Annotated in this window: 53 protein-coding genes and 1 pseudogene (2 of these 54 only partly in view); 36 read left to right on the top strand and 18 right to left on the bottom strand. The window is 68.5% G+C overall.

The features are described from left to right. Together CJ179_RS04935 and CJ179_RS04930 are read right to left on the bottom strand one after the other, a co-directional pair. On the bottom strand, positions 1-60 hold the beginning of the coding sequence (locus CJ179_RS04935; protein WP_072937708.1) for an META domain-containing protein. Its footprint begins 711 nt before the window's first position; the window shows 60 of its 771 coding nt (coding positions 1-60); the start codon lies at positions 58-60; its stop codon lies beyond the left edge, outside the window. A gap of 34 nt (positions 61-94) precedes the next feature. Then, complete coding sequence (locus tag CJ179_RS04930; RefSeq protein ID WP_095860810.1) at positions 95-694, bottom strand: TetR/AcrR family transcriptional regulator; 600 nt, start codon at positions 692-694, stop codon at positions 95-97. Positions 695-795: 101 nt separating this feature from the next. Here CJ179_RS04930 and CJ179_RS04925 point away from each other — a divergent pair, with 101 nt between their 5' ends. Continuing rightward, on the top strand, positions 796-1359 hold the full coding sequence (locus CJ179_RS04925) for an NAD(P)H-dependent oxidoreductase (RefSeq protein ID WP_072937710.1): 564 nt from the start codon (positions 796-798) through the stop codon (positions 1357-1359). A 27-nt stretch (positions 1360-1386) separates the two neighbouring features. Here the strand turns inward: CJ179_RS04925 and CJ179_RS04920 are convergent, their stop codons facing one another. Further along, positions 1387-2220 (bottom strand): siderophore-interacting protein, encoded by an 834-nt coding sequence (locus CJ179_RS04920; protein ID WP_095860809.1) that lies wholly within the window; start codon positions 2218-2220, stop codon positions 1387-1389. 571 nt (positions 2221-2791) lie between these two features. Here CJ179_RS04920 and CJ179_RS04915 point away from each other — a divergent pair. The 4 genes from CJ179_RS04915 (at position 2792) to nrdF (ending at position 6774) form a co-directional block, all read left to right on the top strand. Continuing rightward, positions 2792-3025: a redoxin NrdH gene (locus CJ179_RS04915; RefSeq protein WP_005240286.1), complete on the top strand. Its 234-nt coding sequence runs from the start codon at positions 2792-2794 to the stop codon at positions 3023-3025. Positions 3026-3113: 88 nt separating this feature from the next. Continuing rightward, a complete protein-coding gene (gene nrdI, locus CJ179_RS04910; protein WP_072937712.1) occupies positions 3114-3590 on the top strand; it encodes a class Ib ribonucleoside-diphosphate reductase assembly flavoprotein NrdI in 477 nt (158 codons plus the stop codon). Continuing rightward, a complete protein-coding gene (gene nrdE, locus CJ179_RS04905; RefSeq protein WP_373560123.1) occupies positions 3548-5731 on the top strand; it encodes a class 1b ribonucleoside-diphosphate reductase subunit alpha in 2184 nt (727 codons plus the stop codon). Before nrdI ends, nrdE begins: the two co-directional genes overlap by 43 nt. A gap of 77 nt (positions 5732-5808) precedes the next feature. After that, positions 5809-6774, top strand: coding sequence for a class 1b ribonucleoside-diphosphate reductase subunit beta (gene nrdF, locus CJ179_RS04900; RefSeq protein WP_015890191.1), 966 nt, complete (start codon positions 5809-5811; stop codon positions 6772-6774). A 74-nt stretch (positions 6775-6848) separates the two neighbouring features. On the opposite strand, the gene CJ179_RS04895 is transcribed toward nrdF, so the two are convergent. The 3 genes from CJ179_RS04895 to CJ179_RS04885 are packed head-to-tail and all read right to left on the bottom strand — an operon-like array spanning position 6849 to position 9438. Further along, entirely contained in the window at positions 6849-7322 is a 474-nt protein-coding gene (locus CJ179_RS04895; protein WP_095860808.1) for an NUDIX domain-containing protein, read from the bottom strand. Positions 7323-7330: 8 nt separating this feature from the next. Next, positions 7331-8398 carry an iron-siderophore ABC transporter substrate-binding protein gene (locus tag CJ179_RS04890; protein WP_095860807.1) on the bottom strand — a complete coding sequence of 356 codons (1068 nt, stop codon included), beginning with the start codon at positions 8396-8398 and terminating at the stop codon, positions 7331-7333. A gap of 35 nt (positions 8399-8433) precedes the next feature. After that, positions 8434-9438 (bottom strand): ABC transporter substrate-binding protein, encoded by a 1005-nt coding sequence (locus tag CJ179_RS04885; RefSeq protein ID WP_095860806.1) that lies wholly within the window; start codon positions 9436-9438, stop codon positions 8434-8436. A gap of 312 nt (positions 9439-9750) precedes the next feature. On the opposite strand from CJ179_RS04885, the gene ctaD reads away from it, so the two are divergent. The 4 genes from ctaD (at position 9751) to CJ179_RS51285 (ending at position 14426) form a co-directional block, all read left to right on the top strand. Then, positions 9751-11541 (top strand): cytochrome c oxidase subunit I, encoded by a 1791-nt coding sequence (gene ctaD, locus CJ179_RS04880; protein WP_083395559.1) that lies wholly within the window; start codon positions 9751-9753, stop codon positions 11539-11541. A 104-nt stretch (positions 11542-11645) separates the two neighbouring features. Beyond that, on the top strand, positions 11646-12866 hold the full coding sequence (gene serB / locus CJ179_RS04875) for a phosphoserine phosphatase SerB (RefSeq protein WP_095860805.1): 1221 nt from the start codon (positions 11646-11648) through the stop codon (positions 12864-12866). Further along, positions 12863-13642, top strand: a complete 780-nt coding sequence (locus tag CJ179_RS04870) for an aminoacyl-tRNA hydrolase (protein ID WP_095860804.1) — start codon at positions 12863-12865, stop codon at positions 13640-13642. Before serB ends, CJ179_RS04870 begins: the two co-directional genes overlap by 4 nt. 82 nt (positions 13643-13724) lie before the next feature. Further along, positions 13725-14426 carry a YitT family protein gene (locus CJ179_RS51285; protein ID WP_257015327.1) on the top strand — a complete coding sequence of 234 codons (702 nt, stop codon included), beginning with the start codon at positions 13725-13727 and terminating at the stop codon, positions 14424-14426. A 14-nt stretch (positions 14427-14440) separates the two neighbouring features. Here CJ179_RS51285 and glgX read toward each other — a convergent pair. Further along, positions 14441-16408, bottom strand: a pseudogene (gene glgX, locus CJ179_RS04860) (glycogen debranching protein GlgX); the annotation flags it as partial. A gap of 83 nt (positions 16409-16491) precedes the next feature. Between glgX and CJ179_RS04855 the strand changes: the two are divergent. The 5 genes from CJ179_RS04855 to CJ179_RS04835 are packed head-to-tail and all read left to right on the top strand — an operon-like array spanning position 16492 to position 21234. Continuing rightward, positions 16492-17316, top strand: coding sequence for an ABC transporter ATP-binding protein (locus tag CJ179_RS04855; RefSeq protein WP_072937719.1), 825 nt, complete (start codon positions 16492-16494; stop codon positions 17314-17316). Positions 17317-17368: 52 nt separating this feature from the next. Then, positions 17369-18211, top strand: coding sequence for an NUDIX domain-containing protein (locus tag CJ179_RS04850; protein WP_095860802.1), 843 nt, complete (start codon positions 17369-17371; stop codon positions 18209-18211). Positions 18212-18268: 57 nt separating this feature from the next. Further along, positions 18269-19048, top strand: a complete 780-nt coding sequence (locus CJ179_RS04845) for an enoyl-CoA hydratase/isomerase family protein (RefSeq protein WP_072937721.1) — start codon at positions 18269-18271, stop codon at positions 19046-19048. Positions 19049-19103: 55 nt separating this feature from the next. Further along, positions 19104-20075 (top strand): class I SAM-dependent methyltransferase, encoded by a 972-nt coding sequence (locus CJ179_RS04840; RefSeq protein ID WP_072937722.1) that lies wholly within the window; start codon positions 19104-19106, stop codon positions 20073-20075. A 1-nt stretch (position 20076) separates the two neighbouring features. Next, complete coding sequence (locus tag CJ179_RS04835) at positions 20077-21234, top strand: SAM-dependent methyltransferase (protein ID WP_095860801.1); 1158 nt, start codon at positions 20077-20079, stop codon at positions 21232-21234. Positions 21235-21273: 39 nt separating this feature from the next. On the opposite strand, the gene CJ179_RS04830 is transcribed toward CJ179_RS04835, so the two are convergent. Beyond that, positions 21274-22581: a PQQ-binding-like beta-propeller repeat protein gene (locus tag CJ179_RS04830; protein ID WP_095860800.1), complete on the bottom strand. Its 1308-nt coding sequence runs from the start codon at positions 22579-22581 to the stop codon at positions 21274-21276. 186 nt (positions 22582-22767) lie between these two features. Between CJ179_RS04830 and CJ179_RS04825 the strand changes: the two genes are divergently transcribed. Then, the gene (locus CJ179_RS04825) at positions 22768-23511 is read left to right on the top strand and encodes an acyltransferase (protein ID WP_072937725.1); all 744 of its coding nucleotides are present in this window, start codon (positions 22768-22770) and stop codon (positions 23509-23511) included. A 25-nt stretch (positions 23512-23536) separates the two neighbouring features. Continuing rightward, complete coding sequence (locus CJ179_RS04820; protein WP_072937726.1) at positions 23537-23794, top strand: DUF3253 domain-containing protein; 258 nt, start codon at positions 23537-23539, stop codon at positions 23792-23794. A gap of 65 nt (positions 23795-23859) precedes the next feature. Here the strand turns inward: CJ179_RS04820 and CJ179_RS04815 are convergent, their stop codons facing one another. Genes CJ179_RS04815 through CJ179_RS04805 form a run of 3 tightly spaced genes read right to left on the bottom strand, consistent with a single transcriptional unit; the run spans position 23860 to position 27475 of the window. After that, positions 23860-25104, bottom strand: coding sequence for a glycosyltransferase family 4 protein (locus tag CJ179_RS04815; protein ID WP_072937727.1), 1245 nt, complete (start codon positions 25102-25104; stop codon positions 23860-23862). Further along, a complete protein-coding gene (locus CJ179_RS04810) occupies positions 25101-26699 on the bottom strand; it encodes a glycoside hydrolase family 57 protein (protein ID WP_095860799.1) in 1599 nt (532 codons plus the stop codon). Before CJ179_RS04810 ends, CJ179_RS04815 begins: the two co-directional genes overlap by 4 nt. Then, positions 26696-27475 carry a bifunctional 2-polyprenyl-6-hydroxyphenol methylase/3-demethylubiquinol 3-O-methyltransferase UbiG gene (locus CJ179_RS04805; protein ID WP_072937728.1) on the bottom strand — a complete coding sequence of 260 codons (780 nt, stop codon included), beginning with the start codon at positions 27473-27475 and terminating at the stop codon, positions 26696-26698. Before CJ179_RS04805 ends, CJ179_RS04810 begins: the two co-directional genes overlap by 4 nt. Before the next feature lie 241 nt (positions 27476-27716). Between CJ179_RS04805 and CJ179_RS04800 the strand changes: the two genes are divergently transcribed. The 9 genes from CJ179_RS04800 to CJ179_RS04760 all read left to right on the top strand — a co-directional run bounded on the left by CJ179_RS04800 (position 27717) and on the right by CJ179_RS04760 (position 37416). After that, complete coding sequence (locus CJ179_RS04800) at positions 27717-28517, top strand: electron transfer flavoprotein subunit beta/FixA family protein (protein WP_072937729.1); 801 nt, start codon at positions 27717-27719, stop codon at positions 28515-28517. 46 nt (positions 28518-28563) lie between these two features. Further along, a complete protein-coding gene (locus CJ179_RS04795) occupies positions 28564-29520 on the top strand; it encodes an electron transfer flavoprotein subunit alpha/FixB family protein (RefSeq protein ID WP_072937730.1) in 957 nt (318 codons plus the stop codon). A gap of 134 nt (positions 29521-29654) precedes the next feature. Then, positions 29655-30488, top strand: coding sequence for a GNAT family N-acetyltransferase (locus CJ179_RS04790; protein ID WP_095860798.1), 834 nt, complete (start codon positions 29655-29657; stop codon positions 30486-30488). Beyond that, on the top strand, positions 30485-31387 hold the full coding sequence (locus CJ179_RS04785; protein ID WP_095860797.1) for a 1-acyl-sn-glycerol-3-phosphate acyltransferase: 903 nt from the start codon (positions 30485-30487) through the stop codon (positions 31385-31387). Before CJ179_RS04790 ends, CJ179_RS04785 begins: the two co-directional genes overlap by 4 nt. Before the next feature lie 17 nt (positions 31388-31404). Beyond that, positions 31405-32625 carry a cysteine desulfurase family protein gene (locus tag CJ179_RS04780; RefSeq protein ID WP_095860796.1) on the top strand — a complete coding sequence of 407 codons (1221 nt, stop codon included), beginning with the start codon at positions 31405-31407 and terminating at the stop codon, positions 32623-32625. Next, positions 32625-33719, top strand: coding sequence for a tRNA 2-thiouridine(34) synthase MnmA (gene mnmA, locus CJ179_RS04775; protein WP_072937734.1), 1095 nt, complete (start codon positions 32625-32627; stop codon positions 33717-33719). The genes CJ179_RS04780 and mnmA overlap by 1 nt, the downstream gene beginning before the upstream one ends. Then, positions 33716-34738, top strand: a complete 1023-nt coding sequence (locus CJ179_RS04770; protein ID WP_095860795.1) for a methionine synthase — start codon at positions 33716-33718, stop codon at positions 34736-34738. The genes mnmA and CJ179_RS04770 overlap by 4 nt, the downstream gene beginning before the upstream one ends. A 41-nt stretch (positions 34739-34779) precedes the next feature. Then, a complete protein-coding gene (gene ligA, locus CJ179_RS04765) occupies positions 34780-36870 on the top strand; it encodes an NAD-dependent DNA ligase LigA (protein ID WP_072937800.1) in 2091 nt (696 codons plus the stop codon). A gap of 57 nt (positions 36871-36927) precedes the next feature. After that, the gene (locus CJ179_RS04760) at positions 36928-37416 is read left to right on the top strand and encodes a GNAT family N-acetyltransferase (RefSeq protein WP_072937736.1); all 489 of its coding nucleotides are present in this window, start codon (positions 36928-36930) and stop codon (positions 37414-37416) included. A 39-nt stretch (positions 37417-37455) separates the two neighbouring features. On the opposite strand, the gene CJ179_RS04755 is transcribed toward CJ179_RS04760, so the two are convergent. Continuing rightward, on the bottom strand, positions 37456-38106 hold the full coding sequence (locus tag CJ179_RS04755; RefSeq protein WP_025432327.1) for an amino acid-binding protein: 651 nt from the start codon (positions 38104-38106) through the stop codon (positions 37456-37458). A 204-nt stretch (positions 38107-38310) separates the two neighbouring features. Here CJ179_RS04755 and CJ179_RS04750 point away from each other — a divergent pair, with 204 nt between their 5' ends. The 3 genes from CJ179_RS04750 (at position 38311) to gatA (ending at position 40721) form a co-directional block, all read left to right on the top strand. Further along, entirely contained in the window at positions 38311-38868 is a 558-nt protein-coding gene (locus tag CJ179_RS04750) for an antibiotic biosynthesis monooxygenase (protein WP_072937737.1), read from the top strand. 75 nt (positions 38869-38943) lie between these two features. Continuing rightward, positions 38944-39243 carry an Asp-tRNA(Asn)/Glu-tRNA(Gln) amidotransferase subunit GatC gene (gene gatC / locus CJ179_RS04745; protein WP_095860794.1) on the top strand — a complete coding sequence of 100 codons (300 nt, stop codon included), beginning with the start codon at positions 38944-38946 and terminating at the stop codon, positions 39241-39243. Then, positions 39240-40721, top strand: a complete 1482-nt coding sequence (gatA, locus tag CJ179_RS04740; RefSeq protein WP_072937739.1) for an Asp-tRNA(Asn)/Glu-tRNA(Gln) amidotransferase subunit GatA — start codon at positions 39240-39242, stop codon at positions 40719-40721. The genes gatC and gatA overlap by 4 nt, the downstream gene beginning before the upstream one ends. On the opposite strand, the gene CJ179_RS04735 is transcribed toward gatA, so the two are convergent. Together CJ179_RS04735 and CJ179_RS04730 are read right to left on the bottom strand one after the other, a co-directional pair. Beyond that, entirely contained in the window at positions 40718-42169 is a 1452-nt protein-coding gene (locus tag CJ179_RS04735; protein WP_095860793.1) for an alpha/beta-hydrolase family protein, read from the bottom strand. The genes gatA and CJ179_RS04735 overlap by 4 nt on opposite strands. Beyond that, a complete protein-coding gene (locus CJ179_RS04730) occupies positions 42166-42807 on the bottom strand; it encodes a hypothetical protein (RefSeq protein WP_072937741.1) in 642 nt (213 codons plus the stop codon). The genes CJ179_RS04735 and CJ179_RS04730 overlap by 4 nt, the downstream gene beginning before the upstream one ends. A gap of 139 nt (positions 42808-42946) precedes the next feature. Here CJ179_RS04730 and CJ179_RS04725 point away from each other — a divergent pair, with 139 nt between their 5' ends. The 4 genes from CJ179_RS04725 (at position 42947) to gatB (ending at position 47499) form a co-directional block, all read left to right on the top strand. Then, positions 42947-44143, top strand: a complete 1197-nt coding sequence (locus CJ179_RS04725) for a sensor histidine kinase (RefSeq protein WP_072937742.1) — start codon at positions 42947-42949, stop codon at positions 44141-44143. A gap of 9 nt (positions 44144-44152) precedes the next feature. Continuing rightward, positions 44153-44815 carry a response regulator transcription factor gene (locus CJ179_RS04720; protein ID WP_015890224.1) on the top strand — a complete coding sequence of 221 codons (663 nt, stop codon included), beginning with the start codon at positions 44153-44155 and terminating at the stop codon, positions 44813-44815. A 95-nt stretch (positions 44816-44910) separates the two neighbouring features. Continuing rightward, complete coding sequence (locus CJ179_RS04715) at positions 44911-45942, top strand: ATP-dependent 6-phosphofructokinase (RefSeq protein ID WP_072937743.1); 1032 nt, start codon at positions 44911-44913, stop codon at positions 45940-45942. A gap of 42 nt (positions 45943-45984) precedes the next feature. After that, the gene (gene gatB / locus CJ179_RS04710) at positions 45985-47499 is read left to right on the top strand and encodes an Asp-tRNA(Asn)/Glu-tRNA(Gln) amidotransferase subunit GatB (protein ID WP_095860792.1); all 1515 of its coding nucleotides are present in this window, start codon (positions 45985-45987) and stop codon (positions 47497-47499) included. A 91-nt stretch (positions 47500-47590) separates the two neighbouring features. On the opposite strand, the gene CJ179_RS04705 is transcribed toward gatB, so the two are convergent. Beyond that, the gene (locus CJ179_RS04705; protein WP_072937745.1) at positions 47591-48739 is read right to left on the bottom strand and encodes a sorbosone dehydrogenase family protein; all 1149 of its coding nucleotides are present in this window, start codon (positions 48737-48739) and stop codon (positions 47591-47593) included. Positions 48740-48837: 98 nt separating this feature from the next. On the opposite strand from CJ179_RS04705, the gene CJ179_RS04700 reads away from it, so the two are divergent. Then, positions 48838-49704 carry a DoxX family protein gene (locus tag CJ179_RS04700; RefSeq protein WP_072937746.1) on the top strand — a complete coding sequence of 289 codons (867 nt, stop codon included), beginning with the start codon at positions 48838-48840 and terminating at the stop codon, positions 49702-49704. 84 nt (positions 49705-49788) lie between these two features. On the opposite strand, the gene CJ179_RS04695 is transcribed toward CJ179_RS04700, so the two are convergent. The 3 genes from CJ179_RS04695 to CJ179_RS04685 all read right to left on the bottom strand — a co-directional run bounded on the left by CJ179_RS04695 (position 49789) and on the right by CJ179_RS04685 (position 54047). Further along, a complete protein-coding gene (locus tag CJ179_RS04695; RefSeq protein WP_072937747.1) occupies positions 49789-51330 on the bottom strand; it encodes an amino acid permease in 1542 nt (513 codons plus the stop codon). A gap of 322 nt (positions 51331-51652) precedes the next feature. After that, on the bottom strand, positions 51653-53497 hold the full coding sequence (ilvD, locus tag CJ179_RS04690) for a dihydroxy-acid dehydratase (RefSeq protein ID WP_072937748.1): 1845 nt from the start codon (positions 53495-53497) through the stop codon (positions 51653-51655). Positions 53498-53549: 52 nt separating this feature from the next. Then, positions 53550-54047 carry a PH domain-containing protein gene (locus CJ179_RS04685; RefSeq protein WP_095860791.1) on the bottom strand — a complete coding sequence of 166 codons (498 nt, stop codon included), beginning with the start codon at positions 54045-54047 and terminating at the stop codon, positions 53550-53552. A 267-nt stretch (positions 54048-54314) separates the two neighbouring features. On the opposite strand from CJ179_RS04685, the gene CJ179_RS04680 reads away from it, so the two are divergent. The 3 genes in view from CJ179_RS04680 to ilvC are tightly spaced (at most 49 nt apart) and all read left to right on the top strand, a layout consistent with a single transcriptional unit that may run on beyond the window. Continuing rightward, complete coding sequence (locus tag CJ179_RS04680) at positions 54315-56258, top strand: acetolactate synthase large subunit (protein WP_072937750.1); 1944 nt, start codon at positions 54315-54317, stop codon at positions 56256-56258. Then, on the top strand, positions 56255-56758 hold the full coding sequence (gene ilvN / locus CJ179_RS04675) for an acetolactate synthase small subunit (protein ID WP_005240383.1): 504 nt from the start codon (positions 56255-56257) through the stop codon (positions 56756-56758). The genes CJ179_RS04680 and ilvN overlap by 4 nt, the downstream gene beginning before the upstream one ends. A gap of 49 nt (positions 56759-56807) precedes the next feature. After that, positions 56808-57472, top strand: partial view of a ketol-acid reductoisomerase gene (gene ilvC / locus CJ179_RS04670; protein WP_174705454.1) — the 5' portion only. Its footprint extends 337 nt past the window's final position; only the first 665 of its 1002 coding nucleotides appear in the window; its start codon is at positions 56808-56810; its stop codon lies off the right edge, out of view.

Here is a 57472-nt window from a genome sequence, read left to right as displayed (position 1 = left end):
GCCGCAGGCGGTGAGCGAGGCGAACGTCAGGAGGCCGAGAACGGCGGCGGTGGTGCGCATTCCCCGAGGTTAGACAAAATGTCCGGATCCGGGATCAACATCGGGTAACGCGCCGGATCAGGTCCTCCCAGGCGTCGCCGAGCCGTTCGACGGACATTCCGAGGTCGCGCAGTTCGTGCAGTACGAGTGTGGCCTCCAGGGGGGCGAGCAGCGAACAGGCGAGCAGTTCGTGATCGCCTTGCACGCCGGCCGCGCGGAGGAGTGAGACGACATGGCGCACGGACACCGCCCGCGCGGGAGCGGCGAAACGGAACTCGAGAGAGTTCTCGGCCGCGCGCTGGACCTCGCCCTGCACTTCGACGATCGCGATGCGGGCGTGCCCGAAGGCGATCAGCCGGTCGATCGGGTCGGCGCCAGGCCCGAGGGGCGGCGGACCGAACATGAAGGACTGCTGGAGTTCTCGTTCGGTGTGGTCGAGGAGTGCGTGCATGAGTCCCGACCGGCTGCCGAACCGGCGGAACACTGTGCCCTTGCCCACACCGGCCTTGCAGGCGACGGCGTCCATCGTGACGGCGTCGACACCACGCTGGGCGACCAGCAGCGCGGCCGCATCGAGCAGAAGACGCCGGTTACGTGCGGCGTCTCCGCGTTCCGGGGGATCGACCCCGATCTGGGGCAGGAGGGGGCTGGTCACACTCCGCATCCTACCGCGACGGGAACATAAGTGGACCGCGGTCCGTTTAGTTGCTATACATGTTCACGAGTCGCCCTACGCACCATCGAAGGATTATTGACATGTCACAGACCAACGTTCTCGTTCTCGTCGGCAGCCTCCGCGCCGCCTCGGTCAACCGTCAGCTCGCCGAGACCGCGGTCGCCGTGGCACCCGAGGGTGCCGAGGTGATCGTGTTCGACGGACTCGGTGAGGTCCCCTTCTACAACGAGGACATCGACGTCGCCGGTTCCATCCCCGCCGTCGAGGCGCTGCGCGACGCCGCAGGCCGCGCCGACGCCCTCCTGCTGCTCACGCCCGAGTACAACGGCACCATCCCGGCCGTCCTCAAGAACGCCATCGACTGGATCTCCCGGCCGTACGGCACCGGCGCCGTCAAGGACAAGCCCGTCGCCGTCATCAGCGCCTCGCCCAGCGGCAACGGCGCGCAGTGGGCGCACGAGGACACCCGCAAGGCCGTCCGCATCGCAGGCGGCAAGGTCCTCGAAGACGTCACCCTCGCCATCGGCGGCACCATCGACAAGTTCGGTGACCGGCACCCGCGCGAGAACGCCGAGGTCGCGCAGCAGGTCGCGGGCGTCGTCGCCAGCCTGGTCGACGCCACGAAGGAACTCGTCGACGCCTGACGATCCGTACGCGGAACGCCGTCGTCGTTACAGCCCGGTCCGATCCAGGGCCGCGTCGACGGCGTCCCGCACCGCGTCGAAGTCTTCACCGGCCGCCAGGGCATAGTCCCTGGCGGCTTCTATCTGTTCGCGCACCGTCTCGTACCGCGCGACCCACTCCTCTTTGTTGTCGCGCCAATAGCCGATGACGTCGTAGCGGTCCGCGGGCCAGCCCAGGTCGTGGCGCAACCAGCGTCGCACCATCCGCGACACCTTCGCCTCGCCCGCGAACCACACGTATCCCGGCGAATCCGGAAGCGGCCGGTCGCGGGCCGCTTCGGCCAGCAGGCTGTCCGCGGCTCCGTTGCCGCTTCCGTCCAGCCATGTCACGGTCAGCGCGGCGTCTGTCGTGAACTGCTGCCGGTCCGCCGGGGTGGTGACCTCCGCGATCACGTGCACCCGCGCCGAACCGGGTAGTTCCTCCAGGATCCGTCCGACGGCGGGCAGTGCCGTCATGTCGGCGACGAGAAGCTGCCATTCGGCGTCGGCGGGCGGCGCGTACCACCCCGAGGCGGTGGAGAACCCGAGCATCTCGCCGGGGCGCGCGCTCGCGGCCCAGTGCGCCGCGGTCCCGCCCGCATGGACGGCGAAGTCGATGTCCATCTCCAAGGCGTCCCGGTCCCAGCGGCGCACGGTGTAACTGCGCTTCTCCGCGCCGTCCGGCGGGAACGCGAGGAGCAGGCGCTCGTCGGGCGTCCCGCTGGATTCGAATCGACCCAGATCGCCGCCCGCGAGGGTGATCCGCTGCATGTTCGGCGTCACGCGCCTCGTGCGCGCTACGGGCGCCGACCAGACGAGGTCGTCCAGGGGGTCGTCGGACATTCGCTCACGGTACCGGGAGGGGGAGTCGGGGCCTGCAGTTACCGGCCGGCAAGCGTGGGAGCGGTGGCCGGGTACGACGCCCGGTGCGCCCGGCCGCGGCAGGAGGGAGAGGGGGTGTGGGGTGCGGCGGGGCCGGGTCCCGGAAGGACCGGCATCGTTCGGCGGAAGTGGTGTCCGGCCGGTCCGGACGGCGCTGTGCGGGAGCCCGCGCCGCCGATGCGGGCGTGTCCTCGGAGGTGACGTAAGCTCCCGAAGCCTCCAGTGCACGAGCGCGATGCGAGGGGTGTTCCGCGTCACGCGGAAAATGTGATGTGCGACACGCCGGAGCGAGCACGAAATTTATGGTCCGAGGGATGACGACCAGGGAATTTCATCAATGTGACTCACAACATCTCGGGTTAAGTGTTTCTGTCGGCCACTAGGTGTAGTGTCTTGAGCACTGAGAGACCACAACGAGAACCGACTCGGTGAGCATCTCCATCGGGGGTCACCGCCATCTCGATCCGGGGAAGTCTCAGTGCGCTGAACACACACTTCGTCAGCTCCATTCGGCAGTGGAAAGAGGGACTTCATGAGCATCACCGTCTACACCAAGCCCGCTTGCGTTCAGTGCAATGCCACCTACCGGGCCCTCGACAAGGCGGGTATCGAATACTCCGTCGTCGACATCACCGAAGACCCCGAAGCCCGGGACTACGTCATGGCACTGGGATACCTGCAGGCGCCTGTGATCGTGGCCGGTGACGAGCACTGGTCGGGCTTCCGCCCCGACCGCATCAAGACCCTCTCGGCAAACGCTGCTTGAAGCGAAGCGATCGCACCGCCCGAGGCGGAGAACGAACCGATTCCCGGGCGGCAGTAAACGGTAGTACTAGTCCAGATGGTGGAAACCGATGACATCGCTGGTGTACTTCTCCAGCGCCTCGGAGAACACACACCGATTCGTCCAGCGGCTCGGGCTGCCTGCGACGCGCATACCCATTCATGACCGCGAGGGCACCTTCGAGGTGCACGAACCCTACGTGCTGATCCTCCCGACCTACGGCGGGGGGACGACGGCCATGGGCCGCGACACCAGCTACGTCCCGAAGCCGGTCATCCGGTTTCTCAACAACACACACAACAGGTCGCTGATCCGAGCAGTGATCGCGGCGGGAAACACCAATTTCGGTGAATCCTATTGCTTTGCAGGAAACATCATTTCTCAGAAATGCCACGTTCCCTACCTCTACCGCTTCGAACTCATGGGCACAGCCGAGGACGTCGAGCGGGTCAGGGCCGGTCTGGGTGAATTCTGGGATCACTTAGACGACGAGGAGCACGAGAAGTGGCGCCGACCATCACAGACACCATCGACGCGGGGAGCGTAGAGCGCGACGCGCGCGGTGGAGACTCGACGAACGGTCTCGATTACCACGCACTCAACGCGATGCTCAACCTGTACGGGCCCAACGGCGAGATCCAGTTCGACAAGGACGTCGCGGCGGCCCGGCAGTACTTCCTGCAGCACGTCAACCAGAACACCGTCTTCTTCCACAACCTCGACGAGAAGCTCGACTACCTCGTGGAGGAGAACTACTACGAGCCCGAGGTCCTCGACCAGTACTCGCGCGCGTTCGTGAAGTCGCTGATCGAGCACGCCTACTCGAAGAAGTTCCGCTTCCCGACGTTCCTGGGCGCGTTCAAGTACTACACCTCGTACACGCTGAAGACGTTCGACGGCAAGCGGTACCTCGAGCGATTCGAGGACCGTGTCTGCATGGTCGCCCTGACGCTGGCCGCCGGCGACGAGGATCTGGCCACCAAGCTGGTCGACGAGATCATCGCCGGCCGCTTTCAGCCCGCCACCCCCACGTTCCTCAACTCGGGCAAGAAGCAGCGCGGCGAACCCGTGTCCTGCTTCCTGCTCCGCATCGAGGACAACATGGAGTCGATCGGCCGCTCCATCAACTCCGCCCTGCAGCTGTCCAAGCGCGGCGGCGGAGTCGCGTTGCTGCTCAGCAATGTTCGCGAGCACGGCGCCCCGATCAAGAAGATCGAGAACCAGAGCTCGGGCGTCATTCCGATCATGAAGCTGCTCGAGGACTCCTTCTCGTACGCCAACCAGCTCGGCGCGCGTCAGGGCGCCGGCGCGGTGTACCTGCACGCCCACCACCCGGACATCTACCGCTTCCTCGACACCAAGCGGGAGAACGCGGACGAGAAGATCCGCATCAAGACCCTCTCGCTCGGTGTGGTCATCCCGGACATCACCTTCGAGCTGGCGAAGAAGAACGAGGACATGTACCTCTTCTCGCCGTACGACGTCGAGCGCATCTACGGAGTGCCCTTCGCGGACATCAACGTCACCGAGAAGTACTACGAGATGGTCGACGACAAGCGGATCCGCAAGTCGAAGATCAAGGCGCGTGAGTTCTTCCAGACCGTGGCCGAGCTGCAGTTCGAGTCCGGGTACCCGTACATCATGTACGAGGATACCGTGAACCGTGCCAACCCGATCGCGGGCAAGGTCACCCACTCCAACCTGTGCTCGGAGATCCTCCAGGTCTCCACGCCGTCGGAGTTCAACGACGACCTGTCCTACAGTCATATCGGCAAGGACATCTCCTGCAACCTGGGTTCGCTCAACATCGCCAAGACGATGGACTCGCCGGACTTCGCGCAGACCATCGACACCTCGATCCGCGCGTTGACCGCCGTCGCCGATCAGACTTCCATCGACTCGGTCCCGTCGATCAAGAAGGCGAACGACGAGGGACACGCCATCGGTCTCGGGCAGATGAACCTGCACGGATACCTGGCACGCGAGCGGATCTACTACGGCTCCGACGAGGGCATCGATTTCACGAACATCTACTTCTACACCGTGGTGTTCCACGCGATCCGGGCGTCCAACGAGATCGCCAAGGAGCGCGGCACGTACTTCGCCGGCTTCCCGGAGTCCAAGTACGCCTCGGGTGAGTTCTTCGACAAGTACACCGACCGGGCCTGGGAGCCGCAGACCGAGCGGGTGCGGCAGCTGTTCGCCGATGCGGGCCTGCACATCCCGACCCAGAACGACTGGCGTGAGCTGAAGGCTTCCGTGCAGCAGCACGGCATCTACAACCAGAACCTGCAGGCGGTGCCGCCGACCGGATCGATCTCCTACATCAACAACTCCACCAGCTCCATCCACCCGGTGGCGTCGAAGATCGAGATCCGCAAGGAAGGCAAGATCGGCCGCGTCTACTACCCGGCGCCCTACCTGACCAACGACAACCTGGAGTACTACCAGGATGCCTACGAGATCGGGTACGAGAAGATCATCGACACCTACGCCGCCGCGACGCAGCACGTCGACCAGGGGCTGTCGCTGACGCTGTTCTTCAAGGACACCGCCACCACCCGCGACATCAACAAGGCGCAGATCTACGCGTGGCGCAAGGGCATCAAGACGCTGTACTACATCCGGCTGCGTCAGCTCGCGTTGGAGGGGACTGAGGTCGAAGGTTGCGTTTCCTGCATGCTGTAGGCGGCTCCGCCGCCCGTGAGTACTTGTTAACCGCCGGCGGTTAACAAGTACTCACAGCCGAACGAAGTGAGGAATCAATGGTCAAGCTGGTGAGTCGCGTATCCGCGATCAACTGGAACCGCGTCCAGGACGAGAAGGACGCCGAGGTGTGGGACCGTCTCGTCGGCAACTTCTGGCTGCCCGAAAAGGTGCCGGTGTCCAACGACATCCCGTCGTGGGGCACGCTCACGGCGCAGGAGAAGCAGCTCACGATGCGGGTGTTCACGGGGCTGACGCTCCTCGACACCATTCAGGGCACCGTGGGAGCCGTCAGCCTCATCCCCGACGCCATCACGCCGCACGAAGAGGCGGTGTACACCAACATCGCGTTCATGGAGTCGGTGCACGCGAAGAGCTACAGCTCGATCTTCTCGACGCTGTGCTCCACCCGCGACATCGACGACGCCTTCCGCTGGTCCGAGGAGAACCCGAACCTGCAGCGCAAGGCCGAGATCGTCATGGACTACTACCAGGGCGACGAACCGCTCAAGCGCAAGGTGGCGTCCACCCTGCTCGAGAGCTTCCTGTTCTACTCCGGCTTCTACCTGCCGATGTACTGGTCGTCGCGGGCGAAGCTCACCAACACCGCCGACCTCATCCGCCTCATCATCCGTGACGAGGCCGTGCACGGGTACTACATCGGCTACAAGTACCAGAAGGGTCTCGAGCAGCTCACCGAGGCCGAGCGCGACGACCTCAAGAACTACACGTTCGAGTTGCTCTTCGAGCTCTACGACAACGAGGTCGACTACACCCAGGACCTCTACGACGAGGTGGGCCTCACCGAGGACGTCAAGAAGTTCCTGCGGTACAACGCCAACAAGGCGCTGATGAACCTCGGCTACGAGGGTCTGTTCCCGAAGGACGAGACAGACGTCAACCCGGCAATCCTGTCGGCACTCTCGCCCAACGCCGACGAGAACCACGACTTCTTCTCCGGCTCGGGCAGCTCCTACGTCATCGGCAAGGCCGTCAACACCGAAGACGAAGACTGGGATTTCTAGAACGAACTTTCGCGTCGCCCGATGTCACACCGGTTCGGTTCTGCTGCACCGGTGCGGCATCGGGCGAATTGCGTTCAGCGGCGGAACCACGCCTCGGGGACGTCCTGCACTGCCTTGTCGAGGCGCAGCCGCGACGACGGGGTGAGGTCGTCCGGCAGCGAGTCGGGGGAGAACCAGGCCACGTCGTGGTTCTCGTCGTCCGACACGGCGGCCTCGCCGCCGACGTACCGGGCGAGGAAGCACACGTCGAGATACTGCGCGACGTCGCCGTTGGGGTAGGTGACCGGGTCGGTGACGTCGACGCTCGTGATCCGGACCAGTTCGGCGTCCACGCCGGTTTCCTCGCGGATCTCCCGGAGCGCGGCCGGTCCCGGTTCCTCCCCGGGTTCGAGGATGCCGGACACGACCGCCCACTTGCCGTTGTCGACGCGCCGGGTCAGCAGCACCCGTCCGTCGTCGTCGCGCACCACGACGCTCACCCCGGACAGCCACAGCGGTGCGGTGCCGACGTGGCCGCGCAGGGCGGCGACGAACTCGGGCACGGGCATCGAGCCTCCTAGCCGACGTAGCCGTTCAGCGTGTTCCGCAGGTCGGTGAGCATTGCGCGCGCGGCGACGACGCCGTTTCCGCCCCACACGTCACCCTCGACGGCGAAGACCCGTTTGTCGCGGGCGGCCTCGAGGTCTTCCCAGGCCTCCCCGGACATGACGTCCTCCGCGTGCGCGGTGCCGTCCTTGCCGTCCAGGACGGCGTAGATGAGGTCGCCCTCGGCCTGGTCGATGTCGGCTTCGGAGATCGGTTCGGTGACGGCGCCGTCGAGGTTCTGATAGGCGGGCCGCCGCACCCCGGCGTCGGTGAGGACCTGGCCCGCGAACGTGGCCGGGCCCTCGACCTCCATGCTGTCGGCGTCGAAACGCACGACGGACGCCTGTGTCTGCGCGGCATCGATGTCGATGCCGAGTTGCTTCGCGCCCTGCTGGTACTGCTCGAGTGCCGCGGTCGCTGCGTCGGCCCGGCCCATCGCGTTGCCGGCGAGGAGGAACTGTGCTTTCCAGTACACGGGGTCGGAGCCGACGAACACGGTGGGCGCGATGGGGGAGAGCGTGCCGTACAGCTGGTCGGACGCCGGACTCGATCCGAGGATCAGGTCCGGGTCCGCCTGCGCGATCCTGTTCACGTCCGGGGCGTCCACGGATCCGACGCTCGGAATCTCGGAGACGCCGGTGCCGAGGTAGCCGGGCTGCGGCGACTCGCCGTCGAGGGTTGCCGCGCCGACCACGTTCTCCCACAGGCCGAGGGCGCACACCGCGTCCAGCGCGGCGCTGTCGAGGACCACGATCCGCTGCGGATCGGACGGGACGTCGCTCTCGCCCTTCGTGTGGACCACCCGGTGCGTCGAGCCGGCCGCGAGTGCGGCGTCGACCGGGGCCCGCTCGGCGCAGGCCGTCGTGGTGTCCCGCTCGATGCCGACCACGCCGGCTCCGGCGATCTGCGTGGTGGTCCGGACGATGGACGCTGCGGGATCGTCGTCGGACGGTTGAGAGCAGCCGGCCAGCGCGAGCGCGGCGACGGCAGCGACCAGACCGGTGGACGCGCGGCGGGCGGAAAACCTACGAGGGGACAATTCGGCGACTTCCTGTGTGTGCGGGCGCGTTCAGGTTAGCCGCTGTGCTTGTCCACCCCGAACGTGTCCGACAGGTCGTCGAGGATCAGGTGCGCGCCCTGGACGCTGACCGGCGTCATCCAGCGGGCGTCGTCGACGTCGACCTTGCGTCCCTTCAGCGTCTGCCACAGCGGGCTCTCCAGGAACGGCTTCGCCGCTTCGGCGCTCTTGCCTGCCGGGTCCTGCCAGGTGCTGATGAAGATGACGTCGGCCTCCGCCTCACTGATCAGTTCGGGGCTGACGGCCTGCATGATGTTGTCCGGGTCGGCCGGATCGGGGCCCTGGCTCTGCGGGCGTGCCAGCCCGGCGTCCGCGAGAACGATCCCGCTGAACGAGGTGGTGCGGTAGAGGCGTGCCGTCGGCTCGCCCGCGAACCGGACGACCGAGATCACCGGATTCGACGCCGTGCCGTTGATCTCCGCGCCGACCGAGGCGGCCCGCTCCTCGTAGGAACCGATCTTCTGCTCCGCGAGTTCTTCCTTGCCGAGCGCCTTTCCGACGAGCCGGATGTTGTCCTTCCACGTGGGCCCGGTCGTCTCGGTGAAGATGGTCGGCGCGATCGCCGACAGTTGCTCGTAGTTCTTTCCGTCGCGCACCTCGGCGGAGATGATCAGGTCGGGTTGCAGCGCGGCGATCTGCTCGAGGCTCGCGCTGCTGACCTTGCCCACCGACTTCGCGTCCGCCGCGTACTCGTCGCGGGTGGTGCCGAGGTAGTCGGGCAGGCCGGGCTCGCGGTAGTCGACGTACCCGACCAGGGGCGCCTCGAGGAGGAGGACGGCGTCGGTGAAGCTGTTGTCGAGTGCCACGATGCGCTGCGGTGCGGCCGGGATCTCGGTGCTGCCGCGGAAGTGGTCGACGGTGCGGGGGAACTGCCCGGGCGACGACGTGGTGCCGGCGGCGGCGGAGTCGTCGCTGCTGGAGCAGGACGTGATCGAGAGGGTGGCTGCCGCGGCCAGCGCGACCGCGCCGGCGACTACCCGGCGGCGGGAGAGAACGTTCACATGGAGCTCCTGATAGAAGTTAGGTGAGCGAAACCTTAACAGCCCGGTTCCGGCGTGCCGGAGCCTCCGCGGGACCGCCTCGACCGTCCCCACGCGACACGCCGGACTGCGTGACAGTGAGCACTCCCCGGTGCTCCCCGGTGGAACAAACCGCAGGTCGCCCGCGCCCCGGTTTGCTCTGAGTCCGGGTAAGTACGACAGTGGGTAGGACCCAGTCGGAGGCCGCAGAGGGCACGGTCTACGATTCGATGAGCGCAAGCCAGAGACCGTTCGCCTCGCAGCCCGGGGTCGGACGCGCATTCAGGAGGATCAGTGACTGCCGTAGCGCCCCAGCCAGTCCCCGCGATAGCTGCAGCCAGGCCTTACCCGCCGCGGCAGGGACCCAAGGGCTCGTTCATCTTCAAAATGATTACGACCACCGACCCCAAGGTGCTCGGAATCATGTACTTGACGACCTCGATCGCGTTCTTCCTCATCGGTGGTCTCATGGCCCTGATGATGCGCGCCGAGCTCGCTGTGCCCGGTATGCAGTTCTTGTCGAACGAGCAGTTCAACCAGCTGTTCACGATGCACGGCACGATCATGCTGCTGCTGTACGCGACGCCGATCGTGTTCGGGTTCGCCAACTACATCCTGCCGCTGCAGATCGGCGCCCCCGACGTGGCGTTCCCGCGACTCAACGCGTTCAGCTACTGGCTGTACGTGTTCGGCGCGATCATCACGACCGCGGGCTTCATCACCCCCGGTGGTGCCGCCGACTTCGGCTGGACCGCCTACACGCCCCTGACGAGTGCGCTGCACTCCCCGGGCGTCGGCGCCGACCTCTGGGTCATGGGCCTCGCGGTCGCCGGCCTCGGCACCATCCTCGGTGGTGTCAACATGATCACCACCGTCATCTGCCTGCGTGCCCCCGGCATGACGATGTTCCGGATGCCGATCTTCACGTGGAACATCTTCATCACCAGCATCCTGATTCTGCTGGCGTTCCCGCTGCTGACCGCCGCGTTCATGGGTCTGTTCGTCGACCGTCACCTCGGTGGCCACATCTTCGACCCGGCCACGGGTGGTGTGCTGCTGTGGCAGCACCTGTTCTGGTTCTTCGGTCACCCCGAGGTGTACATCATCGCGCTGCCGTTCTTCGGCATCGTCTCGGAGATCTTCCCCGTCTTCAGCCGTAAGCCCGTGTTCGGTTACAGCGGCCTGGTCTACGCGACGCTGGCGATCGCCGCGCTCTCCATCGCGGTGTGGGCTCACCACATGTACGCCACCGGCGCCGTGCTGCTCCCGTACTTCTCGTTCATGACGTTCCTGATCGCCGTCCCGACGGGTGTGAAGATCTTCAACTGGATCGGCACCATGTGGAAGGGCCAGTTGACGTTCGAGTCGCCGATGCTGTTCTCGATCGGCTTCCTCATCACGTTCCTCTTCGGTGGTCTGTCGGGCGTCATCCTCGCGAGCCCGCCGCTGGACTTCCACGTCACGGACACCTACTTCGTGGTCGCCCACTTCCACTACGTGGTCTTCGGCACCGTCGTGTTCGCCACCTACGCGGGCATCTACTTCTGGTTCCCGAAGATGACCGGTCGCATGATGGACGAGCGTCTCGGCAAGTGGCACTTCTGGACCACGTTCATCGGCTTCCACGGCACGTTCCTCGTCCAGCACTGGCTGGGTAACGAAGGCATGCCCCGTCGCTACGCCGACTACCTGCCCTCGGACGGCTTCACGTTCCTCAACTCGTTCTCGACGATCTTCGCGTTCGTCCTCGGTGCCTCGACGCTGCCGTTCATCTGGAACGTCTTCAAGAGCTACCGATACGGCGAGGTCGTCACTGTCGACGACCCGTGGGGTTACGGCAACTCCCTCGAGTGGGCCACCAGCTGCCCGCCGCCGCGGCACAACTTCACCGAGCTGCCGCGCATCCGCTCCGAGCGCCCCGCGTTCGAGCTGCACTACCCGCACATGGTCGAGCGGATGAAGGCCGAGGCGCACGTCGGACCGGGCCACGGTGGCAAGCACGCCAGCACCGTGCTCGAGAAGGAACGCCACGAGCCGCTGACCATCGGCGACGAAGGCGACCCCGGCACCGACACCGGCCGCTGACACATCAGTTTGAGAAAGGCCCCGCCCCAGCAACGGGCGGGGCCTTTGACTTGGCACAATGGGTGCCGGACAAGCCGCGCGAGCAACATGATCGGAGTACATCGGTGGGTGCAGCTGACACCACTGTCCTGGTGACCGTGACGGGCCCCGACCGACCCGGCGTCACCTCGGTGCTCTTCGGGTCGCTCTCCCGACACGATGTGAGCCTTCTCGACGTGGAGCAGGTGGTGATTCGTGGGCGACTGACCCTCGGCGTCCTCGTGGCGTGCCCCGAGAACGGCGAGGCGCTGCAGGAGGAACTCGAGGAGGCGATGGCCACCGTCGGGATGTCGGTGGACGTCGAGATCGGCGCGGATCCCGGCAGGCAGTCGCTGTCCACGCACGCCGTGGTCGTCCTCGGCAGCCCCGTGTCGGCTCGCGCGCTGCGTTCGGTGGCCCGGGAGATGGCGACCCTCGGGGTCAACATCGACTCGATCCGCGGAGTCGCCGACTACCCGGTGACGGGCCTCGAACTCCTCGTGAGCGCTCCCGGCGCGGCGGAGGCGGACAAGAGCCTGCGCACCGTGCTGGCCGAGGTGGCCGTGCGGGAGAATGTCGACATCGCGGTCGAACGCGGGGGCCTGGCCCGTCGCGCCAAGCGGCTCATCGTGTTCGACGTCGACTCGACGCTCGTCCAGGGTGAGGTCATCGAGATGCTCGCCGCCCGCGCCGGTGTCGAGGACGAGGTGCGCGCCGTCACCGAGTCCGCGATGCGCGGGGAGATCGACTTCACCGAATCCCTGCACCAGCGGGTCGCGACCCTCGCCGGCCTCGACGCGTCGGTGATCGACGACGTCGCGGACGGTCTCGAGCTGACACCGGGCGCCCGCACCACCATCCGGACGCTCCGCAGGCTCGGCTTCCACTGCGGTGTGGTGTCCGGCGGTTTCCGGCAGGTCATCGAGGGCCTGGCCCACGAACTGGAACTCGACTTCGTGCAGGCCAACACGCTCGAGATCGTAGACGGCAAGCTCACCGGCCGGGTGATCGGCGACATCGTCGACCGGGCGGCGAAGGCGACCGCGCTGCGCAAGTTCGCCGGTCAGGTCGGCGTCCCGATGGAACAGACGGTGGCGGTCGGCGATGGCGCCAACGACATCGACATGCTCAACGCGGCCGGCCTGGGAATCGCGTTCAACGCCAAGCCCGCGCTGCGGGAGGTCGCGGACACCGCCCTGTCGCACCCCTTCCTCGACGCCGTGCTGTTCATCCTCGGGGTCACCCGCGACGAGGTCGAGGCCGCCGACGCGGTGGACGGCGTGGTGCGACGCGTCCCGCTGCCGTGACGGAATCGTGCCGCGACGCGGTCACCCGGGAGGCAGGTGCCGATTCCGGGTGGGCGGCGCGTCACGCCGTCCTCGCGGCCGGATACGGCGGCCGGCCGGATCCGGACGACCCGGCGCAGGTCCTCGCCATGCCGATCGTGCTGCACATCCCGAAGGCCGACCCTCCGCCGCGCAGTGCGCTGCTGGAGGCAGCCGCGACCGCGACGGTGGCGTTGTGCCTCGACCCGCGCGTCGGCGCCGACGAGACGGGCGCGCCCGGACCGTGGCAGGCGGACTACCTCGCGTGGGTGGGGTCCCGGATCCGCAAGGTGTCGCGGCGGGCCCGGAGCGCCGGGTGGCGGGCGGCACAGGACGTCGACGGGATCACCGTCGGTGTCGACGGTGCACAGGCCCGCGCCCTCGTGCCCGTTGCCGTGGGCGCGCTCGATCCGCGCATCAGAAAGCTGCAGATCGGCGGCACCGACCTCGACCACGACGACCCCGGGGAGATTCCCGACGGCGTTCCGGTGCTGTGGATCAACTCCGTCCTGCACATGACGGTCGGAAAGGCCGCCGCGCAGGTCGGTCACGCCTCGATGCTGCTCGCCGGCGCGATGACCACCGAACAGGCCCGAGCCTGGGCGGCCACCGGCTACCGCTGCGCCGTGCGTGACGCCGACGTCGGATTGTGGGAAACGCTGACCATCGAGGTGGTGCGGGGCAGGGCGATCGCGGTGCGCGACGCCGGCTTCACCGAGGTGGCACCCGGATCCATGACCGTGATCGCCTGCCCCTGAGAGCCGCGGCCGACGCGTCGACAGTCCAGTAACGCCGTCATGGCTATGGGGTACCGCCCGGGTTCACGACAGACTGGTGGTCATGCTCGCTCGACGCCTGATCGCACTGTTCGCCGGACTGTGGCTGTACGGCTTCTCGATGGCCATGATGATCACCGCCGGCCTCGGCCTCGATCCGTGGGACGTGTTCCATCAGGGCGTTGCCGGTCGCACACCCCTCAGCTTCGGTGCCGTGACCGCGTTGACCGGCGTTCTGGTGCTCGCACTCTGGGTCCCGATCCGCCAGAAACCGGGATTCGGCACGGTCGCCAACGTGGTGGTCATCGCGGTGTCGGTGGACACGTCGCTGGCATGGCTCGAACCCGCCGACTCCCTCGCCGTGCGGATCGCGGTGATGCTCGGTGGTGTCGTCCTCAACGCGCTCGCCACCGTGCTGTACATCGGTGCGGGAATGGGCCCGGGCCCGCGGGACGGCCTCATGACCGGCCTGGTTGCGCGGACCTCGCTGTCGGTGCGGGTGATCCGCACGTCGATCGAGGTGACCGTGCTGGCCACCGGCTGGGTGCTCGGCGGCACCGTCGGGGTGGGCACCGTCGTCTACGCGCTGGGCATCGGCCCGCTCATCCAGTTGATGATGCGTTTCGGCGGCATCTACCCGACCGCGCGGAAGACGAGCAGTGCGGGACCGGACACCGCGACCGTGGAGTCGCCGGAGATCGGGCCGCCCGGTGCCGGTGCTCCGTCCGGTGAGGCCGAGTCGAACTCGGCGAGCACCGTCCCGTAGAACCATTCGGGACACCCCAGGGTGATCGCGGCAGGCCCGCCCGAGTGGAAGACGAGAAGCCAGCTGTCGTCGGTGAGCTGGTGCCCGTCCTCGGTGTGGGAGCGGATGTCGGAACCGTCGATCCACGCCTGCAGGGTGCGCCGGGAGTCGTCGTGCCACGCCGAATCGTCCATCTCGGCGCCGTCCGCGCCGAACCACACGAGGTCGGGATGGCCGGTGGGTGTGCGCCTGCCCTCGAAGAATTCCGGCTGACGCAAGGCGGGGGAGGCGCGCCGGAGGTCGAGGGCCCGGGTGACGAACGCGACGAGGGCCGGGTCCCCGGCGCTCCAGTCGAGCGGCCAGGAATCTTCAGGCGAGGTGCCTTCGGGGACGCAGTACGCGTTGTTGTTGCCGCCCAGGGTGTGACCGAATTCGTCGCCCGCGGTGAACATCGGTGTGCCGGTGGACAGGGCGAGGGTGGCCAGCAGCGCGCGGACGTGCCGGGACCGCGCCCCGGTGACCGCCAGGTCGTCGGTGGGGCCTTCGACGCCGTGGTCGACGGAGTCGTTGTGATCGGCGCCGTCCCGGTTGTCCTCGCCGTTGGCTTCGTTGCGTTTGCGGGTGTACGACACGAGGTCGGCGGCGGTGAACCCGTCGTGGGCAGTGACGAAATTGACGGTGGCCCAGGGGCGCCGGGTGCCGAAGACGTCCTCCGAGCCCGCCACCCGGGAGGCGAGTTCGCGCACCCCGGTGCCGCCGTTCCAGAACCGTCGAACGGTATTGCGATACTTGTCGTTCCACTCGGACCACTGAGAGCCGAATTGCCCGACCCGGTATCCATCGGGCGTGGCGTCCCACGGTTCGGCGATCAGTTTGCAGCGCGTGAGAACGGGATCCGCGGTGATCGCGGAGAAGATCGAAGCGCGCGAATCGAATCGGCCGCCGCCGGGCCGGCCGAGCGCGGACGCGAGGTCGAACCGGAAGCCGTCGACCCCCATCTCGTGCGCCCAGTAACGCAGGCTGTCGCCGATCATCCGGACGACGACGGGCGACTGCGCGTCGACCGTGTTCCCGCAACCGGTGAGATCGATGTCGCGACCCTCGGTATCGAGAAGGTAGTAGCCGGGGGCGTCGAGGCCGCGCCAGCTGAGGCTGATGCCGTCGACGCTCTGCTCGCAGGTGTGGTTGTAGACCACGTCCAGGACGACCTCGATCCCCGCGGCGTGCAGCGCGTCGACCATCGTGTGGAACTCGGTGATCTCCTCGCCGGGCACGACCGCGTACCCCGGGTGGGGGGCGAAGAACGCTGCGGTGGAGTATCCCCAGTGGTTGCGCATGCCCCGCGAGCGCACGGTGGCCTCGGAGACGTACGCCTGCACCGGGAGCAGTTCGACCGCGGTCACCCCGAGGCGCACGAGATGACCGACGACGGCCGGTTCGGCGAGACCCAGATACGTTCCGCGGTACCGCGGCGGCACGTCGGGGTGCCGCGCCGTGAACGACCCCACGTGGAGTTCGTAGACAACGGTTTCCTCCCACGGCCTTTCGATCCGCGGTCCGCTCGTGCGGGCGTGATCGGCCGTCACCACCGACAGTGGTGTGTGGCCGAGGCTGTCGATGAGCGACGGGCCGCCGAACGGGTCGCCGTCGTGGGAGAGCAGCGCCTCGTGGTCGCCGAGTTCGCCGGTGATGCGTGTGGCCCACGGATCCAGAAGTAGTTTGGCGGGGTTGAGGCGCACGCCGCACGCGGGATCCCAGCGACCGTGCGCGCGGTAGCCGTAGCGCTGCCCCGCGCCGACACCCTCGACGACGCCGTGCCAGATGCCGTACGTCCGCTGGACCAGGTCGATCCGGGTCTCGTCGCCCTCCTCCGAAATCAGGCACACCTGTACCAGTTCGGCGTCGGGGGCGTGAACCGCGAACTGCGTTCCGGTGCCACGCACTTTCGCTCCCAGGGGAAACGGCGACCCGGGCAGCCGCAGACTCGGCGGGAGAGACGACATCTCGCCGGGGTACGGATCGATGTGAGGCGACACGCAACTGATCCTGCCGTGAATGCCCGGAAGATGTGCGGGAAGATGGGTCCGTGCATGAACCTGATCCTGATCTCCTCATCGAATTCGACGACGTTCTCCTCCGCCGCGGGGGCAACACTCTGGTGGGCCCGGTCACCTGGAAGGTGGAACTCGACGAACGATGGGTCGTCCTCGGGCCGAACGGGGCAGGGAAGACGTCGTTGCTCCGCATCGCGGCCGCCGAACTGCATCCCACGAGCGGAAGCGCCTACCTCCTCGGTGAGCGGCTCGGCCGCGTCGACATCAACGAACTCCGGCCGCGGATCGGACTGTCCTCCTCGGCGCTCGCCAACCGGGTGCCGTCCGAGGAGGTCGTGAGCGATCTCGTCGTCTCCGCCGGCTACGCGGTGCTCGGGCGGTGGCGTGAGCGTTATGACGACATGGATACCGATCGTGCCGTAGAGATGCTCGAGAGCCTCGGCGCCGAACACCTCGCCAAGCGCACCTACGGCACGCTGTCCGAGGGCGAGCGCAAGCGCGTCCTCATCGCTCGTGCGCTGATGACCGACCCGGAACTGCTGCTGCTCGACGAGCCCGCCGCCGGTCTCGACCTCGGTGGGCGCGAGGAACTGGTCGCGCGCCTCACCGACCTCGCCGCCGACCCCGACGCCCCCGCGACGGTCCTCATCACCCACCACGTCGAGGAGATCCCGCCGGGATTCACCCACGCCATGCTCCTCAAGGAGGGGGCGGTGGTCTCGCAGGGGCTCTTGGACCAGGTCATCACGGCCGAGAACCTCAGCGAGGCGTTCAGCCAGTCCATCAGCCTGGACAAGGTGGACGGCCGGTTCTTCGCGCGGCGGACCCGCGTCCCCGGCGCGCACCGGAGAGGCTGAGGACCGGGGACCGACTGCGACGCGCGTCACCCGTCGGCGTAGGTTCCGAGGCATGGTCTCGAAGCAAGAGCAGACGCCCCGCGACAGTACCGACGTGGCGCCCAAGGACGCGTCCACCGTCATTCTCATCCGTGACGCCGCGGCAGGTGCCGCGGCGTCACGCATCGAGGTGTTCCTCCTCCGCCGGGTGAAGGGGATGGCGTTCGCCGGCGGAATGACCGTGTTCCCCGGCGGCGGCGTCGACCCGTCCGACGCCGAGGCCGAGGTCGACTGGGCGGGACCGTCCGTCGACTGGTGGGCCGGGCGGTTCTCCACCGACGCGGCGCGCGCGAAGGCGCTCGTGTGCGCGGCGGTGCGCGAGACGTTCGAGGAATGTGGCGTGCTCCTCGCGGGACCGAGCGCGGACACGGTCGTGGCGGACACGTCGCGGTACGCCCAGGCCCGTACGCAGCTCGAGACACGCGAACTGTCGTTCAGCGAATTCCTCAAACGCGAGAACCTCGTCCTGCGGGCCGATCTGCTGCGGCCCTGGGCCAACTGGATCACCCCGGTCGGCGAGGGTCGCCGCTACGACACGCGCTTCTTCGTCGCCGCATCGCCGCACGGCCAGATCGCGGACGGCGCGACGTCCGAGGCCGAGGAGGTGCAGTGGCAGAGTCCGGCCGCGGCGCTCGCGCACTGGCAGGGCGGCGGAAGCATCCTGCTGCCGCCGACGTGGAGTCAGCTCACGGCGCTCAGCGCGTTCGGGTCGGTCGCGGACGTGCTGGCCGCGGAGCCCGAGATCCCGGTGATCCTGCCGACGCTGATCACCGGCGAGGAGCAGCTCCGCGTCGAGTTCCCGGGACAGGACGGCTACTACGAAGCCGGTCCGCATCCGTGGGCGTCACGCGGCTGATCGCGATGGGGCGGGCCGCGAAACCGGGTCGGAGGCAGACAAGTAGCCTTTTGCCTCATGGCTGAGTTTGTCACCCTCGAGGTATCCGAAGGCATCGGCACGATCCGGCTCGCGCGCCCCCCGATGAACGCTCTGAACCGTCAGGTTCAGCAGGAGTTGCGGGCGGCTGCGCGAGAGGCGACCGTCAATTCCGACGTGAAGGCCGTCATCGTCTACGGCGGCGAGAAGGTCTTCGCCGCGGGCGCGGACGTCAAGGAAATGTCCGAGATGACGTTCGGGCAGATGGCCGACGTGATCGGCGACCTGCAGTCCGACCTCGCGGCGGTCTCCGAGATCCCGAAGCCCACCGTTGCCGCCATCACGGGGTACGCGCTCGGCGGCGGCCTGGAGGTTGCGCTGTCGGCCGATCGGCGCATCGTGGGCGACAACGCGAAGCTCGGCGTGCCGGAGATCCTGCTCGGCATCATTCCCGGAGGCGGTGGCACCCAGCGTCTCGCCCGGCTGATCGGACCGTCGAAGGCCAAGGATCTGCTGTTCACGGGCCGGTTCGTCGACGCCGAGGAGGCCCTGGCGATCGGTCTGGTCGACGAGGTCGTGGCGCCGGACGACGTGTACGAGGCGGCACGCACCTGGGCGTCGCAGTTCACGAAGGGGGCGGGCCGCGCACTGGCCGCGGCCAAGGCGGCCGTCGACCGCGGGCTGGACGTCGACCTGGGCACCGGGCTGGCGGTGGAGCGTCAGCTGTTCACCGCGCTGTTCGCCACCCGGGACCGCAAGATCGGGATGGAATCGTTCATCGAGAACGGCCCGGGTAAGGCTCAGTTCACGGGCGAGTAGTCTGAAGCCCGAAACTAGAACCTGTTCACTCTTACCAGCGAGTAGGATTTGCCGCATGACTGCAAGCGCCCATGACGACCCAGCTCCTCATCCGCATGCCACCGCCGAAGAGGTCCAGGCTGCGCTGAAGGACACCAAACTGGCCCAGGTGCTGTACCACGACTGGGAAGCCGAGACGTACGACGAGAAGTGGTCGATCTCGTACGACGAGCGGTGCATCGACTACGCGCGCGGACGTTTCGACGCCGTCGCGGGCGATCAGCCGCTGCCCTACGAGCGGGCGCTCGAACTGGGCTGCGGCACCGGATTCTTCCTCCTCAACCTGATGCAGGGCGGAGTCGCGAAGACCGGTTCGGTCACCGACCTGTCGCCCGGCATGGTGAAGGTCGCGCTCCGCAACGCCGAGGGTCTCGGACTGTCCGTCGACGGCCGCGTCGCCGACGCCGAGACCATCCCGTACGAGGACGACACGTTCGACCTCGTCGTGGGACACGCGGTCCTGCACCACATCCCGGACGTCGAGCAGTCGCTGCGCGAGGTTCTGCGCGTCCTCAAGCCGGGCGGGCGTTTCGTGTTCGCCGGTGAGCCGACCACGATCGGCAACTTCTACGCCCGCTGGCTGGGTCGCGCGACGTGGGAGGTCACCACCCGGGTCACCAAGTTGCCGTTCCTCGCCGACTGGCGTCGCCCGCAGGCGGAACTGGACGAGTCGTCGCGCGCGGCTGCGCTCGAGGCCGTCGTCGACCTCCACACATTCGATCCGAGCGACCTCGAGAAGATCGCGAAGTCGGCAGGCGCCGAGCAGGTTCACGCGGCCACCGAGGAATTCGCCGCCGCTCTGCTCGGGTGGCCCGTCCGCACGTTCGAGGCCGCGGTGCCCCCGGAGAAGCTGGGCTGGGGCTGGGGACGTTTCGCGTTCACCGGATGGAAGACACTCAGTTGGGTCGACGAGAAGCTTCTCCGGCACGTGGTGCCGCGTGGATTCTTCTACAACGTCATGATCACCGGCGTGAAGCCCGGCAACTGAATTGGGTTATGCGTTCACTCCCGGGGACGTGGAGTTCCTGCAGAGTGCGGACGGGGCAGACGCTCTCGCGGAAGTGGACGCCCTCGCCCTGACCGCGTCGACGCGCCTGGCCGACATCGGCCGGGCGCGTACGCGTTTCGGCTCACACGTGGCGTTGCTGGTGGAGACCGTGCTGCTGCGACGGAAGGCGGCCGCCAAACTACCCGGCACCGAAAACTGGTTCTTCACCGACGACGCTCTGCAACAGGCGACGCCGCGTGCGGTCGCCGCACATCGTGCGTCGCGGCTGTCGGACCGGAACGTCCACGACGTCACCTGCTCGATCGGTGCCGAACTCGACGCGGTGGTCGGGACGGCGGCGACGGTGATCGGCAGCGACCTCGACCCCGTCCGCCTCCTGATGGCGCGGCACAACGTTCCTGGGGCGACGGTTCTCCGCGCCGACGCGCTCGTCCCGTGCACCCGCGGCACCGTCGTCCTCGCGGATCCGGCGCGACGGTCCGGTGGCAGGCGCACGCACGATCCCGCCGCGCTGGAACCGCCGCTCCCCGATCTGATCGACGCGTACCGCGGACGCGATCTGGCCGTGAAGTGCGCCCCCGGACTCGATTTCGACCGGCTCGGCTGGGACGGCGAGGTGGAGGTGGTGTCCCTCGACGGCGGTGTGCGCGAGGCCTGCCTGTGGTCGCCGGGGCTGTCCGGCGCCGGTGTCACGCGGCGGGCGAGCGTCCTCGGCTCCGACGGAACCGCGTGGACGATGACGGACGCCGAGGACGACGACATCCCCGAACGCGCGCCGGGGGAATGGATCGTCGACCCGGACGGCGCCGTCGTGCGCGCGGGCCTGGTGCGGCATTACGCGGCCCGGCACGGACTGTGGCAGCTGGATCCCCGGATCGCCTATCTCACCGGCGATTCCGTTCCTGACGGCGTGCGGGGCTTCCGCATCCTCGACCAGGTGAAGTATTCGGAGAAGTCGCTGCGGCAGGAACTGGCCCGTCACGATTGCGGTGTGGCGGAAATCCTGGTGCGCGGCGTCGACGTCGACCCCGCGGTCCTGCGGCCCAAGCTGAAGCTGCGTGGAAGCCGTTCGCTCAGTGTGGTGATCACGCGGATCGGCCGGGCCGGCGTCGCCTTCATTTGCGCTTCGCGCCCGTGAGTACTTCTCAACCGCCCGCGGTTGAGAAGTACTCACGGGTCAGCGGAGGACGAACAGTTCCCCGAGCAGGGTGGGCGTGAGCACTTCGCCCTTCGGGCCGACGGACGTGCCGACGGTGAACCCCTTCGCCCCGGGCAGAGTGTCCTGATCGAGGGTTTCGCCGGTTCCGGTGTCGAACGTGAGCATCGCCAGTCCGTCCGTGCCCTCGCGGACCACGGCGTACCCGGTGGACCCGGCCGTCTGCGCCGGGACACCCAGCTGCAGCAGATCCTTCCGCTCCCAGACGAGTTCGGCGTGATCGCCCTTGTCCTGCAGCGCCAGCAGGTGGCCGTCGGGACCACCCGCGGGGATGATCAGACCGTCCGCGGACGTCGACGGGCTGCCTGCCGCGGCGTACCCGATGTCGTAGCTCCACTTCGGATCACCGGTCGCCGAGTCGATCGCCCACATCGTTCCCCAGTTGTCGTTGGCGTAGACGACGGAGCCGTCGGCCGACAGGTCGGGGCTGGACGCGCTGCCGCCCGGCAGAGTGTCGCTGGACCATTCCTGGGTGATCGCCGGGTTGTCGCCGCCGGAGTACTTCATCGCGACGAGTTCGGCCTGGGGTGCGCCGGGCGCGAAGAGCGTGAAGTAGAACTTGCCGGACTCGAGGTCGATGGCGGGCATGTTCGCCACCGGGCAGTCGGGGGCGCCGAAGAAGCAGCCGCGGAGGCCCTTGTCGTCGGGGAGGATGTCGATGTTGGCACCGTCGACGGGGGAGGGCGGCGGCACGAGATCGTAGGGCGCCACGACCTTCTGGCCGTTCTGCGTGTTCACGACGTTGATCTGGCCGAGCTGGGTGATGAAGAGGAGGTTGCCGTCGCCGGTGAACTGCGCGGACAGCGGGGTCCCGACCACCGGTGTGCGCCAACGCAGCTGGCCGTACTCGTTGAACGAGTTGATGGCGCCGTCCTCGCCGACGTACACGTTGGCGGCGCCGTCGACGACCGGTGTGGACGCCACGGCGCCGGGGGCGAGTTGCCGGCACCAGCGTTTGCGGCCGCTGTCCATCTGGTAGGAGAAGAGGTTGCAGCCCTTCTCGGTGCGCGCGGTGACGAAGATCTGGCCGCTCGCCGCCACGGACGCGTAGTTCGCGACAGGGCCGCCGAGCGGGCGCGACCATGCGAAGGAGAGGTCGCGGGAACCGGTGACGGGGCTGGTGTCGCTGTTGCGGGCGTCGGCGTGCATGCCGGGCCACCCGCCTGCCGAGAAGATGTCGTCGACCTGCGGTCCGCTGCTGCAGCCGCTGAGGACGACAGTCGAGATCGTCGCCAGCGCCAGTACTGACGAACGTAGGACCCGCCGCATTACATCTCCTCGTCTTCGATAACGCTCGGCCCAGAGACTATCCCGCCGAGGCGGGGCCGAGCACACGCCCCGAGGCGGGGCCGAGCACACGCCCCGAGGCGGGGCCAGCGTCACACCCCGATGGCGGTGTCGGAGTCCGGACGCACCCGAACGGGGGTACGGGCGGTGAACGTAGGCTGACAGGCTATGACGAGCATGTGGGGCGCACCGTTGCGTACGAGGTGGCGAGGATCCCGGCGGAGCGACAGCGAGCAGGCCCGCTTCCTGACACGCGCCTCGCTGCGATGGGTGCTGGCGAACAAGGCGTACACGCCGTGGTACCTGGTGCGGTACTACCGGCTCGCGAAATTCAAGCTCGCCAACCCGCACGTGATCCTGCGCGGCATGGTGTTCCTCGGCAAGCGGGTGGAGATCCATTCGACCCCCGACCTGTCCCGGCTCGAGATCGGCCGGTGGGTGCACATCGGCGACGGCAACGCCATCCGCTGCCACGAGGGTTCGCTGCGCATCGGCGACAAGGTGGTGTTCGGCAAGGACAACGTCGTCAACACGTACCTGGACATCGAGATCGGTGCGTCGACGCTCGTGGCGGACTGGTGTTACATCACCGACTTCGACCACCGCATGGACGACGTGAATGTCCCGATCAAAGATCAGGGCATCGTGAAGGGCCCGGTCCGCATCGGTCCCGACACGTGGGTGGCGGCCAAGGTGACGGTCCTGCGCAACACGCGCGTGGGGCGCGGCTGCGTTCTCGGTGCGCACGCCGTCGTGAAGGGCGATATCCCCGATTTCAGCATTGCCGTCGGGTCGCCGGCCAAGGCCGTGAAGAACCGCAAGGCGGAGTGGGAGGCGGGCGCGGCGGACCGCGCGAAGTACATCGCGGCCCTCGAAGACATCGCTCGCAAGAAGGCGGCGCAGGAGAACTGAGCGGCGCGGTGGCATAGTCGGCAGCATGACCTCGGCGGACGGCGAACTCGAGGACCGCATCCGGGCGCTCCTCGACGCCCGGGCCGACACCGCGAGCATTTGCCCGTCGGACGTCGCGCGAGCCGTCGCCCCCGGCGACTGGCGGCCCCTCATGGAGTCGGTGCGGGAGGCCGCGCGGCGTCTGGCCGCCGCCGGCGAAGTCGAGATCACCCAGAAGGGTGATGTGGTGGATCCGGACTCGGCTCGGGGTCCGATCCGGATCAGGCGGGCCCGCACGAACTGAGCGGCGAATGTATCGCTCGCGCACCGAACGCGCCGAACGGTACATTCGCCCGGTCAGCGCCAGGCTCAGCGTCCGGGCAGGGGGCGCTCGGGAATCTCCGGCCGCGCCAGCGGATGCCGCACGCGACGTTTGGCGCCCGCGTAGACGTGGACGGTCTCCTCGGCCACCTTGTGCCAGTCGAAATCGGCGGTGAGGCGGTCGCGGGCGGCGACTGCACGCTGTTGCGCCCCGGCCGGGTCGTCGAGGACCTCCCGGACCGCGGACGTGAGTCCGGTGACGTCGCCCGGCTGGAACGACATGCCGGTTTCGCCGTCGACGACCGCTTCACCGAGACCGCCAGCGGTGGACGCGACGAGGGGGGTTCCGGAGGCGGCGGCCTCGAGCGCGATGATGCCGAACGGCTCGTACCGGCTGGGCAGGACGATGGCGTCGGCGCCGTGCAGCCACCCGAGCAGTTCGACGTGGTCGAGGTTGCCGAGGAAGTTCACGGCACGGGCGACGCGATGCGTGCGGGCCTGCTGATAGAGCCAGGTGAACTGGGTGCCCTCCCCGGCGATCGACAGCGTCGTGCCGGGGTGGCTGCGGCGGATGCGGGGGAGCGCGGCGATGGCGTCCTGCACGCCCTTCTCGTATTCGAGGCGGCCGACGAACAGCAGTTTCGGCGGTCCGGACCGTGGAGCACGCTCGCGGAAGCTCCACGTGGTGAGGTCGATTCCGTTGCGGATCACCGTGATCGGCGGGAGCTGCGGACCGTAGAGTGCGGTCACCTCGTCCTGCATCGACGCGGAACACGTGATGAGCGCGTCGGATTCGTTGGCCAGCCACCATTCCACCGAATGCACCTGCCGGTTGATCCGACCGGACACCCAGCCGCTGTGCCGTCCGGCTTCAGTGGCGTGGAGCGTGGAAACCAAAGGGACGTCGTAGAATTCGGCCAACGCGATGGCCGGATGCGCCACCAGCCAGTCGTGCGCGTGCACCACGTCCGGATGCCAGCCTTCCCCGACACCCGGCTTGTGCAGTGCGACGCCGGCCCGCACCATCGCGTGCCCCATCGCGAGCGTCCACGCGAGCATGTCCTCGCCGAACACGAAGTGCGCGGGGTCCTCGGCGACGGCGACCACCAGGACGCCGTCCTCGATGTGGGTGACGGTGGGATGGGTCGACGCGTCGGTGCCCGACGGCCGCCGCGACAGCACCACCACTTCGTGTCCGGCGGCAGCGAGTTCGGTGGCCAGGTGGTGCACGTGGCGGCCGAGGCCGCCGACCACGACGGGTGGGTACTCCCACGACACGATCAGGATCTTCACGACGCCCCTCCCTCGGTGCCCGTCAGCCGGTGGTCCCCGGCGGGCAGACGTCGCGCGTCGAGCCCGGGAAACAGGCCGTCGGCGCTGTTCCATCCCTCTGCGAGTCTGCTCGCGGCCGCTTCCTTGCCCGCCGACACGGCGGCGGCGATCTCACGGGTGGCGTGCGCGTGCTTGTGTGCCCGGTCGCGGGCGTACCCGGCCGCCGAATCCTTGCTGACCATGAACGCCCAGTCGCTCGACACCGTCATCAGTGCCTCGCGCAGCATCTGGTCGTTCACGCGGTTTCGCAGCGCGGGACGTCCGGGGGCGGCGTCGTGGTCGTGGGTCTTGTCGACGGTATCGAGTGCGGTCCCGACCACCTCGGAGTTGAGTTGCACCAGGTCCGCGACCTGATCGCCGGCCCACACCCGCCAGTCCTTGCCGGATCCCCACGACGAGTTCTCGAGCTGGACGGGTTCGCCGACGTAGCCCTGGCTGCGGGCGTCGTCGAGGGTGCCGACCCGGATCCCGGCCTCGGGCAGCGCGCGCAGCACCTTCTCGAGCCATTCGGGGCCCTCGTGCCACCAGTGCCCGAACAGTTCCGTGTCGAACGCGGCGACGACGAGTGCGGGCCGGTCGATGCGGCCGGATTCGTCGCGCAGCCGCTTGCGGACGGTGGCGACGAAGTCGGCCACGTGCCGGTCGACCGCCGCCGACGCGAGGGCGGGGTCGTACGGCGCCTTGTCGGCCGAGTCGACCGTGCGGCCGGTGACCCGGGCCGGTTTGAGTCCCGTGGCGTGGTCGTACGTGTGGAAGTCGCGATAGGCGCCGTGGCCGGGGTAACCCGACTTCGGCGACCACACCCGGTAGCTGACCTGCAGATCGCGTCCGAACGCGACCACGTCCGACTCCCGGACCGGCCGGCCGAGGGAGGTGTCGCCGCGCAGCGCGGGACCGTCGACCATGAAATGCGTGACGCCGGCCTCGGCGTATCCGGTCTCCATGCCGGGGGTGTACCCGCATTCGGGCCCCCAGATACCTGTCGGCGTGCAGTTCCACCGGGCGGCGGCGTCGGTGAGCCCCTCGCGGAGGGAGAACGACCGCAACCGCGGATCGAGCAGCGGCTGGAACGGGTGGGCGAGCGGACCGCCGAGCAGTTCGAACGACTCTCGGTCGAGGAGGTCCCGCAGCACTGGCGAGCCGCCGTGGCGCCAGCGCACCTCGAAGTCGGCGAGGGCGGCGGCGGACGCACGGTGTTCGCGCGCACCGAGTTCGCGGTGCGCGTCGTCGGGCATGCCTGCCGCCTCGTGCGCGCGGATCTGCCAGTTCCCGAGCCAGTGGTGCATCCCGGCGAGGCAGTGCGGGTCATCGAGCTGAGCTGCGAGAACGGGGGTGATGCCGAGGGTCAGCAGATGCGAGCGACCCTCGTCGGACAGCCGCCGCAACATCGCGGTGAGGGGGAGGTACGACGCCGCCCACGACTGGTAGAGCCATTCCTCGCCGACGGGCCAGCGGCCGTGGTTGGCAAGCCAGGGCAGGTGGGAGTGCAGGACCAGGCAGAACATGCCCGGTTCCGTCGCTTCGCCCGCTCCGGTGCGGTTGTCGGATTCGGTCACCGAACAGGATCCTTCACCGCGATGGCCACCAGGTCGAGGCTGTCGTCGATGTCGCCTTCGTGCAGTGCGAAATCGTCGACGGTGATGCCCTCGACGTCGCGGGTCAGTTCCTCGGGCCACGGTTCGCCGGCGAGTGCACGGTCGATCTGCGCGCCGATGAACGAGCCGCCGTGCTTCGTGTCGAGGGCCTTCAGCCGCGTGCCGTGGTGCACGCCGGTCATGAGGGCGACGGTGAATCCGGCCTCCTCGAGCAGTTCGGTCAGCTCGGCCGCGTCGAGTTCGCGGGTGTGGAACGGATTCAGCGGCGTGTCGCGGCCCGGCGAGAACGTGATGCGGTTGGGTGTGCTGACGAGCAGTTCCCCTCCGGGGGTCAGCACCCGGAAGCACTCGCGCAGGAATTGGGCCTGGTCCCACAGGTGTTCGATCACCTGAAAATTGACGACGGTGTCGACGGATTCGTCGCCGAGGGGAAGCTCCGCGAGATTGCCGTGCAGCATCTCGACCCGGGGGTACCGCGCGCGGACGTGTTCGACGGCGGAGATGTCGTAGTCGAGTCCGGTAACGCCCTGTGCCACATCGGCAATCATGTTGGCGCCGTAGCCTTCTCCGGATCCGGCCTCGAGTACCCGGCGTCCCGCGCAGCGGGGGAGGAGGTCGCGGTAGACGACCTCGTGCCGCCGGAACCAGTAGTTCTCCTCGGGGATACCGGGCACGGTCCGCTCGCCCGTGAGGGGCAGTGGTGCGTCCTCGCGGTCGCCGACAAATGATTCGCTCACCGGTGCGAGGTTAGTGCCCCCGGCAAGGTCGCTCGTCCAGGTGGTCTACATCACAGCGGTGAAATGCGGTTTCGGCCGTTATGGTGAACGAGACTTTCACGCAAGTTACCGATGGGTAACTTAGCGTGGGGTAATCTGTCGCAGAGCAATCGTGCGACGAAATATCGAAGGCGAGAGCTCGGCCCACGCGGAGCGACTCACGATAACCACGCAAGAACACACAGGAGGTCGACGAAGACCCATGACGAACATCGTTGTTTTGATCAAGCAGGTCCCCGACACGTGGTCCGAGCGCAAGCTGACCGACGGCGACTACACGCTTGACCGCGAGGCCGCCGATGCAGTGCTCGACGAGATCAACGAGCGCGCCGTCGAAGAAGCGCTCCTGATCAAGGAGGCTCAGGGCGGCGAGGTGACCGTCCTCTCCGCAGGTCCGGACCGCGCCACCGACGCCATCCGCAAGGCCCTGTCCATGGGTGCCGACAAGGCAGTGCACATCAACGACCCGGCCCTCCACGGCTCCGACGCGGTGCAGACCGCGTGGACGCTGGCCGCGGCGCTCGGACAGATCACGTTCGAGAACGAAGAACCTGCCGACCTGATCATCGCCGGTAACGAGGCCACCGACGGCCGCGTCGGCGCCGTTCCGGCCATCATCGCCGAGTACCTGGGCATCCCGCAGCTCACGCAGCTGCGCAAGCTCACGGTCACCGACGGCACCGTCACCGGCGAGCGCGAGACCGACGAGGGTCTCTTCGGCCTCGAGGCGAGCCTGCCGGCCATCGTCAGCGTCACCGAGAAGATCAACGAGCCCCGCTTCCCCTCCTTCAAGGGCATCATGGCCGCGAAGAAGAAGGAAGTTCTCGTCTACACGCTGGCCGACCTCGGTGTCGACCCGGAGACCGTCGGTGTCGCCAACGCGGGCACCACCGTCACCGCCTCCACCCCCAAGCCCCCGCGTACCGCTGGTGAGCGCATCGTCGACGAGGGCGACGGCGGCAGCAAGATCGCTGCCTACCTCGTGGGCCAGAAGATCATCTGATCGCGCCCCTCTACAGACCAGCAGACACACACAGGGAGAGTTAGACATGGCAGAAGTACTGGTGCTCGTCGAGCACGCAGAGGGTGCGCTCAAGAAGGTCAGCACCGAACTCATCACCGCCGCTCGCGCGCTCGGTGAGCCGGCCGCAGTGGTCACCGGTCCCGCCGGTACCGCCGACAAGCTCGCCGAGGGCCTCGCCGCCGCAGGCGCGGCCAAGATTTACGTCGCCGAGTCGGATGACATCGACGGCTACCTGATCACCCCGAAGGTCGACGTACTCGCGTCGCTCGTCGAGTCGGCAGCTCCGGCCGCGGTGATCACCGCCGCCAGCGTCGAGGGCAAGGAGGTCTCCGGACGTCTTGCTGCCCGCATCGGCTCCGGCCTGCTCGTCGACGTCGTCGACGTGAAGTCCGACGGCAGTGCCGTGCACTCCATCTTCGGTGGCGCGTTCACCGTCGAGGCGAAGGCCAACGGCGACGTCCCGGTCATCTCGGTCCGCCCGGGCGCCATCGAGGCGAAGCCCGAAGCCGGTGCAGGCGAGAAGGTTTCCGTCGAGGTTCCGGCCCAGGACGAGGGCGCCGTCAAGATCACCTCGCGTGATCCGATCGTCGGTGGCGACCGCCCGGAGCTCACCGAGGCGACGGTCGTCGTCTCCGGTGGTCGCGGTGTCGGCAGCGCCGACAAGTTCACCGTCGTCGAGGAACTCGCCGATTCGCTGGGTGCCGCTGTCGGTGCTTCGCGTGCCGCGGTCGACTCGGGCTACTACCCGGGCCAGTTCCAGGTCGGTCAGACCGGTAAGACGGTCTCCCCGCAGCTGTACATCGCGCTCGGCATCTCCGGTGCCATCCAGCACCGCGCCGGTATGCAGACGTCGAAGACCATCGTCGCCGTGAACAAGGACGAGGAAGCCCCGATCTTCGAGATCGCGGACTACGGCATCGTCGGCGACCTGTTCAAGGTTGCGCCGCAGCTCACCGAGGCAGTCAAGGCCCACAAGGGCTGATTGTCGACCGACGGCGGCCCCGTTCCCTTCGAGGGAGCGGGGCCGCCGTCGTATCTTCCGTCGTTCATCCGGGCTGCATCGACACGACACCCGGGCGATGCCCCCACGCCGCCCCTGCTCGGTAAACCTGCGCCATGACAACTTCGTCAGTTCTCCGCGCACCGAGTGAGACCGCCGATTCTGTTGTAACCGCGCCCCGATACTCCCTGGTCGTCTCGTCCGACCGCGAACACCGCGTGGCAGCCCAGCGGCTGCGCTACCGCGTGTTCGCCTCCGAACCCGGATTCTCCGTCCCCGCACACGCGGATGCCCTCGACGCCGACCGGTTCGACGACTTCTGCGACCACCTCCTCGTTCGGCACGAGGAGACCGGCGAATTCGTCGGGTGCTATCGCATGCTCCCGCCCGACGCCGCCGCCCAGGCCGGCGGCTATTACACCGCCACCGAATTCGACATCTCGGCACTCGATCCCGTCGGCAACCGCATCGTCGAGATGGGCCGGGCGTGCGTCGACCCCGATCACCGTTCCGGTTCGGTCCTGAGCCTGATGTGGGCCGGGATCCTCCACTACCTGCAATTGACCGGATACGAGTGGGTGATGGGCTGCGTCTCCGTGCCGATGCGGGAGCACCCGGACGCGGTGGCCGGTTCCAACGTCCGCGGCGTGCGTGATCTGCTGCTCCGCAAGTACGGCAGCGACCCGGCCTCCCGGGCCGTGCCCAGGAACCCGGTGCGCGTCGACGGGCGATCACTCGACGAGATCGACCCGCCCGCCCGCCCGGTCCTGCCGCCGCTGCTCCGGGGATATCTGCGCCTCGGCGCCAAGGTGTGCGGCGAGCCCGCGCACGACCCGGAATTCGGTGTCGCCGACTTCGTCGCCCTGCAGGGACTGCACGGCGCGAACGAGCGGTACCTCGACCGCCTGCGTTCGGCTTCGGCCACTTTCGAGGCGGGGGCGCAGGCATGAGCGCCGCGGTGCCGGAGACGGCCGCAGTGCCCGTGCATTCGTGGATGCCGTCGAGTCCGTGCGGCGCGGGATGCCTGCCCGCGGAGGCGAACGCCGTGTCGATCCCGACCGTGGTCGTGCGGTGGTGCCTCGTGGTGTCGGCGCTGGCGACGGCGCCGCTCCTGACCGCAGGATGGTTGCTGCCGCGGTCGTGGCGGACCGGTCTGCAGCGTCGGTACGCGGCGATGCTGTTGCGCTGCGTGGGAATTCGCCTCGTCGTGGTCGATCACCGCGGAAAGCGTCGGCACGACGGCGGGCTTCTGGTGGTGGCCGGCCACGTGTCCTGGACCGACGTGCTGGTGCTCAGCGCGCTCGCACCGGCGAACTTCGTCGCCCGCGGCGATCTGCTGGACTGGCCGGTGCTGGGTTCGCTCGCCCGGCGGATGCGGGTCGTCCCGATCGAACGGCAGAGCCTGCGGGCGCTCCCGGGCACGGTGGCGACGACGGCGGGCAGGCTGCGCGACGGCGAACGAGTCGTGGCGTTCCCCGAGGGCACCACGTGGTGTGGACGGGCGTACGGCGGATTCCGGCCCGCGCTGTTCCAGGCGGCGATCGACGCGGAGTGCCCGGTTCAGCCGATCTCGCTGCGATACACCGGACGGGGCGGGGAACTGACGACCGGGCCGTGCTTCGTGGGCGAGGAGACGATCGGCCGGTCGATCCGGCGCATCATCCGTCAGAAGGGCGTCAACGCCGAGGTCCGGCTGGCGCCGATCGAGTATCCGGGGGAGTGCCGCCGCGATCTGGCGGCCCGATGCGAACGCGCCGCCCGAGGCGACGAACGCATCGATCTCGCAGCGCACGACATCGTCGATCCGCTGCAGAGTGCGGTCGGGGCGGCGGAGCGTCTCGTCGCCTGAGCTATCCTGGTCACGTCATGACCTCTGCCCGCAGTGCCGATCACCCCGTCTACCTGGACCACGCAGCCACCACTCCCATGGTGCCGGCGGCCGTCCGGGCGATGACCGACATCTTCAGTACCGTGGGCAATGCGTCCTCGCTGCACGGTTCCGGGCGCGCCGCCCGCCGTCGCATCGAGGAGGCCCGCGAGTCCATCGCCGCCGACCTCGGCGCCAGGCCGTCCGAGGTCATCTTCACCTCCGGTGGCACCGAGAGCGACAACCTCGCGGTCAAGGGCATCTTCTGGGCGCGGCGGGACGCCGACCCCGGACGGGTGCGGATTTTGGCCAGTGCCGTCGAGCATCATGCGGTGCTCGACGCGGTGGAGTGGCTCGAGAAGCACGAGGGCGCACAGGTCACGTGGCTACCCGTCGACGAACTGGGCCGGGTGTCGCCGCAGACGCTGCGCGACGAACTCGCCGTCCATGCGGACGAAACCGCCCTGGTGACGATCATGTGGGCCAACAACGAGATCGGCACGATCATGCCGATCACCGAACTCGCCGCGGTGGCGGCCGAGTTCGGTGTGCCCATGCACAGCGACGCCGTCCAGGCCGTCACGCACATCCCCGTGGACTTTGCTGCCAGCGGGCTGTCCGCGCTGAGCATCGCCGCGCACAAGGTCGGCGGACCGCAGGGTGTCGGTGCACTCCTGCTGGGACGGCAGGTGCCGTGTGTGCCGTTGCTACACGGCGGGGGACACGAACGCGACCTGCGTTCGGGCACCCCGGACACCGCCGGTGTCGTCGGCATGGCGGCGGCGCTGCGCGACGCGACCGCGAACCTCGACTCCCGCGCCGCGGACCTGTCCGTCCTGCGCGACCGCCTCATCGAGCGCGTCGGGGAGATCGTCCCGGACGCCGTGCTGAACGGTCCGGTGGGCAGCGCGCGACTGCCGGGCAACGCCCACTTCACGTTCCCCGGTTGCGAGGGCGATTCGCTGCTGATGCTGCTCGACGCCGCCGGGATCGAGTGTTCGACCGGTTCGGCGTGTACCGCCGGTGTCGCCCGCCCCAGCCACGTCCTGACCGCGATGGGCGTGGAGGCCGCGACCGCGCGCGGATCGTTGCGCTTCTCCTTCGGGCACACGTCGACGGTCGCGGACGTGGATGCAGTCATCGCGGCACTGCCGCAAGTTGTGGAGCGGGCCCGCGCCGCCGGGCTCGCCGGTGTCGGAGCGCGTGGAGGGAATCGTTGATGCGAGTACTGGCGGCCATGAGCGGCGGCGTCGATTCCGCCGTGGCGGCGGCACGGGCAGTCGCTGCCGGACACGACGTGGTGGGTGTGCATCTCGCACTCTCCGCCGAGCCGGGCACGCTGCGCACCGGTTCCCGGGGCTGCTGCTCCAAGGAAGATGCCGGTGACGCCCGGCGTGCCGCGGACGTGCTCGGAATCCCGTTCTACGTCTGGGATTTCGCCGACCGCTTCAAGGAAGACGTGATCGACGACTTCGTGGCGTCCTACGCGGCGGGGGAGACCCCCAACCCGTGCCTGCGGTGCAACGAGAAGATCAAGTTCGCTGCGCTCGCGGACCGCGCGATCGCCCTAGGGTTCGACGCGGTGGCCACCGGTCACTACGCGCAGCTCGACAACGGTGTGCTGCGCCGGGCCGTCGACGCGGACAAGGACCAGTCGTACGTGCTCGGTGTTCTGACGGCCGAGCAGCTGTCGCGGGCGATGTTCCCCGTCGGCGACACACCGAAGGACCGGATCCGGGAAGAGGCCGCCGAACGCGGTCTCGCCGTGGCGAACAAGCCCGACAGCCACGACATCTGCTTCATCCCGTCCGGTGACACCCGGGCATTCCTCGGCGCCCACATCGGTGTCCGTCCGGGCAGTGTGGTCGACGCCGATTCGGGTGAGGTGCTCGCGGAACACGAAGGCGTGCACGGGTTCACGATCGGACAGCGGAAGGGCCTCGGCGTCCAGGGCCCCGCGGCCGACGGGCAGCCGCGGTACGTGACGTCGATCGAACCCGAAACCGGCACCGTCCGTGTCGGTTCGGCACGCAACCTCGAAGTGCACGCGATCAGCGCGGACCGCGCCGTGTGGACGTCCGGGAGCGCGCCGGCCGGACCGGTCGAATGCACCGTCCAGGTGCGCGCGCACGGCGGACTCGCCGAGGCGGTGGCGGAAGCCGTCGACGGAGGTATTCGCATCTCGCTGCGCGAACCGCTCACCGGTGTGGCGAAGGGGCAGGCCGTCGTTCTGTACCGGACCGACCCGGCGGGCGACATCGTGCTGGGCAGCGGAACCATCTCGGGCACCGACGCGCATCCGAACACGCAGTGACGCAGGATATTTCATTGGCCGGTGGCGTCACCGGCGTCGGCTCGTGGCCCGGAGTGGACCCGCGTGAAGCCGCCACCGTCGTCCTCGGCGAGCTCGGCAGGCTCCCGCACCTGGTGGAGCTGCCCGCCCGCGGGCTCGGCGCCGACATGATCGGCCGCGCCAGCGCCCTGCTCGTGGATCTGCAACTGGACGTGTCCACGTCCGCCTACCGCGTGGTGCAGCGTCGCGGCTCGGTGGCCAAGCGGGCGACCGACTTCCTGAACCAGGACCTCGACGCGCTCGAGGAAGCGTGGGAGAGTGCGGGCCTCGTCGGGGCCGATCACGTGGTGAAGGTGCAGTCGGTCGGTCCTCTCACGCTGGCGGCCGAGGTGGAACTCGGCACCGGAAGGCGCGTGCTCACCGACCCCGGTGCGGTGCGCGATTTCGCCGAATCGCTGGGGGAAGGACTCGCGCGGCATGCCGCGGAGGTCACTCGGCGTCTCGGTGCGCAGGTGCTGATCCAGTTCGACGAGCCACGACTGCCAGCTGTGCTGGCGGGCACGCTGTCCGGTCGGTCGAGGCTCGAGACCGTGCGGGCGATGCCGGAGCCGGAGGCTCTCGCCGTGCTCGAGGCCGCCCTCGCCGGGTCCGGCGGAGTGACCATGGTGCACTGCTGCTCCGCGGACCTGCCCACGGACCTGCTGCGGCGCAGCAGTGCGCGCGCGGTCGGTCTGGACGTGGCGCAGCTGGCGTCGTCGGACCTGGACGGCATCGGCGAGTTGCTCGACGCGGGCAAGGAGCTGGCGCTGGGGCTGATCCCGACCACCGCTCCCGCCGTGCCCGCCACCTGGCGCGACCTTGCCGGACCTGCGGTGACGCTGATCGACCGGCTCGGATTTCCGCGCACGACGCTGCGGACGCAGGTCGCCGTGACACCGGCCTGCGGACTCGCGGGCGCCGACGGCTCCTGGAGTCGCGACGCACTGAAGTTCTGCGCCGAGGTGAGCAGCGCGTTCACCGACGACCCCGAATCGCTCTGAGTCCGGCGTTCGGTGTCGGCCGGACCGGTTAATCTTCGATGGTGAGTGAATCGACCGAAGCCCCGACACCGGCCCCCGGACACGTCCGGGAGCACTGGAACGAGCTGGCCGAGGAAGTGCGGCAGCACCAGTTCCGCTACTACGTCCGCGACGCGCCCATCATCTCCGACGGAGAGTTCGACGTGCTGTTGGGCGAGCTGAACGACCTCGAGAACCAGTACCCCGACCTGCGGACGCCGGATTCGCCGACTCAGCTCGTCGGCGGCGGATTCGCCACCGACTTCGCCTCCGCCGACCACCTCGAGCGGATGCTGAGCCTCGACAACGTCTTCGCGACCGACGAACTGCGCACCTGGATCAGCCGGGTGGAGCAGGAGACCGGCCCCGACCTGCACTACCTGTGCGAGGTGAAGATCGACGGCGTCGCGCTGAACCTGGTGTACGAGAACGGCAGACTCGTCCGCGCCGCCACCCGCGGCGACGGCCGGACCGGTGAGGAAGTGACGCTCAACGCCCGGACCATCGACGATATCCCGGAAAAACTCACCGGCACAGACGAATACCCGGTTCCGGCGCTCCTCGAGGTGCGCGGCGAGGTGTTCTTCCGGCTCGAGGACTTCGCGGCACTCAACGCGGCGCTCGTCGAGGAGGGCAAGGCGCCGTTCGCGAATCCCCGGAACTCCGCGGCCGGGTCACTGCGGCAGAAGAATCCGGCCGTCACGGCCCGCAGGCGCCTCGGGATGATCTGCCACGGCCTCGGCCGGAGCGAAGGATTCGAGCCGGCCTCCCAGTACGACGCGTACACGGCGCTGGCGGCGTGGGGCCTGCCCGTGTCGACCCACACCGTCCGCGTCACGGGCGCGGACGCCGTCGTGGACAGGGTGCAGTACTGGGGCGAGCACCGGCACGACGTGGAGCACGAGATCGACGGTCTGGTGGTCAAGGTCGACGAGACGTCGCTGCAACGCCGGCTGGGGTCCACGTCGCGGGCGCCGCGCTGGGCGATCGCGTACAAGTACCCGCCGGAGGAGGCCACCACCAAGCTCCTCGACATCCGGGTCAACGTCGGCCGCACCGGCCGGGTCACCCCGTTCGCCTACATGGAGCCGGTCACCGTCGCCGGATCCACCGTCTCCCTCGCCACCCTGCACAACGGCTCCGAGGTCAAACGCAAGGGCGTGCTGATCGGCGACACGGTGGTGCTGCGCAAGGCCGGCGACGTGATTCCCGAGGTCCTCGGGCCCGTGGTCGACGCCAGGACCGGCGACGAATACGAGTTCGTGATGCCGGCGAACTGCCCGGAGTGCGACACGCCGCTCGCTCCCGCCAAGGAGGGCGACGCGGATATTCGCTGCCCCAATCAGCAGTACTGCCCCGCGCAACTCCGGGAACGTGTGTTCCACGTCGCGGGCCGCGGTGCGTTCGACATCGAGGTGCTCGGCTACGAGGCCGCGACGAGCCTGCTCGAAGCGAAGGCGATCGGCGACGAAGGCGACCTGTTCTCGCTCACCGAGGACGATCTGCTGAAGACGACGCTCTTCCGGACCAAGGCCGGCGGGTTGTCGGCCAACGGCCGCAGGCTGCTCGACAATCTCGATACCGCCAAGGACAAGCCGCTGTGGCGGGTGCTGGTCGCCCTGTCGATCCGCCACGTCGGTCCGACGGCGGCGCGGGCGCTCGCTGGCGAGTTCGGGTCGCTCGACCGGATCCGGGAGAGCTCCGTCGAGGAACTCGCGGCGGTCGACGGGGTCGGCGGCACCATCGCCGCGGCCGTCGTCGAATGGTTCGGCGTCGACTGGCACCGGCAGATCGTCGACAAGTGGTCGGCGGCCGGTGTGCGCATGGAAGACGAACGCGACGAATCGATTCCGCGCAACCTCGAGGGCCTGTCGATCGTCGTCACGGGTTCGCTCGAGACGTTCTCCCGCGACCAGGCGAAGGAGGCGATCCTCGTCCGGGGCGGCAAGGCCGCGGGTTCGGTGTCGAAGAAGACGGCGTTCGTGGTGGCCGGCGAATCCCCGGGGTCGAAGCACGACAAGGCCGTCGAACTCGGTGTGCCGGTCCTCGACGAGGACGGGTTCCGCCGACTGCTGGAGGGGGGACCGGACGCGGTCGCGGATTCCGGAGTGTGACGGGAACCTCACACTCGAGTTTTGGGCGGCGTGAGCTGTCCTGTCATAGTTCTGGACATGATCGAGATTCGGAATGCGACACCGGACGAGTACGAGGCCGTCAGCGACCTCACGGTGATCGCCTACGTGGGCGGCGGACACGTCGAGGCACACGATCCGTACACGAACCGGTTGCGCGACACCGCTGAACGAGCGGACAAGGCGGAGGTCCGGGTGGCGGTGTTGGAGGGCCGGGTCGTGGGTTCCGTCACGATCGCGGAACCGGCGTCCCCGTACGCCGACGTCGCGCAGCCGGGGGAACTCGAATTCCGGATGCTCGCCGTGTCACCCGACGCCCGCGGTTCCGGCGTCGGGTCGGCGCTCGTGCGGCACGTGCTCGACACGGCCTACGACCGCGGCGACCGCGCGGTCGTGATGTCGACCCAGTCCGACATGGAAGACGCCCGCCGCATCTACGACCGCAACGGGTTCGTGCCTGTGCCCGACCGCAATTGGGCGCCCGTCCCCGGTGTCGAGCTCACCGTCCTGGTCCGCGAACTCGTCTGAGGCGACCACGGCCCCGGACCTTCCGGCCCGGGGCGGAGGTCAGCTCAGCACGGTCGCGATGATGCCGGCGAGGTAGCCCAGCCGGGCGATCTCGGACGGACGGAACTCCGGGCCGCCGGGGCGGCCGAGCATCAGCACCCGGCCGGTGGTCCCGAGGGGAGCCGCGGCGAGTGTGGTGTTCATGTCGCGCCACACCTGCGGCACCCAGTCGCCCTCGCCGTCGAGCGCGGTGGGCTTCTCCAGCGGCATCCACGGGATCTCGGTGGCGTGCGTCTCGGGCGCTCCCGAGCTGCCGACCACCCGGTATGCGCCGTGCGGGCCGAGGTCTGCGACCACGGACCAGCCGACCCGGAGCACCCGCGGGGCGCCGTCGACGAGGACCTGCAGTCGATCGTCCGCGGCGGTGGCGACCTGGTCGATGAGCTCGAGCTCGCGGTGGGTGTCGAGTATTCCGGCGTACGGCCGGATGGAGTCGACGGTGACGCCGGGCAGGTTCTCGGCGGCCGTGATGAGGGTGTCGGGGAGCGATCCCGGCTCGACATCGACGACGAGGTCGTCGATGGCGAATCCGGCACCCCGTTCCACCACGTCGAGCGACAGAATGTCAGCACCCACCGAGCCCAGGGCGACGGCGAGAGAGCCGAGGCTACCGGGACGGTCGGGGAGCTGGACGCGAAGCAGATACGACACGTGCGTCCCTTTCACCACGAGATAGACGCGGGAGTACCTGCGACCCCCGTCGCTCACCATCCTTGCACTTTCGTTCCCGAGTATGCGGTCCCCCCTGCGGCTTCGCCCGGGGCGGGACGGGGATTCGCAGGTCGCGTTCGATTCGTGACATCGCCGATACGGATTCGCCTCGTGCGCGAAACACGACGGCCCAAACATGGGTGCATGAACACCACGGCAACGGGAGTGACGACGTCCGTCTCGAGGCGGGTGGCGGCGGGCCGGGAGCAGGAATTCCTGCGCTGGACGGACGCCGGGATGGCGATGGCGGGCACGTTCCCGGGGTTCCTCGGCGGGGGCTGGCTGCGCGCGGCGTCCGACCCCGAGCAGTACCACGTGGTGTACCGGTTCGCGGACGAGCACACGCTCGCCGCGTGGACCACCTCGCCCGCGCGGAAGGTGTGGGTGGGGCGGGGGACGGGTCTGGCGCAGGACACGGTGACGCACCGGCTGACCGGGGTGGAGGGCTGGTTCGAACCGCAGTCGACGCTCACCCACGCCGTGCGGGTCAGCGTCCCACCGCCGCGGTGGAAGCAGGCGGTCACCATCTGGCTCGGCTTCTTCCCGATCTCGCTGCTCGTCGCGGTGTTCGTCACTCCCCGGCTGGCGCCCCTGGACGTGGTGACCCGCACCGTGGTGGCGACGGTGCTCACGACTCCGGTGATGGTGTTCGTGGTTCTGCCGTTCCTGACGGCCAGGTTGCGGCGCTGGCTGCACGGCTGATCCGGGCACTGCTCTAGGCTGGGACCCACTTGTGTACGTCCGAATGTGTACGTCCGAACCGAAAGGGGCCCCGCGGTGCCTGCCATCTCCCGTGACGAGGTCGCGCACCTCGCGCGGCTGTCTCGACTCGCCCTGACCGATGCCGAGCTCGACGAGTTCGCCGGTCAGCTGGACTCGATTCTCAGCCACGTGAAGGTGGTCACCGAGGTGCCCGCCGAGGATGTTCCGCCGATGGCGAACCCGAACGCCGTCACCAACGTGACCCGTCCCGACGTGATCGTTCCCGGCCTGACGCCCGAGCAGGCGCTGTCCGGCGCGCCGTCCGTCGAGCAGGATCGTTTCGCCGTCCCGCAGATTCTTGGAGAGGGCGAATGAGCGCCGAACTGACCACTCTCGACGCCGCAGACCTCGCGTCGAAGATCCACAGCCGTGAGGTGTCCTCCGTCGAGGTCACCCAGGCGCATCTGGACCGCATCGCCGCGGTCGACGGAGAGCTGAACGCCTTCCTGCACGTGGCGGGCGAGCAGGCCCTCGTGTCGGCGAAGGAGGTGGACAGCAGCCTCGCCGCAGGTGATGCTCCCGCCTCCCCGTTGGCGGGAGTTCCGTTGGCGCTCAAGGACATCTTCACCACCACCGACATGCCCACCACGTGTGCGTCGAAGATCCTCGAAGGCTGGATCGCGCCGTACGACGCGACGCTGACGAAGAAGCTGCGCGACGCAGGCATCCCGATCCTGGGAAAGACCAACCTCGACGAGTTCGCGATGGGCTCGTCCACCGAGAACTCCGCGTACGGCCCCACCCGCAACCCGTGGGACACGACCCGCATCCCGGGCGGCTCCGGCGGCGGCAGCGCCGCGGCCCTCGCGTCCCGGCAGGCCCCGCTCGCGATCGGCACCGACACCGGTGGCTCGATCCGCCAGCCCGCCGCCGTCACGGCGACGGTCGGTACCAAGCCGACGTACGGCACGGTGTCCCGGTTCGGTCTCGTCGCCTGCGCGTCCTCGCTCGACCAGGGTGGTCCGTGCGGTCGCACGGTGCTCGACACCGCACTGCTGCACGAGGTCATCGCCGGGCACGACCCGCGCGACTCCACGTCGATCGACGCGCCCGTGCGTCCCGTGGTGGCGGCTGCGCGCGAGGGCGCAGGCGGCAACCTGAAGGGCGTGAAGGTCGGTGTGGTCAAGGAACTGCACTCCGACAGCTACCAGCCCGGGGTCATCTCCTCGTTCGATGCCGCCGTCGCGCAACTCACCGAACTCGGTGCCGAGGTCGTCGAGGTGTCGTGCCCCAACTTCGAGTACGCGCTCGCGTCGTACTACCTCATCCTGCCGAGCGAGGTGTCGTCGAACCTCGCTCGCTTCGACGCCATGCGGTACGGGCTGCGCATCGACCAGGGCGACATGAGCGCCGACCAGGTGATGGCCGCGACGCGTGCCGCCGGCTTCGGCCCGGAGGTCAAGCGTCGCATCATGATCGGCACCTACGCGCTGTCGTCCGGCTACTACGACGCCTACTACGGTCAGGCGCTCAAGGTGCGGACGCTCATCGCCCGGGACTTCGACAAGGCCTACGAGAAGGTGGACGTCCTGGTGTCGCCCACCAGTCCGTTCACGCCGTGGAAGCTGGGCGAGAAGGTCGGCGACCCGCTCGCGATGTACCTGTCGGACCTGTGCACGCTGCCCACCAACCTGGCCGGGCACTGCGCGATGTCGGTTCCGTCGGGGCTGTCCGCGGACGACGGTCTGCCGGTGGGACTGCAGATCATGGCCCCCGCGCTCGCCGACGAGCGGCTGTACCGGGTCGGGGCCGCCTACGAGGCCGCGCGCGGTCCGATCGGCTCGCCAAGCTAGGAGCAGTTGGGCAGGGCGGTGCCCTGCTCGTTGCCGTAGCGGTGTCCGTGCCCGGACGCGAAGTTCAGCGCGGACACCAGGTCGACACTCGTCTGCAGGAACGTGATGCCCGGAATCCATCGGGGGACCGGCGCATCGCGTACCGCGAGCGAGAGGTCGGGCCGGCGCAGGATCAGGTCGGGCGACCACCACACCACCGGGTCGGACGTGTTCGCCAGCACCGTCGCGCCGTCCGTCAGCACGGAACCGGCGGGCGGGCCCGACCACAATGCGCCGCAGGCGCGTTCCCGGAGTTGATCGGCGCCGGTGAAAATCGCACTGCCGCCGACGGATCCGAGACTCTGGCCGTAGACGTAGAGCGCCGGGCGAAGGACGTCGGGTAGGTCGGCGATCCGCTCGGCGACGGCATCGAACAATGCTGCCGCCGAGTCGTCTGCAGCGGAACGTCCGAACACGAACGTGATCCAGCTCGGCAGATACGAGTACTGCATGCCGACGATCGCGACGTCGTCGGCGAAGCGCTCCTCGAATCCTTCGGCCGCGTTCTCGTCGATCCATCCCGAGCCGGTGGGTACCGTGACGACGATGGCGGACCGGGTGAACCCGCCCGCCCGCTCCAGCTCCGAGACCGCCAGTGCCGCACGTGATTCGACGTCGGGAGCCGAATCCATTCCCACGTAGGTGCGGATGGCGGCCGACTGCTCGCCCGCAGCCACGAACCGCCGTCCCTGGCGCCCGAGCGACTCCCAGCTGATCGCGGACTCCGGACTGCCGGACGATTCGGCGGACACCGGCCGGTGCAGGGACACGTCGACGAGCGCGTTGGAGTCGCTGTAGGAACGGGACATCATCCCCCACAACGCGGGTCCGGCGACCAGCTGCAGCCCGGTCGCGAGTACGACGGCGGTGGTGGCGCTGCCGATCCAGCCGAGACGGCGGGCGACCGCGGCGACGACGCTGCCGATACCGGCGAACAGCAGGAACGTCAGCGCCGCCCCGATGATCGCCTGCATCCAGTGGTCCGGCCCGATGCCCGGCATGCCCATGGCGGCGCGCAGCGAATCCTGCCAGTGGTCGGCGAGGACGATCGCCCACGTCACCACGATCATGGCGCCGATCAGGACCAGGAGACGCACCGAGTCCCGCGGAGGGTGATGCGGGTGCGTACGCGTGACGAATCGCCGCAGCAGGCGGACGAGGACGACGATCCCGAAGCCGACCGCGGCGAGGAACCCGGTGAACAGCGCCTGCGTCAGGGCGCTCCGGGGGAGCAGGGAGGGGGCGAGCGACGCGAGTGTCGCGGTGGTGACGGCGATCGTGGAGGAGGTGCGGGGGAGCGCCGAGATCGGAATCGTCGTGGTCAGTGTGCGGCGCAGGGCATTCGGCTCGGTACGCGAGCGAGAGTGCGCCGGGCTCCGTCCCGGACCGGACAGAGCCGCGGTGGTCATGCGATCGCCCCGACCGGACGCGGGCGGCGGCGGATCGACCAAGCCGCGCCTGCGAGCAGTGCGGCGCCGGCGGTGCCGGCCAGCGCGTACGGGAGCCCGGATTCGGTGATCGGCGTCGAATAGCCTTGACGCCAGCTGTTTCCGGTGACGAAGGTGGCCGCGACGTTCGCCATCACGAAGCACTGCGCCCGTGCCTGCTCGTCGAGACGGCTGTCGCACGCGGTGTGCATCCGCTGATCCAGCTGCGCGTCGAGGGACTGCCGCGCCCAGGGTCCGAGGTCCTCGCCGGACCGCGATGCGTACCGCAGGAGGTCGTAGCCGAGGTCGTGGGCCTTGCATGCGGTGTCGAACTCGAGCGGCAGCGGCACCGGGGAGGAGCAGTCTCCGCCGGGGTTGGCGAGCATGCCGTCGATCCGCACCGGTGTGTACCCCATCACCGATGCGAAGTCCTCGGGAATGGAGTCCTCGGTGAGCGCTTCCGGCGCGGTGAGCGTGTGCACCGCGGCGGAGGCGGCGACGTTCTCGTGGCGGGGCGTGCTCGCCGCGCCGGTACCGGCGAATCCTGTGGTGGTCAGCAGTGCGGTGGCGGCGCACGCCACCGCGGCCCAAGTCGTTCTCCGTGTCCCCGTCGTTCGCATGACGAGAACGTTATGAATTCGTGTTGCGCAGCCACATCACTCCCGGGTCCGGTTCGGTCACTGACCTCGTGGGGGGAGGGGACTCCGATCTCATACTCCGGTACTACGTCGACGTGAGTCCGGGGTATGAGGACAGGCCGTGACCTGTGTTTCTAGTGTCGAGGGTGTGAAGACGAAGACGCGCATCCGGAGAGCCGCCGAAGGTCAGTGGCTGAACGTGGCAATCGTCGTGGTCACGGCGATCCTGTTCGCCGTGGCGTGGCCGACCCTGCAGCTGACCCACCAGGTCAGTCCTCCGATTCAACCGTTCGTGGCGGCGCTCGCGACGTTCCCGTTCCTGCTCATCCGGTCGAACCCGGCGCTGGCCTGGGCCGTCTCCGCGATCTCGGCGCTGGTGATTCCGCGCGTCTTCGCCCTGCAGGACGGCTACGACTACCCCTGGCAGGTGGTCCACATCCTCGTGATGCTCGCCCTGCTGGCCGCGGTCAGCATGCGGGCCGCGATCCCGGTCGTGGGTGTGGCATGGATCTCCACCGTCCTGCTGTTCCTCGCCGACACCCCGGGCACCAACGGTCGCGGGTGGGCCGTGGGACTGACCGCCATCGTCGTGTTCGGTCTGCTGATCCGGTGGCTGGTGCTGTCCCGGCGGCAACTCGCGCAGCAGGAGGAGCTGAGCGAACTCGAACGCACGCGCCGGACGATCCTCGAGGAGAAGGCCCGCATCGCCCGGGACCTGCACGACGTCGTCGCGCACCACATGTCGATGGTCGTGGTGCAGGCACAGAGTGCGCCGTACCGCATCGCGGGCATGTCGGACGAGACGCGGGCCGAGTTCGAATCGATCGGAGCCGCAGGCCGCGCCGCGCTGAACGAGGTGCGCGGACTCCTCGGTGTGCTGCGCAGCGACGGCCAGGTCGCCGAGCATGCGCCGCAGCCCGGGGTCCAGCAGATCAGCGAGCTGCTCGAGGGCAGCCGCAGGGCCGGCATTCCCGTCTCCTGGCACACCGACGGCGACCCGCGGCACGTGTCGGAGTCGGTCGGGCTGGTGATGTACCGCATCCTGCAGGAATCCCTCGCCAACACGGCCCGGCACGCAGCGGGCGCCGCGGTCGAGGTGACGATCGCGTACGAGACGCCGATCGCGTCCGTGTCGATCGTCAACGGCCCGCCGCGACGGAGCCTCGTCTCGGCCCTGACCAGGCACGAGTCGACAGGCGGCAACGGCATCATCGGGATGCGCGAGCGTGCGCAGGCGGTCGGCGGCGTACTCACCACGCACCTGCACGACAACGGCGGATTCGAGGTCCACGCCGAGTTCCCGGTCGCCTCCGCCTAGGCTGGCGGCGTGGCCATCACCGTATTCATCGCCGACGACCAGGCTATGGTCCGGCAGGGTTTCGGAGCCCTGCTCGCCTCCCAGCCCGACATCAGCGTCATCGGTGACGCCCCGGACGGCGCGGTGGCGGTGAGCGAGGTGAAGCGCCTGCGACCCGACGTGGTGCTGATGGACGTCCGCATGCCGGAGATGAACGGACTCGACGCCGCCCGCGTCATCCTGTCTGCGGGGTTCGATCCGCCGGTGCGGGTGCTCATGCTCACGACGTTCGACGTGGACGACTACGTGTACGAGGCGCTGAGCATCGGGGCCAGCGGCTTCATGCTCAAGGACGCGCCCGCGGAGGAACTCATCCGTGCGGTGCGGGTGGTCGCGGACGGCGAGGCGCTGCTCGCGCCGACCGTCACCCGGCGTCTCATCGCCGACGTGACCAGCCGCCGCAGCACGGCGCGCCGTAAACCGGCCGCGCTGTCGGCGCTGACGCCCCGCGAGCGCGAGGTGCTCGAACTCATCGCCCGGGGTATGTCCAACACCGAGATCGCGGAGCGCCTGTTCGTCGCCGAGCAGACCGTCAAGACGCACGTCGGAAAGGTGCTGTCCAAACTGGATCTGCGCGACCGCGCACAGGCAGTGGTCCTGGCGTACGAGAGCGGTCTCGTCACACCCGGCTGAGTGAACACACCGATCCGAGGTGCTCGAACACGGTTCGAGCGGCAAGATGTGTATGAGAACCACCATCACCACACGAGACGACGAGGGGTGCTTGGATGCGGATCGGAATGCTCACCGGAGGCGGCGACTGCCCCGGACTGAATGCGGTGATCAGGGCGGTGGTTCGGACCGCCGCCGGCCGATACGGCAGCTCGGTGGTGGGATTCCGTGACGGCTGGCGCGGACTGCTCGAGGATCGCAAGGTCGTGCTGTCCAACGACGACCGGATCGATCGCATCCTCACCCGCGGCGGCACCATCCTCGGCACCGCGCGGGTCAACCCCGACAAGTTGAAGGCCGGCCTCGACCAGATCCGGCAGACTCTCGACGACAACGGGATCGACGCGCTGATCCCGATCGGCGGGGAGGGCACGCTCACGGCCGCGAGCTGGCTCGCCGAGAGTGGGGTGCCCGTGATCGGGGTTCCGAAGACGATCGACAACGACATCGACTGCACCGACGTCACGTTCGGTTTCGACACCGCGCTGTCCATCGCGACCGATGCGATCGACCGCCTGCACACCACCGCCGAATCCCACCAGCGGGTGATGCTCGTCGAGGTGATGGGACGGCATGCGGGCTGGATCGCGTTGCACTCCGGGCTCGCGACCGGTGCGCATCTCACCCTCGTTCCCGAGGTCCCGTTCGACGTCGGCGAAGTCTGTTCCCTCGTGAAGAAGCGATTCCAGCGCGGCGATTCGCATTTCATCTGCGTCGTCGCCGAGGGCGCCACTCCCACCCCGGAGTCGATGAGTCTGCGCGAAGGCGGTATCGACGAGTTCGGTCACAAACGGTTCACCGGCGTCGCACAGCAGCTCGGCGACGAGATCGTCCGCCGCATCGGCAAGGAGGTGCGGACAACGGTGCTCGGGCACGTGCAGCGGGGCGGAACCCCGACGCCGTACGACCGGGTGCTCGCCACCCGCTTCGGGGTGCACGCCACCGACGCCGTCCACCGCGGCGACTTCGGCAACATGGTGGCGCTGCACGGCACGTCGATCGACCTCGTGCCCCTCCAGGAGGCGACCCGGCGTCTCAAGACGGTGCCGAGGGAGCGGTACGACGAGGCGGCCGCATTTTTCGGCTGACCGCGTTTTCCGGCGAACCGCAGGACGCATAAACTCTGTGGCATGACTGCTGTCGACACTCCGGACGTCCTCGACTACGACGACGTGCTCGCCAAGTACGAGCCTGTTCTCGGCATGGAGGTGCACGTAGAGCTCGGCACCGACACGAAGATGTTCTGCCCGTGCCCCACCGAGTTCGGCGCCGAGCCGAACACGCAGGTCTGCCCGGTGTGCCTCGGTCTGCCCGGCTCGTTGCCCGTCGTGAACGAGGCGGCGGTCGAGTCCGCGATCCGGATCGGACTCGCACTGAACTGTTCCATCACGCCGTGGGGCCGGTTCGCGCGGAAGAACTACTTCTACCCGGACCAGCCGAAGAACTACCAGATCTCGCAGTACGACGAGCCGATCGCCACCGACGGCTACCTCGACGTCGTCCTCGACGACGGCACCACGTGGCGCGTCGAGATCGAACGCGCGCACATGGAGGAGGACACCGGAAAGTCGCTGCACGTCGGCGGCGCGACCGGTCGCATCCACGGTGCCAGCCACTCGCTGCTCGACTACAACCGCGCCGGGGTCCCGCTGGTCGAGATCGTCACCAAGACGATCAGCGGCGCCGGTGCCCGCGCCCCCGAGGTGGCCCGCGCGTACGTCACCGCGCTGCGCGACCTGCTGAAGTCGCTGAACGTGTCGGACGTCCGCATGGACCAGGGTTCGATGCGGTGCGACGCCAACGCGTCGCTGATGCCGATCGGGGCGACCGAACTCGGTACCCGCACCGAGACGAAGAACGTCAACTCCCTCAAGAGCGTCGAGGTTGCGGTCCGGTACGAGATGCGCCGCCAGGCAGCGGTGCTCGAGGCCGGCGGCGAGGTGATCCAGGAGACCCGGCACTTCCAGGAAGCGGACGGCACCACGTCGCCGGGCCGCCGCAAGGAGACCGCCGAGGACTACCGCTACTTCCCGGAGCCCGACCTCGAGCCGGTCGCGCCCAGCGCCGAGTGGGTCGAGGAACTGCGGGGCACCCTGCCCGAGCTGCCGTGGGTCCGCCGCGCCCGGATCCAGGCCGACTGGGGTGTCTCCGACGAGGTCATGCGTGACCTGGTCAACGCGAACGCCCTCGACCTCGTCATCGCGACCGTCGAGGCCGGCGCCTCGCCGGAGGCCGCACGGTCCTGGTGGGTGTCGTACCTGGCGCAGCAGGCGAACACCCGCGGGGTGGAACTCGGTGAATTGCCGATCACGCCGGCCCAGGTCGCGCAGGTGGTCGCGCTGATCGACAGCGGGAAGCTGAACAACAAGGTGGCCCGCCAGGTGGTCGACCACGTTCTCGCCGGTGAGGGCGACCCCGATCAGGTCGTCGCGGATCATCCCGAGCTCGTCGTCGAACGCGACGACACGAAGCTGAAGGCGGCCGTCGACGAGGCGCTCGCCGCGAACCCCGACATCGCCGAGAAGATTCGCGGCGGCAAGGTCGCGGCCGCGGGCAAGATCGTCGGCGACGTGATGAAGGCCACGCGCGGTCAGGCCGATCCGGCCCGCGTCAAGGAGCTGGTCATCGAGGCCTGCGGCGGCTGACCCCCTCTCTGCACCAACGGGACGCTCGTTCGGATCAACCGAACGAGCGTCCCGTTCGTTGCGAGGGGGACGCGACGCAGGGGAGGGCCCGTCAGTCGAATCCGCCGCCACCGGAGGGCAGGGGCATCTTGATGACGCGGTCGTCGTTGGGTCCGGGCTGACCGGCGGTCTTGTTGACGGTGCTCACCCAGATGAGCCCGTCGGGACCGAGTGCAGCGCCGCCGAGTTGGCCGTACCGGTCCTGGACGATGACACCCGGTGCGGTAGTGACGGCGCCCGTGCCGGGGTCGGCGGCGAGCGCCGACATGGCCTTCGCGGTGCTCAGTGACACCGCCACGACGTCACCGGCGGCGACGCAGCCGCCGACGCCCGGCCGCTCCGGCCACGTCCACACCGGAGACGACACCGCTCCGTCCGCGCTGACCCGCACCAGCCGATCCTCCAGCGGGGTGCGGTCGGTGACCCACACGGCCACACCCGGGTCGACGCAGACCCCGCCAGCGGTCCCGATGCCCGACAGCACCACCTGCGGCCGGGGCTGTGCCGGCGTCGGTGCGGGCGACAGCGCGGTGACCTTCAGCAGTTTCCCGGCCAGGGACGCCGGATCGGCGGCCGCCGCCACGTTGTTCGCGTTCCCGGTCAGGACCATCAGTTCGTCGCCCGAGAATTCGAGCGACCCCGCATTGCCCGTGTCGCCGCGCGGGATCCCGCCGAGAACCTCCTTGGCGGAGTCGCCCGGTGCGATCCGTACCACCCGGTTGTCGGTCGGGGTGGTGACGTAGGCGTAGATGAGGTTGTCCTCGACGAAACTCGGGGACAACGCGATGTCGAGGAGGCCGCCGTCCGTGCTGCCGTCGACGTCGACGTGCGCGATCTCCTTGGGGGTCTGCCCCTGGGCGACCTGCAGGATGCGGCCGGTCCGGCGCTCCGCGACCAGAGCGGTCGCCCCGTCGGGGAGGACGACGAGTCCGCCGGTGGTGTCGAGGCAGGTCGCGATGACACTGGGATCCGGATCCTGGCACGGTCCCAGCGGGCCGCTCGGCGGTGGTGTGGTCGTGGTGGACGGCGGCGGGTTCTCGGGTTCCACTTCCGCGCCCGACGCACCCGTCGGCTCGGGTGTGAAGGGGGAGGACGCGGAGTCGTCGAATTTCGCGCACCCGGCGGCGAGGACCGCCGTCACGCAGAGTGCGGACATCGCCATCTTGCGGGACACCGTGCGGCGCCGCCCACCCACCATCATGATGGAGACGTTACGGAAGAGTGCGAGGTCGCCGCCACGCCGGTTCCGCCTACCAGCGATGTCCGGCGGATCGACCTAGGCTTGACGGTGTGACTGACATGCGGAAAGACCCCAGCGAGTCGTCGGACGACGGTGCCGCGCAGCAAGGCGCCTCACCCGGCTACGGCAGGGTCTCGAGCCCTTACGACCTTCCCACCGAGAGGTTTCCGTCGGCCACGCCGACATCCGGTTCCGCGGGACAGGGTCTCCCGCACACCGACGACGAACTCGATCACGGCGATGCGCGCGGCGCCGGTCTGCCCACCGAACAGATCCCCGCGTACCGGCAGTCGGCGTCCGACATGCCGGACCAGCCGACGCAGGTGATCGGCGCGACCTCCGGTGCGTCCCTCGGATCCACGGCGGGTGATCCGTCGACCGACCGGCTCGGCGAGGGGGACGTGAAGATCGGCCGCGGCACCCTGGACCTCGGCCTGCTGGCACTGCGACTCGCGGTCGGCGGCACGGCGCTGGTGCACGGTCTGCAGAAGCTGACCGGACTGTGGAACGGTCCGGGCCTCGACGGTTTCGAGGAGGTGCTCGTGAACGCGGGCTTCCAGCAGGCGAAACTGCTCGCGATGCTCGGTGCCATCGGTGAGGTCGCGGGCGGTGCGCTGCTGATCCTCGGCCTCGTCACGCCGCTTGCCGCCGCCTCGGTGCTGGCCGTGATGATCAACGCGTGGGCGTTCCGGCAGATCGCGGAACCGGGACTGGAGTACTTCGCGCCCTCCGGCACCGAGTACGAGACACTCCTGGGTGTGTGCGCGGGGGTGATCATTCTCACCGGGCCGGGCCGGATCTCACTCGACGGCCGCCGCGGCTGGGCCACGCGGCCGTTCATCGGGTCGTTCGCGGCACTGATCCTGGGCGTCGCCGCCGGTGTGTGCATCTGGATCTTCCTCAACGGCGCCAACCCGCTCATCTGATCGTCTCCCTGAACCACGACTGCGCCGCACCCCCGATCGGGAGTGCGGCGCAGTCGTTTCTGCCGGATCAGTGCCGGCCGAGAGTCAGCGCTGGACGAGTTCCGGGATGTTCTCCTCCTCGGGCGGGGTGGCCTGGGCCTGTGCGGCGAGCTTCTGTCCGAGGACGGACTTGCGGCGGCCGTAGGCGAGGTAGACGACGACGCCGAGGGCCATCCAGACGAGGAATCGGATCCAGGTCTCGACGGACAGGTTCAGCATGAGCCATCCGCAGGCCAGGACGGCGAGGATGGGGACGAGCGGGACCAGCGGAACGCGGAATCCGCGCGGCAGGTCGGGGCGGGTGCGGCGCAGGATGACGACGCCGATGCAGACGAGGACGAACGCGAAGAGGGTGCCGATGTTCACCATCTCCTCGAGTGTGCCCATCGGGAAGAAGGCGGCGAGGAGTGCCACCACGGCGCCGACGAACAGGGTGATGCGGACCGGGGTGCCCTTCTTGCCGGTCTTGGCGAGACCGCGGGGGACGAGTCCGTCGCGGGACATGGCGAACAGGACGCGGGTCTGGCCGAGCATCATCACCATCACCACGGTGGTCAGGCCTGCGAGTCCGCCGAAGTTGATGGCGGTCTGCGCCCAGGTGATGCCGTGTGCCTCGAAGGCGGTCGCCAGGGTGGCGCTGCTGTCGCCGACGAGCGGGCTGCCGGTCTTGAGGTCGGTGTACTTCACCATGCCGGTGAGCACGAGGGTGACCGCGACGTAGAGCACGGTGACGATGGCGAGCGAGCCGAGAATGCCGCGGGGGAGCGCCTTCTGCGGGTCCTTGGTCTCCTCGGCGGTGGTGGCGACGACGTCGAATCCGATGAAGGCGAAGAACACGAGGCTCGCGGCGGCGAGGAGGCCGTACCAGCCGTAGCTGCTGCCGTCCGCTCCGGAGAGGAAGGAGAACAGGGTCTGGTGGATACCGTGTGCGGCGCTCTCGTTGCCCTCGGCCGGCGGGATGTACGGGGCGTAGTTCTCCTTCTTGATGTAGAAGACGCCGACGGTGATGACGAGGAGGACGACGGCGATCTTGATGGCCGTGATCACGGCGGACACGCGTGAGGACACCTTGGTCCCGATCGCGAGCACGAGGGTGATGCCGCCGACGATGATCAGCGAGCCCCAGTCGAAGTCGATGGGCCCGAGGTGGGCGGTGGTGGATCCGCTGAATCCGAGGACGTTGCCCAGGTACAGCGACCATCCCTTGGAGACGACGGCCGCCGCGAGGGCGAATTCGAGGATGAGGTCCCAGCCGATGATCCAGGCGACGAACTCGCCGAAGGTGGCGTAGGAGAACGTGTACGCGCTGCCCGCGACGGGCACGGTGGAGGCGAACTCGGCGTAGCAGAGGGCGGCCAGGCCGCACGCGATGGCGGCGAGGACGAAGGCGAGCGAAATGGACGGCCCGGCAACGTTGCCTGCGGTCCGGGCGGTGAGCGTGAAGATACCGGCGCCGATCACGACGGCGACACCGAAGACGGTGAGGTCCTTCGCGGTGAGTTCCCTCCGCAGCCGGGTGTCGGGTTCGTCGGTGTCCGCTATCGATTGCTCAACGGATTTCGTTCGCCATATGCCGACTCCTGGCATGTGTCGCTCCTAGGTTGTGTTCCCGATGGCCTCGTGGGCCGGAGATGTTCCGGTAGTGCTGCCGATTGTGATGTAGGTCTCAACGGCCAACTGAGGGAACCACTACTGAGCGCCGTGTGCAAGAAGCGTGGGCTCAACTGATCAAATCGATCAGTAGAACCTGTTCACGGGTGTCGCCGCTTGAGCGAGTTGATCACCCGTGAGCGCCGTCACACCCGAGGCGGATTTCGCGGTCGCACCGACGACGGAAGCCGGGTGCCGCGGCAGGAAACCTGCTGCGGCACCCGGCTTCGTGAGTGCCCGGTGCTGTCGGTGCGTGCGGTCAGGGAACCTGGCGGACCGCGCCCTTGTCGGCGGACGTCGCCAGTGCGGCGTACGCGCGCAGGGCCGTGGTGACGGTCCGTTCGCGGTTCACCGGCTGCCACGGACGCTCGGACGACTCCATCTTCGCGCGACGCTCGGCGAGCACCGCGTCGTCGACGAGGAGTTTCAGGGTACGGGTCGCGATGTCGATGAGGATCTGGTCGCCGTCCTCCACGAGGCCGATGGCGCCGCCGCTGGCGGCTTCCGGGGAGATGTGGCCGATGGACAGCCCCGAGGACCCGCCGGAGAAGCGGCCGTCGGTGATCAGCGCGCACTTCTTGCCGAGGCCGGAGCCCTTGAGAAATGCGGTGGGGTGCAGCATCTCCTGCATGCCCGGGCCGCCCGCGGGACCCTCGTAGCGCACGACGAGGACCTCACCGGGCTGGATCTTCTTGCCGAGGATCACCGACACCGCCTCCTCCTGGGATTCCACGACACGCGCGGGTCCCTGGAAGTGGAACAGGTCTTCGTCGATGCCCGCCGTCTTGATGACCGCGCCGTCGACGGCGATGTTGCCGCGCAGCACGGCCAGGCCGCCCTCGACCGTGTGCTTGTGCTCGAAATCGCGGATGCAGCCGTTCGCGGCGTCCGTGTCGAGCGACGACCAGCGGTTGTTCGTCGAGAACGGCTCGGTGGTGCGGACGCCGCCGGGAGCGGCGTGGAACAGTTCGACGGCCTCGTCGGATGCCTTGCCGGACCGGATGTCCCACGTGTCGAGCCACTCGTCGAAGCTCTTCGTGTGCACGGTCGACACGTCGCTCTCGAGCAGTCCCGCCCGGCGGAGTTCGCCGAGGATCGCGGGGATTCCGCCCGCCCGGTGCACGTCCTCCATGTGGTAGTCCGAGTTGGGCGAGACCTTCGACAGGCACGGAACCTTGCGGCTGATCTCGTCGATCTTGTCGAGGTCGAAGTCGTAGACCTCACCCTCCTGCGCGGCCGCGAGGGTGTGCAGCACCGTGTTGGTGGAACCTCCCATCGCGACGTCCAGCGCCATCGCGTTGCGGAACGCGGCAGGCGTCGCGATGTTGCGGGGGAGGACGGAGTCGTCCTCGTCCCGGTAGTACCGCAGGGCGGACTCGACGACGGTGGTGCCCGCGCGGGTGAACAGTGCGCGCCGGGCTTCGTGGGTGGCGAGCGTCGAACCGTTGCCCGGCAACGCCAGACCGAGCGCCTCGGTGAGGCAGTTCATCGAGTTGGCGGTGAACATGCCCGAGCACGAGCCGCACGTCGGGCAGGCGCTGCGCTCGACCTCGGACAGCCCCTCCTCGTCGACCTCGTCGTTGGCGCTCGCCGAGATCGCCGTGATGAGGTCGGTCGGTGCCTGGGCGACACCGTTCACCACGACCGCCTTGCCCGCCTCCATCGGCCCGCCCGAGACGAACACGGTGGGAACGTTCAAACGCAGTGCGGCATTGAGCATTCCGGGGGTGATCTTGTCGCAGTTGGAGATGCACACGAGTGCGTCGGCGGTGTGCGCGTTGACCATGTATTCGACGGAGTCGGCGATGATCTCCCGGCTGGGAAGGGAATACAGCATGCCGCCGTGTCCCATCGCGATGCCGTCGTCGACGGCGATCGTGTGGAATTCGCGAGGTACACCACCGGCGGCGCGGACGGCGTCGGCGACGATGTCGCCGACGTTCTTGAGGTGGACGTGCCCGGGAACGAACTGCGTGTACGAGTTGGCGATCGCGACGATCGGCTTCCCGAAGTCGGAGTCGGTCATTCCGGTGGCGCGCCACAGTGCGCGGGCGCCTGCGGCATTTCGTCCTGCGGTGGTGGTTCGGGACCTCAGCGGGGGCATGAGCGTATTCCTTAGTCAGCGTACGGAAGTACTGACAAACGCTACTCGCGCACTATTCCCCGTCTGTGTCCGGCCGGTTCTTCGCCGGCTGCTCGCCGTTCGATTCGGCGTCGGCATACTGGGCCGCTTCCTCCGCCGCGGCCGCTGCCGCGTAGGGGTCGGTGATGCGGCCGCCGCTTGCCTCGGCGATGTCGGGGAGCCGGTCGAACGTGACGACGGGAAGGGTGACCTCGCCGCCGTCGGCCAGTGTCGCCCGGGCCCAGCCGCGCTTGGGGAAGCGGAATCCGGCGATCTCGGACCATGAGAGGGACCGTCCGCCGAACAGCCGGCGCACCTCGAGTCCGTCGGGCGTGACCGTGGTGCGCACCCGCGCGACCCAGGCCACCGCGATGATCGGGGCGATCACGAGCCAGCCGAAGGCGGCGGGCCAGCCGAAGACGGGGAACGAGACGGCGAACAGGAGGAAGGCGCATCCCAGATAGGCGAGGGGAGAAATCCGGATGACCTGCTTGGGCGGGTTCGTCGTGTGGGATGATGATTCTGGTGGCACGGGCTGCTGCGGAGTTGACACCTCTACATCTTCGCACCGCAGCCGACGTATCTCATATTCTGGGACGGCCGACTCACCAAGTTGACTGTTCACCATTAGCGCGCCTACCGTCGAGCGCGTGAAACAGAATGAGTTGCTCGTAATCGGCCGGCGCGTCGTCGCCTGAGTCGATTTCTTCAACTCGCCAGATAACGACGCGCCACCCTCGTACAGCATCAGCTGACGGGGGTTTTTTGTTGCCCGGAGCCAGAATCAGAGGATTTCCCAGTGAGCGCACCAACCGCACGGCCTCAACCCACGCCGCGCAAGTCGGGGGCAGCAAGCCCGACGACCGCGGCCGCCGCGACGCAGACCGGTAGCCGCCGCCAACTCGCCCCCGAGCGGGTCAGCGGCGCCCAGTCCGTGGTCCGAGCCCTCGAGGAGCTCGAGGTCGACACGGTATTCGGCATTCCGGGTGGTGCCGTTCTGCCTGTCTACGACCCGCTCTTCGACTCGAAGAAGGTCCGGCACGTGCTCGTCCGTCACGAGCAGGGTGCAGGTCACGCCGCCACCGGGTACGCCCAGGCGACCGGCAAGGTCGGCGTCTGCATGGCGACGTCCGGTCCCGGTGCGACGAACCTGGTGACGCCGCTCGCCGACGCGCAGATGGACTCCGTTCCGGTCGTGGCCATCACCGGTCAGGTCGGCCGCGGGCTCATCGGCACGGATGCGTTCCAGGAAGCCGACATCTCCGGCATCACGATGCCCATCACGAAGCACAACTTCCTCATCACCGACGGCGTCGACATCCCCCGGATCATCGCGGAGGCCTTCTACCTCGCCTCCAGCGGTCGTCCCGGCGCGGTGCTCGTCGACATCCCGAAGGACGTCCTCCAGGCGCAGACCACGTTCTCGTGGCCGCCGGAGATGCGGCTGCCCGGATACCGTCCCGTCACGAAGCCGCACGGCAAGCAGGTCCGCGAGGCCGCTCGCCTGATCGCCGACGCGAAGCACCCGGTGCTGTACGTCGGTGGCGGCGTGGTCAAGGCCGAGGCGTCTCCGGAACTGCTCGAACTGGCCGAGCTCACCGGCATTCCGGTGGTCACCACCCTCATGGCGCGCGGCGCGTTCCCGGACAGCCACACGCTGAACTGCGGCATGCCCGGTATGCACGGCACGGTCGCGGCGGTGGCGGCACTGCAGCGCAGCGACCTGATGATCACGCTCGGCGCGCGCTTCGACGACCGCGTCACCGGTCAGCTCGATTCGTTCGCCCCCGACGCCAAGGTCATCCACGCCGACATCGATCCGGCGGAGATCGGCAAGAACCGGTACGCGGACGTCCCGATCGTGGGCGACTGCAAAGAGGTCATCGTCGAGCTGATCGAGGCGATCAAGGCGGACCTGGCCACCGGAACCACACTGGACCTCACCGAGTGGTGGGCGTACCTCGACGGGATCCGCCGCACGTACCCGCTCAGCTACGACCGTCCCTCCGACGGCGCGCTGTCCCCGGAATACGTGATCCAGTCGGTCGGCAAGCTCGCCGGTCCCGACGCGATCTACTGCGCCGGTGTCGGCCAGCACCAGATGTGGGCCGCGCAGTTCGTCAACTACGAGAAGCCGCGCACCTGGCTGAACTCCGGCGGTCTCGGCACGATGGGTTACGCCGTGCCCGCCGCGATGGGCGCCAAGATGGGCATGCCCGACACCGAGGTGTGGGCCATCGACGGTGACGGCTGCTTCCAGATGACCAATCAGGAACTCGCCACCTGTGCGCTCGAGGGCATCCCGATCAAGGTTGCGCTCATCAACAACGGCAACCTCGGCATGGTGCGCCAGTGGCAGACGCTGTTCTACGACGAGCGTTACTCCAACACGAACCTCGGCACGCACGGCGCAGTCCGCATCCCCGACTTCGTGAAGCTCGCGGAGGCGTTGGGCTGCCACGGCATTCGCGTCGAGCGCGAAGAGGACGTCGAGGCGGCGATCCGTGAGGCGCAGGCCATCAACGACAAGCCGGTGGTGATCGACTTCATCGTCGGCGCCGACGCCCAGGTGTGGCCGATGGTCGCGGCGGGCACGAGCAACGACGAGATCATGGCGGCGCGGGGCATCCGTCCGCTGTTCGACGACGACGAGGCGGCCGCCGAGCCGGCCGTCATTCACGAGGCCATGGAGCGCGAGCAGCGTTCGGGCACGGCCGCAACGGCCGGGGAGGAAGATCAGTGAGCACCAGCCACACCCTCAGTGTTCTCGTCGAGGACAAGCCGGGCGTGCTGGCCAGGGTGGCCGCGCTGTTCTCCCGTCGTGGGTTCAACATCGAGTCGCTCGCCGTCGGTGGCACCGAGCTTCCCGAGATCTCCCGCATGACCATCGTCGTGACCGTCGACGAGTTCCCGCTCGAGCAGGTGACCAAGCAGCTCAACAAGCTCATCAACGTCATCAAGATCGTCGAGCAGGACGGTGAGGCCTCCGTCGCCCGCGAGCTGGTTCTCATCAAGGTGCGAGCCGACGCCAGCGTGCGCACGCAGGTGATCGAGACGGTGAATCTGTTCCGCGCCAAGGTGATCGACGTCTCCCCGGAGTCGGTCACGATCGAGGCGACTGGAACACGATCCAAGCTGGATGCGCTGCTGCGGATGCTCGATCCGTACGGCATCCGGGAGATCGTGCAGTCCGGGGTCGTGGCCGTGGGACGGGGGCCTAAGTCCATCACGGCCACTCGCTAGTACTTTAGATACGCAAATCCAAGAAAGAGGTTGAACTGTGGCAGTCGAGATGTTCTACGACGACGATGCCGATCTGTCGATCATCCAGGGCCGTAAGGTCGCTGTGATCGGTTACGGAAGCCAGGGCCACGCGCACTCGCTGAGCCTGCGCGACTCGGGCGTCGATGTGCGTATCGGCCTCAAGGAAGGCTCGAAGTCCCGCGCGAAGGCCGAGGAGCAGGGCCTGACCGTCGGTACCCCCGCCGAGGTCTCCGAGTGGGCCGACGTGATCATGGTGCTCGCACCCGACACCGCGCAGGCGTCGATCTTCAAGGCGGACATCGAGCCGAACCTGAAGGACGGCGACGCGCTGTTCTTCGGACACGGCCTCAACATCCACTTCAAGCTGATCGAGGCTCCGGCCAACGTCACGGTCGGCATGGTCGCCCCCAAGGGCCCGGGCCACCTGGTGCGTCGTCAGTTCGTCGACGGCAAGGGTGTCCCCGCGCTCATCGCGATCGACCAGGACCCGAAGGGTGAGGGCCAGGCTCTCGCGCTGTCCTACGCCAAGGCCATCGGTGGCGCCCGCGCCGGCGTCATCAAGACCACGTTCAAGGAAGAGACCGAGACGGACCTCTTCGGCGAGCAGGCCGTGCTGTGCGGTGGCACCGAGGAACTGGTCAAGACCGGTTTCGAGGTCATGGTCGAGGCCGGCTACGCGCCCGAGATGGCGTA

The sequence above is a fragment of the Rhodococcus sp. ACS1 genome (assembly GCF_002300155.1).
Lineage (GTDB): Bacteria > Actinomycetota > Actinomycetes > Mycobacteriales > Mycobacteriaceae > Rhodococcus_F > Rhodococcus_F koreensis.
Note: the sequence above shows the minus strand (reverse complement) of the source record. Positions and strands in the feature narration are given on the sequence as shown.

Excerpts from the sequence above, each read along its gene's own strand:
- CJ179_RS04925 (WP_072937710.1), top strand. The coding sequence starts at position 796 with ATGTCACAGACCAACGTTCTCGTTCTCGTCGGCAGCCTCCGCGCCGCC.
- CJ179_RS04920 (WP_095860809.1), bottom strand. The coding sequence starts at position 2,220 with ATGTCCGACGACCCCCTGGACGACCTCGTCTGGTCGGCGCCCGTAGCG.
- CJ179_RS04915 (WP_005240286.1), top strand. The coding sequence starts at position 2,792 with ATGAGCATCACCGTCTACACCAAGCCCGCTTGCGTTCAGTGCAATGCC.
- nrdI (WP_072937712.1), top strand. The coding sequence starts at position 3,114 with ATGACATCGCTGGTGTACTTCTCCAGCGCCTCGGAGAACACACACCGA.
- nrdF (WP_015890191.1), top strand. The coding sequence starts at position 5,809 with ATGGTCAAGCTGGTGAGTCGCGTATCCGCGATCAACTGGAACCGCGTC.
- CJ179_RS04895 (WP_095860808.1), bottom strand. The coding sequence starts at position 7,322 with ATGCCCGTGCCCGAGTTCGTCGCCGCCCTGCGCGGCCACGTCGGCACC.
- CJ179_RS51285 (WP_257015327.1), top strand. The coding sequence starts at position 13,725 with ATGCTCGCTCGACGCCTGATCGCACTGTTCGCCGGACTGTGGCTGTAC.
- CJ179_RS04850 (WP_095860802.1), top strand. The coding sequence starts at position 17,369 with ATGGTCTCGAAGCAAGAGCAGACGCCCCGCGACAGTACCGACGTGGCG.
- CJ179_RS04845 (WP_072937721.1), top strand. The coding sequence starts at position 18,269 with ATGGCTGAGTTTGTCACCCTCGAGGTATCCGAAGGCATCGGCACGATC.
- CJ179_RS04840 (WP_072937722.1), top strand. The coding sequence starts at position 19,104 with ATGACTGCAAGCGCCCATGACGACCCAGCTCCTCATCCGCATGCCACC.
- CJ179_RS04830 (WP_095860800.1), bottom strand. The coding sequence starts at position 22,581 with ATGCGGCGGGTCCTACGTTCGTCAGTACTGGCGCTGGCGACGATCTCG.
- CJ179_RS04825 (WP_072937725.1), top strand. The coding sequence starts at position 22,768 with ATGACGAGCATGTGGGGCGCACCGTTGCGTACGAGGTGGCGAGGATCC.
- CJ179_RS04820 (WP_072937726.1), top strand. The coding sequence starts at position 23,537 with ATGACCTCGGCGGACGGCGAACTCGAGGACCGCATCCGGGCGCTCCTC.
- CJ179_RS04800 (WP_072937729.1), top strand. The coding sequence starts at position 27,717 with ATGACGAACATCGTTGTTTTGATCAAGCAGGTCCCCGACACGTGGTCC.
- CJ179_RS04795 (WP_072937730.1), top strand. The coding sequence starts at position 28,564 with ATGGCAGAAGTACTGGTGCTCGTCGAGCACGCAGAGGGTGCGCTCAAG.
- CJ179_RS04790 (WP_095860798.1), top strand. The coding sequence starts at position 29,655 with ATGACAACTTCGTCAGTTCTCCGCGCACCGAGTGAGACCGCCGATTCT.
- CJ179_RS04785 (WP_095860797.1), top strand. The coding sequence starts at position 30,485 with ATGAGCGCCGCGGTGCCGGAGACGGCCGCAGTGCCCGTGCATTCGTGG.
- CJ179_RS04780 (WP_095860796.1), top strand. The coding sequence starts at position 31,405 with ATGACCTCTGCCCGCAGTGCCGATCACCCCGTCTACCTGGACCACGCA.
- mnmA (WP_072937734.1), top strand. The coding sequence starts at position 32,625 with ATGCGAGTACTGGCGGCCATGAGCGGCGGCGTCGATTCCGCCGTGGCG.
- CJ179_RS04760 (WP_072937736.1), top strand. The coding sequence starts at position 36,928 with ATGATCGAGATTCGGAATGCGACACCGGACGAGTACGAGGCCGTCAGC.
- CJ179_RS04750 (WP_072937737.1), top strand. The coding sequence starts at position 38,311 with ATGAACACCACGGCAACGGGAGTGACGACGTCCGTCTCGAGGCGGGTG.
- gatA (WP_072937739.1), top strand. The coding sequence starts at position 39,240 with ATGAGCGCCGAACTGACCACTCTCGACGCCGCAGACCTCGCGTCGAAG.
- CJ179_RS04735 (WP_095860793.1), bottom strand. The coding sequence starts at position 42,169 with ATGACCACCGCGGCTCTGTCCGGTCCGGGACGGAGCCCGGCGCACTCT.
- CJ179_RS04730 (WP_072937741.1), bottom strand. The coding sequence starts at position 42,807 with ATGCGAACGACGGGGACACGGAGAACGACTTGGGCCGCGGTGGCGTGC.
- CJ179_RS04715 (WP_072937743.1), top strand. The coding sequence starts at position 44,911 with ATGCGGATCGGAATGCTCACCGGAGGCGGCGACTGCCCCGGACTGAAT.
- gatB (WP_095860792.1), top strand. The coding sequence starts at position 45,985 with ATGACTGCTGTCGACACTCCGGACGTCCTCGACTACGACGACGTGCTC.
- CJ179_RS04705 (WP_072937745.1), bottom strand. The coding sequence starts at position 48,739 with ATGATGGTGGGTGGGCGGCGCCGCACGGTGTCCCGCAAGATGGCGATG.
- CJ179_RS04700 (WP_072937746.1), top strand. The coding sequence starts at position 48,838 with ATGCGGAAAGACCCCAGCGAGTCGTCGGACGACGGTGCCGCGCAGCAA.
- CJ179_RS04695 (WP_072937747.1), bottom strand. The coding sequence starts at position 51,330 with ATGCCAGGAGTCGGCATATGGCGAACGAAATCCGTTGAGCAATCGATA.
- ilvD (WP_072937748.1), bottom strand. The coding sequence starts at position 53,497 with ATGCCCCCGCTGAGGTCCCGAACCACCACCGCAGGACGAAATGCCGCA.